The organism is Candidatus Hydrogenedentota bacterium, from assembly GCA_019637335.1.
Taxonomy (GTDB): Bacteria; Hydrogenedentota; Hydrogenedentia; order Hydrogenedentales; family JAEUWI01; genus JAEUWI01.
Map to the genome: position 1 here is coordinate 1 of JAHBVV010000031.1, position 57,671 is coordinate 57,671.

At 64.5% G+C, this 57,671-nt stretch carries 28 protein-coding genes (1 of these 28 running past the window's edge); all 28 read right to left on the bottom strand.

Going from position 1 to position 57,671, the window contains the following annotated elements:
- The coding region (gene pilM / locus KF886_23110; protein ID MBX3180250.1) for a type IV pilus assembly protein PilM at positions 1-1,462 on the bottom strand (1,462 nt) is incomplete at its 3' end.
- Positions 1,463-1,664: 202 nt separating this feature from the next.
- Positions 1,665-2,954, bottom strand: coding sequence for an SUMF1/EgtB/PvdO family nonheme iron enzyme (locus tag KF886_23115; protein MBX3180251.1), 1,290 nt, complete (start codon positions 2,952-2,954; stop codon positions 1,665-1,667).
- Between the two features lie 279 nt (positions 2,955-3,233).
- The gene (locus KF886_23120) at positions 3,234-6,260 is read right to left on the bottom strand and encodes a hypothetical protein (protein MBX3180252.1); all 3,027 of its coding nucleotides are present in this window, start codon (positions 6,258-6,260) and stop codon (positions 3,234-3,236) included.
- Between the two features lie 95 nt (positions 6,261-6,355).
- Positions 6,356-14,227, bottom strand: a complete 7,872-nt coding sequence (locus tag KF886_23125) for a hypothetical protein (protein ID MBX3180253.1) — start codon at positions 14,225-14,227, stop codon at positions 6,356-6,358.
- Positions 14,228-14,352: 125 nt separating this feature from the next.
- The gene (locus tag KF886_23130) at positions 14,353-15,903 is read right to left on the bottom strand and encodes a prepilin-type N-terminal cleavage/methylation domain-containing protein (protein ID MBX3180254.1); all 1,551 of its coding nucleotides are present in this window, start codon (positions 15,901-15,903) and stop codon (positions 14,353-14,355) included.
- A 13-nt stretch (positions 15,904-15,916) separates the two neighbouring features.
- Positions 15,917-16,306 carry a prepilin-type N-terminal cleavage/methylation domain-containing protein gene (locus tag KF886_23135; protein ID MBX3180255.1) on the bottom strand — a complete coding sequence of 130 codons (390 nt, stop codon included), beginning with the start codon at positions 16,304-16,306 and terminating at the stop codon, positions 15,917-15,919.
- Positions 16,307-16,317: 11 nt separating this feature from the next.
- Positions 16,318-17,247: a prepilin-type N-terminal cleavage/methylation domain-containing protein gene (locus KF886_23140; GenBank protein ID MBX3180256.1), complete on the bottom strand. Its 930-nt coding sequence runs from the start codon at positions 17,245-17,247 to the stop codon at positions 16,318-16,320.
- Positions 17,248-17,338: 91 nt separating this feature from the next.
- Positions 17,339-18,217 (bottom strand): prepilin-type N-terminal cleavage/methylation domain-containing protein, encoded by an 879-nt coding sequence (locus KF886_23145; protein MBX3180257.1) that lies wholly within the window; start codon positions 18,215-18,217, stop codon positions 17,339-17,341.
- A gap of 64 nt (positions 18,218-18,281) precedes the next feature.
- Positions 18,282-19,526 (bottom strand): type II secretion system inner membrane protein GspF, encoded by a 1,245-nt coding sequence (gene gspF / locus KF886_23150; protein ID MBX3180258.1) that lies wholly within the window; start codon positions 19,524-19,526, stop codon positions 18,282-18,284.
- A gap of 15 nt (positions 19,527-19,541) precedes the next feature.
- Positions 19,542-21,290, bottom strand: a complete 1,749-nt coding sequence (tadA, locus tag KF886_23155; GenBank protein ID MBX3180259.1) for a Flp pilus assembly complex ATPase component TadA — start codon at positions 21,288-21,290, stop codon at positions 19,542-19,544.
- Entirely contained in the window at positions 21,287-22,402 is a 1,116-nt protein-coding gene (locus tag KF886_23160; GenBank protein ID MBX3180260.1) for a type IV pilus twitching motility protein PilT, read from the bottom strand. Before KF886_23160 ends, tadA (KF886_23155) begins: the two co-directional genes overlap by 4 nt.
- 41 nt (positions 22,403-22,443) lie before the next feature.
- On the bottom strand, positions 22,444-24,288 hold the full coding sequence (gene tadA, locus KF886_23165; protein ID MBX3180261.1) for a Flp pilus assembly complex ATPase component TadA: 1,845 nt from the start codon (positions 24,286-24,288) through the stop codon (positions 22,444-22,446).
- A 287-nt stretch (positions 24,289-24,575) separates the two neighbouring features.
- A complete protein-coding gene (locus KF886_23170; protein MBX3180262.1) occupies positions 24,576-25,100 on the bottom strand; it encodes a hypothetical protein in 525 nt (174 codons plus the stop codon).
- A complete protein-coding gene (gene pilM / locus KF886_23175) occupies positions 25,087-26,544 on the bottom strand; it encodes a pilus assembly protein PilM (GenBank protein ID MBX3180263.1) in 1,458 nt (485 codons plus the stop codon). Before pilM (KF886_23175) ends, KF886_23170 begins: the two co-directional genes overlap by 14 nt.
- Before the next feature lie 73 nt (positions 26,545-26,617).
- Complete coding sequence (locus KF886_23180; GenBank protein ID MBX3180264.1) at positions 26,618-27,859, bottom strand: general secretion pathway protein GspK; 1,242 nt, start codon at positions 27,857-27,859, stop codon at positions 26,618-26,620.
- Between the two features lie 240 nt (positions 27,860-28,099).
- Positions 28,100-29,104, bottom strand: coding sequence for a prepilin-type N-terminal cleavage/methylation domain-containing protein (locus KF886_23185; protein ID MBX3180265.1), 1,005 nt, complete (start codon positions 29,102-29,104; stop codon positions 28,100-28,102).
- Positions 29,105-29,354: 250 nt separating this feature from the next.
- Positions 29,355-30,308 (bottom strand): type II secretion system protein, encoded by a 954-nt coding sequence (locus KF886_23190; protein MBX3180266.1) that lies wholly within the window; start codon positions 30,306-30,308, stop codon positions 29,355-29,357.
- Between the two features lie 268 nt (positions 30,309-30,576).
- Positions 30,577-30,993, bottom strand: coding sequence for a type II secretion system major pseudopilin GspG (gene gspG, locus KF886_23195; protein MBX3180267.1), 417 nt, complete (start codon positions 30,991-30,993; stop codon positions 30,577-30,579).
- Between the two features lie 16 nt (positions 30,994-31,009).
- Positions 31,010-32,239 (bottom strand): type II secretion system inner membrane protein GspF, encoded by a 1,230-nt coding sequence (gspF, locus tag KF886_23200; protein MBX3180268.1) that lies wholly within the window; start codon positions 32,237-32,239, stop codon positions 31,010-31,012.
- Positions 32,240-32,390: 151 nt separating this feature from the next.
- Entirely contained in the window at positions 32,391-34,118 is a 1,728-nt protein-coding gene (gspE, locus tag KF886_23205) for a type II secretion system ATPase GspE (protein MBX3180269.1), read from the bottom strand.
- Between the two features lie 3 nt (positions 34,119-34,121).
- Entirely contained in the window at positions 34,122-36,647 is a 2,526-nt protein-coding gene (gene gspD, locus KF886_23210; protein ID MBX3180270.1) for a type II secretion system secretin GspD, read from the bottom strand.
- A gap of 51 nt (positions 36,648-36,698) precedes the next feature.
- Positions 36,699-37,622, bottom strand: a complete 924-nt coding sequence (locus tag KF886_23215; protein ID MBX3180271.1) for a hypothetical protein — start codon at positions 37,620-37,622, stop codon at positions 36,699-36,701.
- A gap of 513 nt (positions 37,623-38,135) precedes the next feature.
- Complete coding sequence (locus KF886_23220) at positions 38,136-40,490, bottom strand: hypothetical protein (GenBank protein ID MBX3180272.1); 2,355 nt, start codon at positions 40,488-40,490, stop codon at positions 38,136-38,138.
- A gap of 93 nt (positions 40,491-40,583) precedes the next feature.
- A complete protein-coding gene (locus tag KF886_23225; protein MBX3180273.1) occupies positions 40,584-52,892 on the bottom strand; it encodes a PKD domain-containing protein in 12,309 nt (4,102 codons plus the stop codon).
- 372 nt (positions 52,893-53,264) lie between these two features.
- Entirely contained in the window at positions 53,265-55,157 is a 1,893-nt protein-coding gene (locus KF886_23230; protein MBX3180274.1) for a DUF4340 domain-containing protein, read from the bottom strand.
- Entirely contained in the window at positions 55,154-56,830 is a 1,677-nt protein-coding gene (locus KF886_23235; GenBank protein ID MBX3180275.1) for a GldG family protein, read from the bottom strand. Before KF886_23235 ends, KF886_23230 begins: the two co-directional genes overlap by 4 nt.
- A 4-nt stretch (positions 56,831-56,834) precedes the next feature.
- Positions 56,835-57,668 carry an ABC transporter permease subunit gene (locus KF886_23240; GenBank protein ID MBX3180276.1) on the bottom strand — a complete coding sequence of 278 codons (834 nt, stop codon included), beginning with the start codon at positions 57,666-57,668 and terminating at the stop codon, positions 56,835-56,837.
- A protein-coding gene (locus tag KF886_23245) for an ABC transporter ATP-binding protein (GenBank protein ID MBX3180277.1) crosses the window boundary here: on the bottom strand, positions 57,668-57,671 show its end. Its footprint extends 743 nt past the window's final position; the window shows 4 of its 747 coding nt (coding positions 744-747); the start codon falls outside the window, past its right edge; the stop codon is at positions 57,668-57,670. The genes KF886_23240 and KF886_23245 overlap by 1 nt, the downstream gene beginning before the upstream one ends.

The following is a 57,671-nucleotide window of genomic DNA, read 5'->3' on the forward strand; positions in this document are numbered from 1 at the left end:
TCTCAATGGCGCTGAACCACATTTTTTCGGGGCGCGCGTCGTTGACCAGGGACATTTCCTCCAGCCAGAACTGCCGGAGATTGCGTTCCTTGTCCAGTTTTTCCACCTGCGCCTGCAAGCCCGATATCTGGTTCCGGACCTGCTGGAATTCGTTCAATTTCGAGGAAGGCGGCACGTTGGCATCCTGGAAGCCACGCAGGACCACCTCCGGATCATATTGGCGGATCCGCTCCTGGACGCGTGTGATTTCCTCCAGGACCTTCTCGTTTTCCTTGGCGCTCTGCGGGATAATGCACGCCATCGTGAGCGCGAGCGTTGCGATGGACAGGCCCCAGTAGAAGGCCGCTTCCCGGCGCCGCGCCGCTTCCTGCACGCGCGGGGGGATCAGGTTGATTTCGAGGGCGACCGACTGCTGGCAGCGCAGGGCCATGCCCAAAACGCAGCAGGCCTGCTCCGGCTTTTCGCTGACCGGCTGCGCGCCCGGGGCCACCGCCAGCCCCGCCAGCGGCTGCGCGATGCGCACCTCCAGCCCGAGCTGGCGCTGCATGAAGGGAACAATGTTCCGGAGGCACGCGCCGCCGCCGCACAAAACGACCCGGTTCACCTGGCCGCCGCCCGGAAGGGAGCGGAAGTAGGCGAATGATCGCATGATCTCCGAGACCATGCGCTGCAAAACATTTCCGATGACCTCGCCGCCCTGGCCGTCGGTGTTCGGATCGCCGGTGGGCGCGAAGCCCCGCTGGCGCTTGAGGCGCTCCGCGTCGGCGAATTTCATGCCGAAAGCCGACGCGATGGCGAGCGTAATGTCGTTACCGCCGAGGTTGAGCGGGCGCGTGAAGCGGAACTGCCCCTCCCGCTCGATCACAATGTCCGTCGTGGCCGCGCCAATGTCGATGAGGGCGACGCACTCCGACGAATTTCCGAATTCCCCCGTGTATTTCAGCCAGTTGTACGCCGCCAGCGGGTTGACGTCCGCAATATCGATGGTCTTGCGAGACGCCTGGAGGATGTCGATCAGCTTGTCGACCACGTCCACCTTGATCGCCGCCATCATCACATCGTAGCCGCCCGCCTCGGTGCGCCCCAGGATCTGGTAGTCCATGGCGATCTGGTCGAGCGAGAAGGGGATCTGCTGCTGGATTTCGTAGCGGACGATCTGGCTGACCTTGTATTCCGGCACCGGCGGCAGCGATCGGCTGCGCGTGAACACCGACTGGCCCGGCACGCCGAAGATCGTTTTGCGCGTGCGGACCTTGGCCTCCTTAAGGAGTTCCGCCAGGGCCTTCTGCTTGAGCGCCTTGCGCTCTTCCTCGTCTTGCGCCGGGTCCGAGTTGAACTCTCGCTGGTGGTACTTCACCAGCTGGAAGCCAGCCTTGGTTTGCGCCAATTCCGCCAGGCGGATTGCACTCGCACCAATGTCCAGCACCAAACGCTTTTTACGTCCGCCTGTTAATCCAGCCATAAGTCACTCTGTTCCCATTCCCCCCGTGTTACGGCCCCGCCTGCCGTCCCACAGGCGTTCAATTCGTTGTTCCGGCGCACGCTGCGCCCGCAGAGGGTAAAAAGTGTTAATTACCCTATTTCCCGATTTATCGTAAACCCTTGAGAGTTATTGTAGTGCACGCTTAAACGCTTGTCAAGACCCCTGCCTGTTTGACAACAATTTACCTCGCACTCGATTCCGGCGCGCTAATCGCGCAACGGAACCCGTAATCCTCGCGCGTCGCCGATACCCGGTCAAAATGCCGTTTCGCGGTTCGCACGTCAAAGCGCTCGGAGCGGAACGATCCGCCCCGTAGTACGCGGAAAATCTGGCCGTAGTCCTTCGTTACAAAACGGTTCCCGGGGTAGGCCTGGTACCAGTCCTGTGTCCACTCGTAAACGTTCCCAGCCATGTCCACCACCCCGTATGGCGACATGCCCTCGATAAAGCGACCGCGCTCCGCGGGCGCATTCAGGCCCGTGCCAATCATGTTGCAGAGGGTCGGGTCGAACTCGTTACCCCACGGGAACTCGAGTCCGTCCGGCCCGCGCGCCGCCTTCTCCCACTCCAACTCCGTCGGCAGGCGCTTGCCGACCGCCTTGGCGAAATCGACGGCCATATTCCACGACACACCGGTCACGGGATAGTTCTCCAACCCCTCCGGAAATTCATGCAGCGGAAATACATCCCTGAATTCTGCGTTAGTTACCTCGTATTTGTCAATGTAAAATGCGGGCACGTCAATGGTGTCCAGCGGGGCCTCGTCGGGGGCCCGGTTCGCCGCCCCGCGAATGAAGGGGCCGCCCGGCACCAGCACCATCCCCGGCGGGACATTCCCAGGCTTCATGGTCAGCGAAACCCGAACCTCCTGGTTCGGCTCCAACTTGACCCGATCACCCGTCATAATATGGCCCGGGGCGTGAACATCGACAATATAGTTCCCCGGGGGCAGCGTGAAATCCTTCGGCGTTACCTCGGGCCGCTTGCCGCCGTTGATCCATATCGTCGCGCCCGTCGGGGTGGACGTCACGATCAGGCGCCCCTCAAGGGGCTTCAAATTTATCGTCGTATTCGTCCCGTACTGGTGGTCCGCCTTGACGTCCAGCATGTCCGATTTATACGAGTAGTAATTCTCCAGCAGCACCTCGAACTGGTGCTCTCCCACTCCCAGCGGGTGACGCCGGATCGGCGTCACGCCGAGGCGATCGCTTCCGTTGAGGATCACCTCCGCCCCTTCGGGCCTCGACTCCACCGTCAGATACCCCACCAGGGGCTCCATCTCGATAACATACGCCTGCGGCTCGCCCACCGTCACCCGGATCGCGTCCTCCGTGTCCCGGTACCGATCCATTTGCAGCAGGACATTGTAGCGGCCGGGCGGCAGGCCCGTGAACGTCACCGGCGTCTCTCCCGTGTAGCCGCCCTCCACCAGCACCCGCGCCCCCGACTCCGGGGCGCTGTCAATCTTCACCGCCGTATCCGGTTCCCTCGAACCGCACCCCGCCGCCATCACCGCCACGAGCAGCAGCCCCGGAAGGTAGATCCGGCCCCAGCGCGCTGCCCGGCCGGCAACACCCGAAAGGCTTGGACTCTTCCTCGGCTTCCTCCGCCCCGGCATCCTGTAGGTCCAATCTACCGCCCATACGGCGGAACCCTGGGAACCCGCCAGCGTCAATCATGGCGGGCGCCCGGAGCATTCCCTGTCATAAGCGGCGTCCATTATAAACAATAATCCCAAAAATTACACGCGTTAATCCTTGACAAAGGACTTGATCGGCTGGTCGTCCTTTTCCCCGCGCTCCCGGCCCGACGTCACCGTGAATTCCACCGTCGCCGGGGTGCGGTCGAAAACGGCGTTACCCGGCGATTCCTCGTAGAAACTGCTGAACAGGGCCGTATACTTGACGTCCCGCTGGCGCGCCGGCGGCTCGAGGCCAATCGGGCCGTCGTCACCCAGACGATCATTGACGCCGGGGAAACACTCGGAATTGTTCAGGAACGGCGCCACGATGAAGCCGGGGTTCGCCAGCAGATCATACGGCGCCACCAGCGTCAGGTTCGGCCCGCCGGGTATCTGGCCGCTTGCCACAAGACGCCCGTCTTCGTACAGTTCAAACGCCACCCCGCGCGCAGCCGCGGTAGGCACCACGTCGGGCAGGGTCATCCGGATGGAAAAGCCCGCCTCCACGCGCTCGCAGGTTTCCGCGGGCGGCAACGGAATGCGAGCGAGCGAACCCAGCCCCTGCTCCCCGGCATCCCGCGTGCGGTTGCCGATGGTGCCGCCTGCCCGCTCGTACCAGAACTCCGTCACGACCTGCGTGTCGAGCCCGAGGGAGGCGTCCGCGCCGGGATCGGTCCAGCGGCGGTAGTCATAGACCGCCGCCTCCAGATCGGCCACGCTCGCCAGATTGCCGAAGGCGCCGCCGGCCTGCATATTACCGGCCTCGTCGTAGCCCTGCACCGAAATCAGGTACTCCGATCCCGGGGGGCCAACGAGCAGGTCCCGCAGCCGCGTGGTCCCGGTGAAGATGGTGTCCAGGGTGATGGTCTTGTTGGCCGGGTTCATCCAGGCGCTCCAGCCGCCCGAGATGTCCGTCCAGGACGTGAACTGCGCCCCCGCGGCGTCCGCGCCCCAGACCCGCCAGCGGACGGTGGAGAAGCAGGGCAACGGGTCCTTGGGGTCCTGGCCGCCGCCGAGGCGGCTGATGCCCCAGGTGAAGGTCGGGTCGGCCACTTCCTGGCCCGATGGCCCGGCCCGGAGTTCGCCCCGCACGTTCGGGAACCACCACAGGTGGAATGGCTTCAGCGGGATGAAGGTCTGGCCGGAGGGATCCAGCGTCGCCTCGTTACCGGCCAGGTCCGTCACGCGGACATTCGCGATCGCGTGCCACTGGTTCACGCCATCGTGCAGCAGGTCCGTGAAGAGCCAGGAGGTCTCCAGGGTGTTCCCGCCCACGTTGTTGTACGTCACGGTCAGCTCGGCGGCGCTGTTGATCAGCTCCGCCGCGGACTCGGAGTTCGGCGTCCACCAGGCCATGCCGGGCACGCCCGCGAAGTTCCGGTAGAGCACGGCGTCCTTTTCCCCCGGCGCCGTGTAGGTGATCGTTCCATCCGGCAGGCCGTCAATCGCGAAGCCGGACCCGACGTCCGTGAAGGTCAGCGAAATCCCAATGCCGTTCCTGGGCAGGTCGAAGAAGACCGAGGGATCGCCGGTGGTCCCGTTGAGGTAGCCCGCGTTCGCGCCAGTTTCACCCAAGAGGGCGCCCGCGCCCCAGTTCCCGGGCACCGGGGTCGCGATATTCAATTCCGGAGGCGGCCCGGCATCGCCCGTAAGTGTAAAACCGCTCAAGTACTGGTCCGCCAGGAGGTTGAAATTCGTCACGATCACCGGCGGGATACTGTCGAAGCCGAAGCGGCGCCCGACAAAGGCCTGGCTCCCGGCCGTGTCGCTCTCGTCGAGGAAATTGACATCGGCTCCGTCGGGCAGGCCGCCCGTCGCGTGGATGAAGATCTCGTAGTTGTCCGTGTTTACGTCCGCGATGGCCGGAAACTCCGTCTCGAAGTTCTCCAGCACCACGTTGTAGTCCACGAACGCGAACGTCGCGTCGACCGCGCTCACCGGATTCACGTCCAGGGGCCCGATGCGGTTGTTCGCGTCGAACACGGACGCGCCCTGCAGGGGATTAGCGATCCAGATCACCGCGTTGGTCAGATCCACCGTCGGCGTCACCACCTGGATCGTGATCGGGCCCTCGCCGATCCAGCGGCGCTGCTGGCCCCGCTGGATGATGTAGCATTCGGTCCACGTGGCCGCGGTGATATCGGCGGTTTCCTCGTCCGCGCCGACCACCAGGTCGGAGGAGGAGCGGCCCAGGTTGCCGAAGTCGCGGCTGAAGAATTCCACCGAACTCAGCGTGGCGGAGTCCGCGCCGGTGCGGCGCACCTGCGTCAGGTCCGCGAGTTCGCCCGGGAACGCGTCCGGATCGGCGCTGAAGACAATCGCCGGATCGAGCGTATCGGTCACTTCGTGGGCGTCGGTCACGCCCGCGGGCAGCGGTAGCGGATTGCCGCCGCCGTCCGTCACCCACAGCCCGCCCACATCGAGCGTGGTGTCCGTGCCGGCCACGCCCGCACCGCAATTGTGAATGAGGGTCGCCTCGATGGTGGCCACGCCGTCGATCGCGTTCACGCCGCCCGTGGTGTCGAGGAAGGTGCACTGCGTGATGTTCAGCGCGCCGCCCTGGTCGATGCGGACGGCGTCGCCCGTGCCGCCGGACACGATGGAGGCCGCCATGTAGACCTCGGCGGGGTCGACGCAATCGACGCTGACGCCGCCGATGCTGTCAAAGAGCACGCGGCGGATGTCCACGTCGCTGCCCTGCATCGCCAGGATGCCGGTGGTCCCGCCGGTAATGGTCACGCCGCTGATCGTGAAGCTGAAGTTTTCCTCCACGGTAATCACCGGCGCGCCGCCGGGCCCGACGATGCGGATCCTGTGCGGGTGCGCCGAGCTCTTCCCCCGGATCGTGAGGCCGGCCAGGTTGCCGTCGATCACCAGCGCCGAGCCGAGGGTATAGTCCACCGCCGGATCCGTTACGTCCGTGGGGCCGTCCAGCACGATCACGTCGCCCGGGGCCGCCGCCGCGAGGGCGCCGTCCAGTGTTGTCTCCGGGCAGGTCGCGCACACATCGATTACAGCCGCGCGCGCGCCCCCCGCCGCCAGCAGCGCCAGCAGCGCCAGCGCGCCGGCCCATCCGCCTTTTCGTCCGTACCACATACTGCTCTCGCTCCTCGGTGGAACCCCGCCCTGGATTCCGGGCGCCCGCTTCCGGGCCGCCCGTTGCTTGCTTCGCACCTTCAAATCCGGCTGCGTCAGTCCAGGCCGCCGGACAGGTCCGACGGGCTCCGGCGCTCGTACACCGCCGACGCCTTGGTCCGCGCCGTGGTCACAAATTCGTTCGGATCCCGGTAGTTGATGAATCCGTCGTTGTTTCGATCGACGCCGTAACCCGCCTCCACGGTCATGATGATCTTGTACACGTCCGACCGCGTCGTCACGAGGTTGCCCAGGCGCGCAAAGCGCGCGCGGACCTCGTCGAAGCGCTTCGCCGGGTTGGCCTCGTTCGAAAGCGGGTACACCGCCAGGTCTTCCACGCCATCGGTCACGACGCCGGTTAGATTGGGCACGTCGGCGCGGCCGTAAATATAGTTGAAGTCGAACGCGTTCTCGTTGCGCAGGAGATCGCCCGTGCTCCGGTAGTAGCGCCCGTCCGCGTGTTCCGTGCGGCCCGCCTGCATCATCGCCGCCATCCGGAACGCGCCGATCTGGTGTTCGTCGGGATCTGCCGCATCGTTAATCATGTCGCGCGGATCCAACGGAATCGGAACCGGTGCCGGCACCAGGAGGTCGGTGTCCACGCCCGGGATCTCGTTGTACCGGTTCCGCAGCGGCGGCGTGGTCCCGTCGTAGAAGTGGATCGCCGGCGAGTACGGCGGTCCGCCCGGCGGCGCCCACGGACGGCGCCCGAGCGCCGGATCGACGACCGGAATATCGTTGCTTGCCCGCAGCACAATGTTGGCCAGGGGCGGAATATCGCCCGCGAGCACGTTTGGCGCGTTCCCCGGCTGCACGGTTTTCCCCACATCCACCACCCCGGGAAGGCCCAGCAAGGAATTGTAGAGCTCGTCGACCCTGGTAGGGTCGCCATTTCTTTGCCTCGTAACTTCGCGCAGGCGGGTATCCGCCGTGTTCACGTTGATCCGGCCCGCCGTCCGCTTGCGGGGCGCGAGCACGATATGCGTGAGCGCGCCCACCTGGCCCGGCGCGCCCAGATTCCGCACGCGCAGCGCCAGGAAGTTGTCCGTCACGCGCACGATCTGCGGCTTCCACCCGCCCACGGCGTTGTTGCCGTAGAAGATGTAGCCGTCGGGGCCCGCCTGGTAGCGCGTGGTCGGCGTCCATTCATCCGGGTGGATGAGGCCGCCCGGCTTGGTCCGCGACGCCGACGTCGGGTCGGATTGGCCCCGCGCCTCGCTCGGATCCGTGATCACGTCCAGCGCGTAGATCGGCTCGAAGAGCTGCCCCGCCAGCGATGCGCGCGGGTTGGTCGGGTCGCGCGTGATGATCGACTTCGCCACCGGATCCACCGGCACGATTTGCCCGTTGTCCAGCTCGAGGCCGGCCGCGCCCGGGTTGATCAGCGCGGCGTTCGCCTTCGCCCGCACCGGTACCGCCGTGTTCGTCGCCACCGTCACCACGTTGGCCGCGTGCTTCGCCGCCTGTTCGATCCGCTCCCGCATCTGCGGCAGGAACGTGCCCACATAGAGGATGTATTCCCCGTTCTCCAGGCCGTCCTCGCCGTCCCAGATGAACAGGCCCTCGGGCGCCTGGGCCGTCCCGCGGTTTTCGCTCACGAACATCGCCACCCGCTTCTCCAGCGGCCAGCGATCCGTGAAGTCGTTGTCGCCGATGTTCACGCCGTTGAAGTTGCCGGTATTGTTCAGGTACGCCGCATTAAACAGGTAGTGCAGGTTAAAATCGCCCGGCGACGGGCTCCCGTCCACGTAGGACGGGTAGTTCGAGAAGTGATCCAGGTTCGCGCGCGGGCCGTCCGTCGGCAGTTCAAACAGGAACACCGGCGCCCACGTCCCCGGCGCCAGCAGATCGTCCGGGAAACTGCTCCCCGGATTGTCCACCCAGTTCATCAGATCGTTGTTTGCGTTGACCGTGGAAAAGTCCGGACGGATCGGGCGGAACTCCGCCTGCCCCATCGTCAGCACCTTCGAGCCCAGGGCCAGGCTGTTTACCGCCGACGCCAGGATATTGCCCGAAACCGCGCCGTCCAGCGACTCCTGGCCCAGCGTCGCCCCGCGAAGCGCGATGGGTTGCGTAATCGAGAGTCCGTCGGCGGTTCCCGTAAGGCCCTGGAGGTTGAGGTTCAGCATCGTCATGTCGCGAACGAATGCGGAGCCGCCAGACGTATTGACCGCGTCGTGCAGGTAGATCTGGTGCGGCACGCGCATCAGATCCGCCGGCGACTCGTACGACCGGTTCGCCACCTGCGCCCGCGACAGGTTCCAGCGTTGGTCCGCCTGCGACGGGGTAGGGTTCGACGCGAACGTACCGTCCTCTCGAGTTCGGAAATGGTCGAAGGGATCCGGGAACTGGCGCGGATCCGCCGCGCCCGCCAGAAGCAACTCGATGTCCGGCGGATTCTCCATCATCCGTGTGGCCGTGTTCATTCGCAGTGGAGTACCCGACATTGCGTGTCCGAATAGTCGCTGATTTCGCTGCAGCACCGCCAGGTTCGTATTCGGGAAATCGGGGTGCTGGACGAAGCGCGGGCGAAGATCGACAACAGCATTGTCATTGATCTGGAGCGGAGGTCCGCCCGGCGGCGAAAAAAGCTCCGCTTCGAAGTAGCTCAGGCTGTCGGCCCAATCGTCGTAGTTGCCGTCCGTCGCCTGCCAGCGGTTCTCCGTGCCGAAGCGATCGCCGTTGTACAGCGGATGCTTCCGCTCCAGGCTGCGGTAGAAGTCAACACCCATCTGGTTCGGCGGCCAGATGGTCGGATACGCCGCATTGACGGTCAAGGGCGTATCAGGCGTTCCGTCGTCGTTCGTATCGATAAGATTGAATGCAAGGTCATCGATCGTTCTGTTGATGACATCGTATTCGCGATAAGTCACGCGATCTACGACCTTCCCCGCCGTGGCCGCACCCTCGTACAGGGTCACAATCACGTTATCGCCGGGATTCCAGCGGCGTTCGGCAAACGCTCTCCACTCCACCGGATCGTTGGCAGTGGATCCGATATACGGCGCATTCACCGAAAGAAATGTGGGCGACAGTGGACTCGCCGCCGCATCGCCGAAGCTCTGCACGGAAACACCGCTCAGCACGCTGATTCCAACGCCGTTGCCGCCATCAAACGCCACCTGGTAGGCCGGATCCGCGTACTGCTGGCGATCGGTCATGAAAAGGTAGGGCATCGTTACCGGCTCATAGCTCCCGGGCCCGAAGAAGCGCCAGGGCGTGCCGCCCGGCACCCAGTGGGTGTCCGTGGGCACATCGGTGTTCAATAGCAGCCTGCCTTCGTCCACGCCTTCGCTATTCCGCACGGACTGGAATACGCCATCCACCCCACGCTCATCGATCAAGCCATCGAGGTTATTATCCACCATGTCGAGATCGAGGACGCCCGGAATGTAGATGCCCGCCGCAGTCATGTAGCCGCCATCGCCGTCGTTGTCGATCCCATCCTGCTCGGGATAGTTGGGGAAGACGCCGCCCCGAAGAACGAGCGCCGCCACATCATCCACATCGTCCACATCGCTCAGCCGGATGGGAATGGGTGTCGCGGAATAGGGATTCTGGGACGTGAGAATTGAATCCTCTTCCAACTGGATGATCCGGTCCCACGGCAGGTTACCCTCGGCGCTCGTGAAAAAGCTCTCGAAATCCTTCGAACTCGCCACGACGGAATCGTTGGGCAGGTTATCGAGGGAAGAATCGGCATAAAGCGCGGTCCGCCCGTCGCCATCATGGTCCACGTAATCCGTCAATGCGCCTGTATTCGGGTTTGTGAAGCGCTGGAAAACACTGCCAGTCAAGTCAAATAACGCGTTATACAGCGGCGACGCGGGTGGTATCAGGGGACTCGTATCGGCAATCGGGGGCACCGTGACCAATCCGTTCGTCAATACGCCCCCGGTAAAAGGCAGCGGCGTGCCATCGGCAAGCCCCATACCGTTGTCGGCGATTCGGTGGTTGGCGACGCCATCGCGAAAGAAATCAAACTTACTGAAAGCGAGCAAAACCTTGCCGCGCGGTGCAATTTCGGTGTTCTGAGGCACTTTCCATGTGCTCTTGAACGGATCGCGCGGAACCTGGGGGCGATCCGGAATGCCCACTTCCATTTCCCAGCCGCCGATGTTCACAATCTCGTCGGAAACATTAACGAGTTCGAGCCATTCGTGATCCGGCTCCTGGCTGAAATCGAGCGCATTGATCGCCACGGTGTAGGTATCACCGCCCGCATTCAGCGCCGCCACCAGCGCGGGATTCATGCGAAACGCGACGCGAAGTTCGTAGCTCGATCCCGCTGGGGGTACCGTAATCGTAAAAGTTTCTACACCCGCGATCGGCTGTGTGCTGGGGAATACCACGGGGCCCGGAACCGGCGGCGGATCGTCGGGAAGGCCATCCAAGTGATAGAGATCTCCGTTTCCGGCTCCGCCGCGCGTACCGTCCACAAATGCCCAGCCCCTCGGGGCGCCGGGTACCGCGCCGCCAATGTGCGGATCGGTAATGTTTTGAAAATGGTTAATCCCATCGGCGAAATCCTGGATGATGGACTGCTGCGGCTGGCCACCCGCCGTGCGGTGCCGGTATTTTACCGCGCTCTGCAGGAGGGGAAACCCCAAACCGTCATACGGCGGCGGAAGTTCGGTGGTTGGGATAACCGACTCCCCGTTCATGGCGACGGTGTTTACCTTGAGGTAGTACCGGCCGGGAGGAAGGCCGTCCGTGGCGTTGAGGGTGAACTCGATGATATCGGTGCTGTTCGTCGCGGTGAAATAGGACCGATCACCCAGGTATCCACCATTCGTCAGTGTCCAGGCCGCGCCAGCTTCCCGAACAACATTAAATTGGGGAAGAATCGCCGGCCCGCCGGTGCGTGTGAATGGGTTCGGATTAAAATTGACCAGGAACGGCTCGCCGTTCATGGGATCTGCCGCGGGTAATGGTCCGGTCACCGCCTCGGCCTCAACGCGCCGCACGGCGCGGACCATGATTTCGTTGATGCGTACCGCCTCGTTGCCGGAGACCGTGTAGGAAATCCGGCGCTCCTCGGGGTTCCCGAATTCGCCCGCAACACCCGCCTCGAACATCCACCAGTCGTCGATGATTTCGAGGGTGCGGCTGAGATCCATGGTGGTGCGGAGGTGATCCTGCAGTTCGCCGAGCGGGAAGAGTTCGCCTTCGGGGATGCGCGAGCGGATGCCCTGGTTCTGCGGGAAGGGATCGTAGACGAAGGGCGCGCCGGCCTGCTGCGGGAGGCGGCGCTGGCGCTCGGTGCTGAGCACGGAGCGGCTGTGGTCGCGGTCGCGGTTGTCCACGATATCGACCGCCGCCTGCATCGCGCGGAGCACCGGATCGGCCGGGAACTCGGGGACGGATGCGGTCGGGCCGGAGGCGCCCGTGTACCACATGAGTCCGCTTGTGTTGGACCGGATATGGACATCCGCCTGGCGCAGGCCATCGGCAAAGCGGTTGGCCGCGAGTTGCTCGGGGATGGTTGGATCCGCCACCACCGGACGCGCGGTGACGGCCTCGTAGCCGTTGGAGAGGACGAGGTTGGCGGCGATCTGCTGGGTCGTGGCGAAGTTGTAGTCGAGCTTGTTGAGGGCGCGGATGCCGCTGCTGGCGGCGACGTAGTTCACGTTGCGATCGGCGCTGTAGGCCGAAATGTACGGCTGGAGGAGATCGCGGGTGCCGGCGCCAATCTGAACTGCGCGGTCCACCTGGAGCGTGTCCTGAAGCTGGAGGTCGCCGAGCTCGCCCACCTCGTTGATGCTGCCGTCGCCGTCGTTGTCGATGCCGTCCACAAAGCCGCTGATGTTGTAGGGGTTGGCGTCCTCGGCCACGAGGTTGCGCAGCGGGCGGTAGCGCTGGAGCTCGCCGGGCTCGTCGATGCCCTCGAAGGCGCCGAGCTGCGCGTAGTACTCGGCGTACCGCGTCTCGGCGAGTTCCAACCGCGCCAGACCCGCGTCCGCCGCGCTCATGGGATCGCCGGCCAGGTAGGCCTCGGCGCGCGGGCTCAGCGGCGGCAGGTAGAGCCCCTCGTCGATCAGGCCGTCGCCGTCGTCGTCGATGCCGTTGAGCGCCGTGAAGAGCGCGTTCGCGTTGTCGTCCACGCGCCCGTAGCCCGGCAACGCGATGTCCGCCTCATAGCCCGGTTGTGTGGGGACGTCCTTGGGCGTGCCGGTGCGGAGAGCCCAGAGGTGGCGAGCGGTAGCGACGCCGAGATCGGGCAGGTTGCGGGTTTCGATCTCCGCCGTCGTGGCGCCGCGGCCGAGCGATCGCACGACACCGTCGAGCAGCGGGTCGTAGTTGTGGCCGCCGGCCACGTTTACGTTCACTTTGCCGGCCTCGTCGCGCACGAGCACCGCCGCGCGCCCCGCCAGATCGCACACCGGCTCGCCGGAGTGCGTGATGATGATGCGCGTCCCGATGTTCAGCCCCCGATAGTTCACCGTGGTTCCCAGTCCGGGGCCGTAGGCCCCACTGGCCGGGAAGACCTGCACATCGAGATTCGCGGGGGAGGGGCTGCCGAGCAGGTCCTTGTTTATCCGCGTGTATTCCTTGAGCCGGGCCACCGCGTCGCTGCCGTTGCTTGTGGCGATGTTCGCTTCGATGATGGAATTGCCCGCGTTGAAAGGAGTAGCATCCTTAACGCCGGAGTCGCGGAAGCCCTGAAGGTCGCCTGCCGCGGGTATGACATACGCATACACGTGGTAGTCGTTGATGAGCATGTCGAGGTCGTTGTCGATGCGATCGACATCAGCCGCCGTCAAGGTGACCGTTCCGCCAGGTTCACCCAGTACCGGAACCGTAATCTGATCGGGCAAGGTAATTGTGAGCGGAACCAGATTCCCGTTGATATCCGGCACCAGGTCGGGCACGACGCCATCGCCATTCAAGTCGATTGGAATCGTAATGCCCGGCAGGGGCGCGGTGAGGAAATACTTATCCTCCGCGGGATCGTCAACGAGACCATTGCCATCGTTGTCGAGCCCGTCGCCGCTGACGCGATCCGGGCCCAAGCCGTGATAAACGAATATCCCCAGTTCCGTGGGGCCATCGCCGCGTTCGGGGGATTCATCCACCAGGCCGTTGAGGTTGTTGTCGATGCCGTCGTCGAACATCCGGGCGCCGGTGAATTCATTGATTACCTCGCCGCCGCTGAAGAACTTGTCCTGCGCGATCGGGATCCAGATGGAGTCGCGCAGGCCGTCGCCGTCGTTGTCGATATCGGTCCAGGTGTGGATCCATTCGAGCGGATAGAGCTGGGGAACCTGCGAGAAGCCGTCGTAGATGTCGGGAATGAAGTTGGCGTTCAGGTCGCCCGCGCCGAAGAAGGCCGGCGTGACAAAGGGCGGGCGGTCGCGGTCCGCCAGGAAGAAATTACTCGCGGGCAGGACGCTCGGCGGCCCGCCAAGATCCACGGCGTTTTCGGCGTAGAGGTAGGGCGTGGAACCCTCAATGCGCGGGTAGTACAGCCAGTCGCGCGAGAGCGGCCCGCCGAAAAGCCGCTCGCTGTAAAAGACGGTTCCATCCGGGCGGGTAAAGCCGACTTCGGGCATGGTGACTGGCGACAGGTCGACCAGGGGCACGCCGCCCGCCTGCAATGGCACGCCGTTGCGCAGGGCCCACTGCTTGCCGGCCGCCCAGGCGCCGTTGTAGAGCACGAAGGGCTTGAAGTCGGTGGAGGTCGCGTTGGGGTGCTTCAGGAAATCGCGGTTGAGCTCGGACATCACCTGCGCCAGGACGCCGTCGACCAGCAAATCGGCCTGGACGGTGTTGCGCACGTTGGTGGCGTTGTCCACTTCGGCGCGGCTGACGCCGTAGAAGGTGAGGGCGACCGCCAGGAGGACGGTCATAATCGCGACGGCGATAATGAGCGCGGCGCCGCGTTCACCGGCGCGCTTGCGCCGCCTTGTGCTGTGCATCGTGTTCATCCGTACTACACCTCTCGCTCGCCGCATTCCCTGCGGCCCACTCCACTGCCCGGCGCCGGCCCCAATGGCCCGCGCCCGCACCGCCCGCGGGATCCGTCCCGCCGGGCCACCGCCACCGCGCGCCGCTACAGCGCGCCGCCCGGCCCCTGCGCGATCGCCGTGCTGGACGATCGCCCCTGGGCGGAGGGCACATGAATGGCCTGAATAAACAACCGGCGCACATCGGCGGCGTTGGGATCGCGCTTGGACCGCGTTATCCAGATCTGCGGCGTGACCACGGCCGGGATCCGGGGCGCCAGAGGCGATCCCAGGTTTTTCCTGCTGGAGCGATCGCCCAGAAGGTTGTCCGCCAGCCGGTTGTCCGCAATAACGAGGTCCGCGTTGTTGATCGCGGCGCCGCCGTTCACCAGCATGGGCACGCTCCGCATCCGCGGATCCGCCGCATCTGGATCGTCCGGATCGCGCAGGTTCTGAAAATCGTTGAAATACGGGAGCGGGACGTGTTCCCCGTTGCCGTAGGTGAAGCGGAGGTCCGCGTCGAGCGCGTCGATGGGCTCGAAGACGCCGAAGCCCACCGGGATCGGCGCGCTGAAGGCGGGATTGAAGACCGAGGCGCGCGCGATGACCCCGTCGGCCACCACGTACTCGTTCACGATCTTGCGATCGGTGTTCGGGAGCACCGAGTCCTCGTCGTACCAGTACGGCGTGATGGCGCGGAATGCGCCGTCGTAGATGTCGCCGGAGAGCCAGCGCACCCAAAACTCCCGCTTGCGGGCGTTGATAATCTGCTGGAAGGTATCGCGGCCCAGGACGCGGAGGTAGAGCCGGTCGCCCGTGATCGGGTGCGCCCAGCCGCCCGGTTGAATGGGCGGATAGTTGATGTCCTGATACCTGGACCGCAGATCGGTGGCGTTGTTGCCCGGGACCGGGTTCAGTGCGGAAACGACGAACTCCAACTGCGCCGCGCCTTCCGGAGAGGCGGACAGCTGATCCTCGGTTGGGTCGACGGGGTCGATATAGGGCCAAGGCAGTTCTAAGCCGGTCTCCACGGTCATGTTGAAGGTGTTGAGGTCGCTCAGGCCGGGCTCCTCGAAGCGGATGAGGCTTTCGAGCTGGAGCTCGACATTCAATTCCACGATGGCGTCGTCGGGCACGTCCGAGGCGACGGTTCCGAGGCCATACGCGACCACCAGGCTGTCCACGACGGCGTTGGCCTGGTTGGCCACGGCGGTTCCGGAAAGGCCCTGCTCCCGGAAGAGGCGGGAGGCCTGCCGGTGCACCGCCTGCCGGATGGTGAGCCAGGGCTCGCGGAGCGTCGTGCGGAAGGGCGGATTCTTCAGCTCGGGGTGAAACGCGTAGGTCACGCGGCCGAGCTTACCGTCTTCGAGCGCCCCGACGAACATGAAGGCGTCGTGGCGCCCGTAAAAGTTGTACATATCGCCAAATTCGCGGCTGGTGAAGGCGCCGTTGAGGTCGCGGCTGATCGTGGTCATCGCCATGCGGCCCTGCTCGAAGGCCGCGATGCTGGCGTAGCCCTGGCGCACGGAATGCACCGCCGAGGTGAACAGGGTGGACAGGGCCGCCCCGAGAATCAGGAAGATCGCCATGGCGACCAGCAGTTCGGTGAGGGTGAAGCCCGCCGACCGCCGTTTTACTCGCGTTATGTTCGTGCCCATCCCTGGCGCCTCGTTATGGTTGCGTGACATAGGTGACAAACCGCTCGCGGCGGCCGTCGTACATTTCGACATTGAAGGTGACCCGGTAGAGGTCCACGTCGCTGCTGACGCGCTGCACGGAGCTGGTCCACGACTTGTACATGCCGTAGCTGCCGCCCGCCGCCTCCATGTTCCGGTAGGCGTTGGCGCTGGCCCACGCGAGCAGGCCCTCGATGCCGCCGGCGCGGAGCTGGCCGAGTTCCGTCTTCGCGAGAAACGCCGTCTGCTGGCGCTCGTTGGCCAGGCGGGTCTGCCGCACCGACTGCGGGAAGAGCCGCATGATGGCGATAATCCCGATCGACAGGATGGTCAGCGCGACCATGACCTCGATCAGCGTGAATCCGCGGTTGTCTGTCCGATACATGGCGCACCTCATCAGAAATCGTCCGGCACGCTGATGCGCGCGGTGGACCTGTGCAGGTAGATCTTGCGGTGGCGGAGGTTGGAACCGCCACTGCCGTCGTCGAAGCTTGTCGATTCGGGGAAGATCAGCCGCTCTTCGAGCGGGCGGTCCGCCCCGGGGGCGATGAACATGGTGTAGCGCTCTCGCCCGCAATCGCCGCACTCGGGATCTTCAAACTGATCCGGCACGGCGAGCCGCCCGCCGGGCCTGAAGACGTGCGCGGGAAAGGCCGCCGCACTCCAATTGCCCGGGGCCGACATGTAATTCAGCAAATCGATTCCCGACAGGCCGACGGGCATCCCCAGGGCGACCTGAACGCCACTCATGCCCAGACTCCCGATTACGTTCACATCGGCATCGAAGCGGGCGTAGTTCGAGTAATCGAACTCCGAGTAGTAGGGCGCCCACGTCGCGGGCGCGCCGCCTACGCTGAGCGGGTTCGGATCCTGGAGCAGGATGGTCATGCCGAAGGGCAGCGGCGTAAACTCGCCCAGCTCGCCGGGGATCGGCACATACATGCCCGAAATCGGGCCCATGGTCGAGGGAAGCTGGTACATCACGGCGGCCGCCTCGATCTGGCGGACGGGAGCGCCGGAGAACGAATCGACGACCGGGCGCGCCACGGGCTGGTTGGCCACGGCGCCCCAGGCCTCCTCGGCGGCGTAGTTGTCCATGCTGTAGACCACGGCGGCGTTGACGTTGTAGGTGCGGGAGTAGATCTGCGCGGCGCGCAGGTGCTTGTCCACCTCGGAGACGGCGCGCTTGAACTCGTCGCGCGAGAAGGCGCCGAGCCGCGCGAGGCCGGGGATGGCGATCGCCGAGAGGAGCGCGATCACGCCCAGCACCACCAGCACCTCCACCAGCGTGAAGCCGGTGTTCGCCTTGCGTTGTCCGCCGTTCATCTCAGGTCTCCTGTGCCGCCCGCCGGGGTCCCGCCGCGGGGGAAAGGCGGCGCCGGCCGGCCCGCGCGGGCACGGCCGGCGCCCGCTCAAATCAGTTGTAGAACACCATGAAGGACTGCTCTTTGTCCCAGTTGTTGATGTCGTCGCCACCGCCCATCAACTCGGGCTCCTGTCCATCTTCGTAGTTCGAAAGGCTGTTCGGCGTGTAGGTCACGGCGCCCGGATTGTTCGGGTCCGGGGCGGTGTAACGCGCCTGGCCGCTATTCAGGTTTGCGCCGTAGGACCAGATGTACACTTCCTTCTGCTTGTTCGCGGGCGCGCCAATACGCTCAATGATCTCGCCGGTCCCCGGGTCAATCAGGCTGAAACCCGCCCCGGACACCAGCGTAAGGGCGTCCTCGAGGTCGGCGGGCTTGTCGCCCGGAAGCATCGGCGTGCCGGGCGCCGGTTCCACCGCGCGATACACGCGGAACGGGATCAGGCCATAGCGCGCCGGCCACGGCCCGGGGTACACCCGGTACAGGTTGCCCCACGGATCGTAGGCCAGATCGGTCATGTACGACGTGCCCAGATTCCGCACCACGTCCACGCGCATGAGGTTAATTCCATTGGTGCTGGTGCGCTGGTTGGTGTCCAGCGCGCCGCGGCCCTTGCGGAGAAGCGCGGTGACGGTTTCCGTGTATACCTGGATGACATCTTCGAAATCGTTGTCCGTCCACGTATAGTGGTCGCCGCCGAGCTGGTCCACGAAGTATTCCGGATCGAAGATGTCCGCCAGGCCGGGGCGCCCGGCGTCGGACAGCATCTTCGTGATCGCCAGTTCCATGTTCCTGATTTCCGTGATCGCCTGGGTGGCCCGCCCGCGGGCGATCCAGCGCTGCACATTGGGGATGGCGATCGCGGCGAGGATGGCGATGATCGCCATCACCACCAGCAGCTCCACCAGCGTAAAACCTTTGTTCCGTTTCATTGCTCGTTTCCTCCCTGACGGCGCCGCCGGCGCCGGCCATGGACTTCATTTAGGCCGACTGTCGTCAGCTGCCCGGGTTATTGATCTGGTCGCCCAGGGTGAAGATCGGCAGGTACAGCGACACCACGATGAAGCCGATGATACCGCCCAGCACCACGATGATGATGGGCTCCATCAGCGTCAGCATGGCCTCGACGGCCACCTCCACTTCCTGGTCATAAATATCGGCCACCTTGTTCAACATGGCGTCGAGCTGGCCGGTCTCTTCGCCGACGTCGATCATATTGACCACCATCGGCGGGAACACCTTGGTTTCGTCGAGCGGCGCCGCGATGGTGTCGCCCTCCTTGATGCTGTCGTGGACCTTGTCGACGGCGTCCTGGATGACGCTGTTGCCGATGGTCTCGCGCGTAATTTTCAGCGCCTGGAGGATCGGCACGCCGGAGGTAATCAGGGTGCCCAGGGTCCGGGCGAAGCGCGCCACGCCCACCTTGGTCACCAGGTCGCCGAGCACCGGGAGTTTCAGGCTCACAATATCGAAGATGCGCTGGATGAACCGTATCTTGAGCAGCAATTTGATCGTGATAATGGTGGAATTGATCACGAGGAGCACGATCCACCACTTGTACACCATGAAATCGCCCGCCGCGATGAGGAAGCGCGTCGGCGCGGGCAGCTGGCCGCCGAGTTCCCCGAATATTTCGGCAAACACGGGCACCACCTTGATAAGCAGGAACGACACGATGGCGGCGGCGATGACGAGCACCGCGATCGGGTATACCATGGCGCCCTTGACGCGGCGCTTGAGCGCTTCGCGGCGTTCCAGGAAGTTCGCCACGCGCTGCAACACGACTTCGAGCTGGCCGCCGACCTCGCCGGCGCGGACCATGTTCACGTAGAGCCGGTCGAACTGCCGGGGGTGCTTCGCGAGCGCCTCGGAGAAGGTGGAGCCAGTCTGGATGTCCTGCGCGCATTCCTTGAGGATATCGCGCAGCTTGCAGGGTTTGAGCTGCGCGATGAGCACGTTGATGCTGCGCAGCAGGGGCAGGCCCGCGTCGATCAGCGTGGAAAGCTGGCGCGTCATCACCACGATTTCCTTGTTCTTCACGCCGCCGAAGTAGAGCTCGTCGATGCCCTTCTTCTCCTTGCGGGCCCGCTTCTCGTCGCGCTTGGTCGCCTCGCGCACCGACGTCGGGTAGAGCCCCAGCGTGCGCACGTCGTTGATCGCCAGCGCCTTGCTGTCCGACTGCACTACGCCGAATACCTGCTTGCCTTCCTTGTTCAAGGCCTTGTAGGCGTACTTGGGCATGGGGGTTCTCCTGGCTTACTCTTTGTAGCTGTCGGTGTGGTAGAGCACTTCGGCGGCGCTGGTGATGCCCTGGGCCGCCTTCAGGAGGCCGGCTTCGCGCAGCGTCATCATGCCCAGGTGCTTGCGGGCGTAGTCGCGGATGTCCATGGCCATGGCGCGCTCGATCACCAGGTCCCGGATGTTTTCATCCACCGTAATCATCTCGTACAGGCCGGTGCGGCCGTTGTAGCCGGTGTACTCGCAGTTCACGCAGCCCTTGGGCTTCACCAGCTGGAACTTCGGGTCGTCCCGCCAGTTCTTGGGGATGTCGAGCTCGTCCATTTCCTTCGGATCGGGCTTGTAGGTCTCGCGGCAGAAGCGGCAGACCTTCCGGCAGAGCCGCTGCGCGAGCACCGCTTCCAGCGACGCCGTGATCAGGAAGGGCTCCACGTCCATGTCGAGCAGGCGCGTGATGGTCTCGGGCGCGCTGTTGGTGTGGAGCGTGCTCAGCACCAGGTGGCCCGTGAGGGAGGCCTCGACCGCGATCTGCGCGGTCTCCAGGTCGCGGATCTCGCCCACCATCACGATGTCGGGGTCCTGGCGCAGAATCGAGCGAAGGCAGCGCGCGAAGGTCAGGCCCACGTCCTCGTTTACGTTGCACTGGATCAGGCGATCAATCTGGAATTCGACCGGGTCTTCCGTGGTGATGATCTTCACGTCGGGCTGGTTGAGGATGTTCAGGCAGGCGTAGAGCGTGGTCGTCTTGCCCGAACCCGTCGGCCCGGTCACCAGCATGATGCCGTTGGGCTTGTGGATGACTTCGTCGATCTTGTGGAACACGTCTTTCGGGAAGCCGAGGGCGAAGAGGTCGTGCTTGACGGCGTTCCGGTCCAGGATACGCATGACGACGCTTTCGCCGTAGAGGGTCGGCAGCGTGGAAACGCGGATGTCGATGATGGTGTCGCCAACCTTCAGCTCGATGCGGTTATCCTGGGGGAGGCGCCGCTCGCTGATGTCCATGTTGCAGATGACCTTGATGCGCGAGGTCAGCGCGAGCGCGAGCTGCTTGGGCGGGCTCACGATCTCGAGCAGGATCCCGTCCACGCGCACGCGGATGCGGAAGGTATCCTCGTACACCTCGAAGTGAATATCGGAGGCGCGCTTGAGCACGGCCTCCAGGAACACGAGGTTCACGATCTTGATCACTTCGGGCTGCTGGGCCAGCTCCACCAGGTTGTCGACGTCGCCCTGGACTTCCTGGATCTTCTGCTCTTCCAGGCTCAGCTCCGCCGTGCCAACGCGCTCCTGCAGGTCCAGCAGCATTTCGTGGAGCGATTCGCCCTCGAAGCTGTAGTTGTTCTTCCAGGCGTTGGAAACGTCCTGCTGGTTGCTGACCGCGCCCTGCACCTCGAGGCCGGTGATCTGCTGGAGGTCGTCGAGCACCTGGAGGTTCAGCGGATCCGCCATCGCCACGATCAGCCGGCCGTTGGCCTTGCGGATCGGGATAATATTGTAGAACTTGGCGACGTCCGGCGTGACGGTGCGGATGACCTCCTCGCTGATCTTCAGTTTGGAGAGGTCGACGCGCTCCATGCCGGACTGCACGCCGAGGGACTCGATGATGTCCTGCTCCTCGCACAGGCCCATCGTCACCAGCACGCGCCCGAGCATGTCGCCCGTCAGGCGCTGGCGCTGGAGCGCCTCGTCCAGCTGGAGCGGGCTGATTACGCCCTGCTCGACCAGGATGTCACCGAGCTGTTTTTCGCGGCTTCCGAGTGTGCTCATGATCCCTTACCCGCCGCCGGTGCGACCGGTGCGGGCCCTCCTTCGAGCCCGAGGGCCCGGGCGTTGACTTCGAACTCGTCGCGGTACTGCGCCCTGGAAGCGCAATCCTCGTACTTGCAGATCCCCTTGCGGTAAAGCGCCAGAAGGTGCTCGTCGAGAAGGTTCATGCCGTACTTGTGGCCGGTCTGGATGGCCGACGTGATACGGTAGGTCTTGTTTTCGCGGATCAGGTTCTGGATGGCGGGCGTCGTGATCATGATTTCGAACGCGGCCACGCGGCCGAACCCGCTCTTGCGCGGCACCAGCGACTGCGATATCACCGCCTTGAGGTTGCCCGCGAGCTGCGTCCGGATCTGCTCCTGCTGGTTGGTCGGGAAGGCGTCCACCAGCCGGTCCACCGTGCGCACCGCGCCGGTCGTGTGCAGGGTGCCGAACACCAGGTGGCCGGTTTCCGCCGCGGTCACCGCCGCCTCGATCGTTTCGAGGTCGCGCATTTCGCCCACGAGAATCACGTCCGGGTCCATGCGCAGCGCGCGCCGGAGCGCCTCGGAGAAGGTGGGCACGTCGACGCCCACCTCGCGCTGCGTGATGATGCTCTTCTTGTGGTAGTGGTAGTACTCGATCGGGTCCTCGATCGTGATGATGTGGTGGTCGTACGTGATGTTGATCCAGTCGATCATCGTCGCGAGGCTGGTCGATTTACCGGAACCCGTCGGGCCGGTGACCAGAATGAGACCGCGCGGCTGGGAGATAATCTCCTTGAGCCCCATGGGCAGCCCGATTTCCTCGAAGGTCAGGAGCGTGCGCGGGATCAGGCGCAACACCATGCCCACATAGCCGCGCTGCTTGAAGACGGAGACGCGGAACCGGGCCACGTCCTCAAACGCGAAACCGAAGTCCGTCCCCCCGACCTCCTGCAGCTCCTGCTGGTTGTCCACCGACGCGATGCTTTTCATCAGACTCTCGGTGTCTTCGGCCGTCAGCGGGTTGTCCCCGAAAAACTGCATGTGCCCGTGCACGCGGCCGGCCGGCGGGTCGTCGACCGCAATGTGCAGGTCGGAACCGTCCCGGTCGATCAGCATCCGGAGCAAACTCACCATCTCGTAGGCCATGTATATCTTCTCCCAGGTGGGCCTTTCTATCTATCAGGGGACTAATCCGGCCGAACGACCTTCTTGAGGGGATCGTCCAGGCGGGTTCTGCGGTTTACTTCTTCGAGGGTCGTGATGCCGTTGAGCGCCTTCTTCCAGGCGTCCTCGCGCATCGTCACCATGCCCGACTCGCGGGCCGCGCGCTTGATGTTCGTCGCGGTCTCGCTCTTCATGAGCAGCTGCCGGATGCGATCGTTCGTCACCAGCAGCTCGTACACGCCGAGACGCCCCGCGTGGCCGGTGTCGTTGCAGTTGTCGCACCCCTTGCCGTGGAACAGCTCCACCTCCTCCATATTCACCGGGAAGCCCAGGCGGCCGATCTCGGTCAGATCGGGCTCGCAGCGCTCCTTGCAGTTCGTGCAGATCGTCCGCACGAGGCGCTGCGCCAGAATAGCGCGCACGCCCGACGCCACGAGGTAGGCCTTGATCCCGATATCGATAAGACGGGTGAACGAACTGGCGGTGTCGTTCGTGTGCAGCGTGGAGAACACCAGGTGGCCGGTGAGGGCCGCCTTGATCGCGATTTCGGCGGTCTCGCTATCGCGGATTTCGCCCACCATCACGATGTCCGGGTCCTGGCGGAAAATGGCGCGCAGCGCGCGCGTGAAGTCGAAGCTGATTTCGTGGTGGATCTGCACCTGGTTGATGCCGGCGAGCTGGTATTCGACCGGGTCCTCCACCGTGATGATCTTCACGTCGGGCTTGTTCAGGTTGTGCAGGGAGGCGTAGAGCGAGGTCGTCTTGCCGGAACCCGTCGGGCCGGTGACCAGGATAACGCCGGTGCTCAGCCCCAGGAGCTGCTCCCAGCGGCGCTGGTGCTCCGGCGAAAAGCCCAGCTGGCCCAGGCCGAGCAGCAAACCGCTCTTGTCCAGGATACGCATGACCACGCTCTCGCCGTAGTAGGCCGGAAGCGCGCTCACGCGCAAGTCCACCATCTTTCCCCCCATCATCATCTTAATGCGCCCGTCCTGCGGCACGCGCTTTTCGGTAATGTCCATGCCGGACATGATCTTCAAGCGCGAAATAATGGAGGCCTGCGCGCGCTTGGGCGGCGGGGGCATCAGCTGCATCACGCCGTCGATGCGGTAGCGCACCTTCACGTCCGTCTTGGACGGCTCGATGTGAATATCGCTCGCGCGCAGCCGGAACGCTTCCAGGATGAGCTGGTTGACGTAGCGCATGACCGGGCTATTGTCGTCCGCGTCCTCCGCCTCGTCCGTCCCCGCCGCGAACCCATCCTTGTCGATGGAGTCCATCCCGATGCTGCTCATGCTGATGTCGCTGGCGCTCATGCTGCCCAGGCTGCTCATCGACGAATCCAGCGAGCTCAGGTTTGACATGGTGCTCAGCGTGCTCATGCTGCTCGCCGAACTCACCGACGACAACATGGTCTCCACCGTGTTTTCCTGGAGGCCGTAGCACTTGTTCAACGCGACGCCGATTTCCTCGTTGGTCGCCAGCACCGGATCCACGTCGCGGTCCAGCAGGCGGCGGAGGTTGTCGAGGTTGTTGATGTTGGTGGGGTCGGCGGTCGCGATCACAATGGTGTTGCCGCGCTCTTCAATCGGAACAACGCGGTAGAGCGTTGCGATGCCGCCGTCGATCAGGCTGCGGATGCGTTCGGGGATCTCGCGATCGGCGAGCTTTACAATGGGGATGCCCAGCTGATCGGCCAGGCCTTCGGTGACGTGGTGCTTGCTGATGTAGTTGAGGCGCACCAGAATCTCACCGATCTTTCGGTGAGCCATGGTCGTCTGCTGCTTGTGAATGGCCTCGTCAAGCTGCTGTTGCTTGATAATGCCCTTTTCCACCAGGCGCTGGCCAAAGAGGGTGTACGTGGTTTGCATGGTGACACCTCATCGCTGTTCACACACTAGAACTTTACCAGAGAAGGCTGATCTTGTCAATGTAAATACTGAGAGTAATTACTGATATAATTGGACTTACGGCATTTTTTGTCAAGTAATTACCTCGGTGAGCCAACAAGAATTGACCGGGAACCCGCCCCAATTCAAGACACCCGCGCACCTGTTGACCCAAGTTCCCATGGATTCACTTCGAGCTTGGCCCGCATCCCATTGTCACTTATCACTGACCTAATGTCAAGAGGACCGTGACCGGCAATCGGACGCGGTCAAACCTTTACGCTGACAAAAGTGATATCGCACTCCAGGCCCTGCTCCCGCAACATGGGCCGGATTTCCATCCTGTAGACCGCCACCAGGCTGTTGCTGCCGCGAACTTTGTGCAGCAGATCCGTCAATTCCTCGAGCGAAACCCCGGCCAGTTTGAGATCGACCAGGGGATGGTTCTCCGAGAGGCCGCGGGGGCGCCGGCCATTCTCGAGGCGCGCCCGATCGCTCAGGCCGGTTTCGGTGACCATGCGGTTAATGAAGGGAAACAGGTCAAAGCGCGGATCGCGGGCATTGAGGACGCGGAGCAGCTCTTCCTGGCTTTCGACCCGCAATTCCTCCTCGGCCTTCTGGAGCCGCGCCAGTTGCAGGTCCTGCTGCGCCTGCGCGAACTGTTGCCGCGCCTGCTGGTGGCGGCTGCCCCAGTTTTTGGGCACGTAAAACAACATGAACACGGCGAGCAGCAGAAAAAGAGCCGCGAAGAACAGCGTGCCCCGCTCGCGCCGGTCGAGATCATTCATTCCCATCGGAAGCCTCCCCCGTCCTGCGGAACGCGCGGATGCCGAACGTCACCTCGCTCCCCTCGGCCGACTGCCGGAAATTCGGGTCCACCGCGAAGACCGCCGACTGGGCAAGCGCGTCCTTCACGACGCCCACGTTCTCCGCGTTCGTCGTCTTGCCTTCAATGAGCACCCACCCGCTCTGCATTTCGGGTGGCTGGAGCTTCACGGACGTCACCAGCACCGCGGACTCGGGCATCCGGGCGCTGATGTCCGCGAGGATATCGAGCACGGGCGGGTCGCGGAACAGGTTCACATCCACATTCTCGCCCAGGCCCTTGCCGGCAAGCTCTTCGATTTCCTTTCGAAGCTGATCGATTTCCAGCTGGATCTGCGCCGTCTGGGCCTTGAAGTGGTTCACTTCGAAATAGTAGTAGAGGCCCCACAGCAGCAGGGCGACCAGCGCGAAACCGGATGAGTACACCACGTGGGGCGCGACGTCCCGAAGCAGCCGCGCCGGGGAGCGCCCGGACGGATTGAAATTCAACGCGAGCACGCCGCCCGCGCCCGCAAAGGCCGCGCCGGCCGCCGCCTCCCACGCGTTGGGGCCGCACGAGGCGGGGTCCGCCTCCAGGGCGCGCGCGCCGCCCGCGATCTCCCGCAGCATCACGCGGGATCGCACCGGCAGGCGCAGGGCCTCGGAGAACACATCGGCCTCCGCCGGCGAAAGCTCGATCCCGGTCACGTCCAGCGCCGCGATCTCGCCGCCCGCGCGCCACTTGGCGAGGAAGGCGCGCAGCGTGTTCTGCACTTCCCGCGCCACCGCCCCGGGCGAGCTGGCCAAGGCCTCCGCCCCGGCGCCCAGGCTCCGGAAGTAGGCGATAGTTCCATTGAAGACCACGGCCAGGCTCGCGCTCTGCCCGCGAACGTGCAGCACGGCCTCCAGGCCCTTCTGCGCCTTCCGCCCGGCCTGCCACAGGCCCGTCAGGGCCACGGCGTCCAGGTTGACCGCCTCCACCTCGACGCCGGCGGCCGCCACAATGGCCAGCTGCTCGTCGAGGTGGTTCCGGCGCACGCCCACCGCCAGCACCTCCGTCTCCCCGTCCACTTCGGCCACCAGGTTGAAATCCAGCAGCAGCTCGTCGATGGGAATGGCCAGGTGCGGCTCCAGTTCAAAACGCGCGGCGGCCAGCACCCGCTTACGCCCGCGCATCGGTATCGTAATCGACCGCACCACGCTGTGCATCGCGTTGGCGCACAGGATAAACACGGCGGGCGTGTGTTTGAGGCTGTCCACCGCCTCGCCCAGCGCCTGCGCCAGCGCGGCGATCCGGTCCTCCGGATCGGCGAACTGGGCGGTACGCTCCCGCACCTCCAACAGCACGGGCTTTCGCCCGCCCGTCTTGACCACCGCCACCCGGACCGTGTGGCCCACGATCTCGATGGCGCCCAACTTTGCACTCAACAGCATGCGCTACTCCAGCGTCCGCGCGCCCGCACCGAGCGGGGCGCACCAGCCCACCCGCCGCGGCGGGTAAAGCCCGTTATTGTATAACTTTCCACGAAAGAATGCGATAGAACTCCTGCGGCAGCTCCAGGCCGCTGTACACGGGGTTCTGGAACGGAAGCGCCTCGTTGCCGCCCGGCCAGTCCAGCGTGCCCGGATCCTGCGGCACGCGCAGGACATAGGCCTCGTTGCGGATGAGGATGTCGTCCAGCATGGCGTCCCCATGGATCCGAAAGATGTGGCTGTGCACCGTGAAAATCTGGCGCAACACCTCGCGTTCGGCGGCAACCTGCGCGGCCTCCAGGTCCTGCGCCCCCCCGCGCGGGCGGCGGCTTTCCGCCACCGCGAGTTCCACGTGCGTCACGTAGCCGGCCAGGTCGTCCACATTCTGGTAGGCGCCCAGCTCCTCCTGAACGCTCAGCATGTCCTGGATCATCTGCTCGAAGTTGATATCCTCGGCCATGCCCGCCTCCACCCAGCCAAGACAATAGGCCTCCAGCGCGTCGCTCACGCCCGAATCCAGATCGATGTAAACCGTGTTGGGGTTGATGCGGCCGATCCAGTCGCCGTGCACGGTGAGGAACTCCGTCACGGGAAGCTGCGGCGGATCCACATCCCGCGCGCCGAAAAACAGGGCCGGGCTCATCCCCTTAATCAACAGCAGCTCGTCGATCGAGTCCATCGGGCCGTTCTTGCAGGAATAGGGCGTCTCCGCCGCCTGGTAGAACGCCGTCTCCGCGCCGTTGCCGTCAATTTCGTCGTCCTCGTCGAGCCAGTCGATGATGGCGTCCACCAGCGCCTCGGCGTCCACGTTCTGGCCCCCGGTGGTGGCCCGCTGCTGAAAAAAGAGTATGAGAGCCTGACGCACTTGTTCGCGTACGAATTTCTCGCCCGTGCTGTAGTCCACCAGGGCGTTCAGATTGATTTTCCCGAACTCGTCCGAGATGGTCGCGCGCATCACGGCGTCGTTCAGCGGCTCGAACTCGCCCGGCAGCGCCCACGAACTCAAGCGGCTGTCCGCCGGGCTGGCCGATCCGTCGGCGGCGCCCAGCTCCGATTGCAGGCGGTCCGTCTCCAGCACGCTCAAGCCCTTGTATACCGCCGATCGCGCGGCGAGGCGCGCCTGAAAATCATTCCCGCTGTTCAGCGAATACGAGGCCTCCACCTGCGCTTCATACGCAAACTCCACGACCAGCACCGTGAGCAGCACGACAAACAGCAGCGTCAAAATCAGCGCGACGCCTTCATTCCGCTTCCGTGTCGTTGCTACCCTTCGCATCCCATACCTTTCAATACAGCCAACACATCTTCACCCTTCACCCTTCACCCTCCACCCTTCACCCTCCACCCTCCACCCTTCACCCTTCACCCTTCACCCTTCACCCTCCACCCTTCACCCTTCACCCTTCACCCTCCACCCTCCACCCTCCACCCTCCACCCTCCACCCTTCACCCTTCACCCTTCACCCTCCACCCTCCACCCTCCACCCTTCTCCCTTCTCCCTTCTCCCTTCTCCCTTCACCCTTCACCCGCCGCTTCCGCCGCCTGATCGGTGCTCCGGTAGTGGTTCGGGTCGAGAAACTCGCCCAGGACTCCCGAGCCCGCCGGCAGTATCGCCACCATCTCCAAATCGAAATCCCGTGTGGGATCGACCCCCGCGGCGCGATCGGCCTCCAGTTGAGACTTCGTTTTCGCCAGATTGATCTGGATCCGTACGGCCCACGGCAGGAATCCCAGTTCGTCGGAATTCCATTCGGGCGTCCACTCTTCCGCCAGCCCGTCGTAGTACTCCACATTAAAGGAGCGGATCGGGATTTCCCGCTCCCATACGCCCTCCTCCGAATCCTGGCGCAGCTCGGCGGCCGGAAAGAGCTCGTCCCCGCCGGCCAGAAGCACCAGCGGCTTTTCCGTAATGAACAGGGTGGTCCCCTCCTGCTCCTCGCGCTCCACGCCATCAAACGTGCGAAACAGGCCCTCGCCCTCGCCGCTGCCGTCGTCGATATAATATTCGACCAGCTTCACGATACCGGGCAGCGACTTCGCCCCGGACAACGGCAGGGAGGTCGCGAAACGCAGGGTGTCGGCATCGCCGAAGGGGCCCGATCCATCCTCCCCTATCAGGGCGTATTCCCCGTCCGGCTTGGCGCTGATGGAAGCCAGATCATCGCGAAGCTGGTTCCACAGAAACTGCCGCAAGCGCAGGCTCTCCGAAGCCTCCCGAGCGATCTCCGCGGTGGTCGCGACCGACGCAAAGCACACGTACACCCCGCCAACAAGCACAACGAGGATCGTCATCGCGACCATGATCTCGATGAGCGTGAAGCCCGCCTGGGCGCGGCGATATGACCGGGCGCGGTTCACCGCTGAACTCCCTCTCCCAGCACTTCCGTACTGCTGGTGTGGAACACGTAAAACGTCACCGTTTCCTCGTGGCCGTCCGGGCCGCGAAGCATGGCGTTGACCTGGTAGTACGGGATCGGCGTCTCGTCCGAGGCGCCCGTGGGCGTACCCTCGAAACTCCATGTGTACCCCGCGTATGCGCCCTCGAAATCGCCCGACTCCGAAAGCGTGCCGCTGAGCACCTTGAATTCCGCGTCGCTGACCACGCGCTCGATGAGCTGGCGCCGCTCCACGGTCGCGGCCATCTCCTCGTGCAGGCGAAGCGCGCTGTAGTGCGTGTTGAGCAGGATAAACAGCGCACCCCCGAGTATCCCGACCGCCGCGAGCACCTCGACCAGCGTGAAGCCCCCGCGTTGTTGCAGTTCCGGGCGCATTATTTGCCGTACTCCAGGCCCTGGACCATGCGCGTCCGCGCCTGGACTGGATCCCAGATCACGGTATACGCATCGTCGCCGTTTTCGATGTGAAAGGCCACGTGCTGCGACAGGCCCAGCACGCTGAACTCGATTTCCGCCACGCCCCGCGTCAAATACTCCCCATCGATCTCCACGCCGGTAATCCGGGCATCGCCGCGCGGGCGCATGCGCCGCAGCACCGGGTCCGCCAGCTCCTCCTCTTCCGGCTCCTCCGCATCCAGAACGAAGGTGTTCTCCTCCCCCAGGATATTGCCGGCATCCGCGAGAAAGTCCGCGTTATGCTTGACGTTCGCCGCGCGCGCCTCCAGCGCCTTGCGCGTAAAGGCATTGAAGCGATCGTCCATCTGGTAGCCCGCCAGGTCCAGGTCAAACTCCTTGTCGCCCCCCAGCAGGCTGCTCAGCTCCCCGCCCTGCAACATCTTCTCCGCAAGATCGGCCTTGGAGCGGATCCCCTGATCGCGTAGCGCGGCGAACTTCGCCAGCTGATCCGGCTCTTCCGCGAGCGCCTTTTCCTCGTCAGTCTCCGGGTAGATCCAGTGGACGGCGAACATCTCCTGGGCATCCAGATCGACCCGCACCACCACGCGCTCGCGCAACAGCGCGGAATGCGCCATCGCGCCCTGGCCGTAGCCCGCCACATGGCGCGCCGTGCCTTCCAGTTCGCTGAACGCGATCACGGGGATGAGACGCGGCACGGCGATCGCCGCGATCACGCCAATCAGAAACACCACCACCGACAGTTCGAGCAGCGTGAATCCGGCGCGCCCCGCCGCGCGGGACGGGCTATGTCGGGGTAATTTCAGCATGGTTCTCAGCCGGGAAGGGAACCGGCGCGGGTCCGCGGCCTCGCTGGTTACGGGTGGAGTTCTGCTATTTCCGATCGGCGAGGACGGGCATGTGTCGATTCCCATTAACACGTTGTAACCCTCACCAAAATCTATGGTACGGGCTTTCAGCCCTGGCCGAATTCTTCCACCATGTACCTGAGCCGTTGGCCCAGGCTGCTATGGGGCGCACCTTCGGTGCTGAAGATGGTTCCGTTTTTTTCAGGGCCGAAGGCCCGATCTATATCAGCATGGGGCAACGCCCCGGGAACAGGGTCAAAACCTGTGAAGGGCTGGAAGCCCGCACCATCGAATGCCCAAACGAATCATCGGCAATATCCAACAGCACCCCTTGTTATTCGCCGCCCATGTCGTCGCTTCGGATGTCGGCATCCACACCCTGGCCGCCGGCCACGCCGTCCGCGCCATAGGACATGATCACGTACTTGCTGGACCCTTCAATCGTGTACACGTAGGGATTGCCCCAGGGATCCGTGGGGATCGATTTCGCGTTTAAGATGGAATCCCCGCTCGGCGGGTTAACCAGGCCGTCAAGCGTTTCCGGGAACTTCTTGAATTTAATCTTGTAGGCCGTCAGCGCGGTGTCAAACTGCTTGATCTGCGCCTTGGCCGCCGCGATATTGCCTTCGTCCACGGATCCGAGCACGTTGTAGCCCACGATCGCCGCGAGCACCGCGATAATCGATATCACCACCATCAGCTCCACCAGCGTAAAGCCCGCATTCCCGCGCCGTTGCCGTTTCTTTTTCATTGTTTTCTTGCTCCTCTTACAGGTTCTGGCTCATATTCAATATGGGCAGCAGGATGGAAATCACCAGGAAGCCGACAAAGACCCCCATCACAATAATTATAACAGGCTCGATCAGGCCCACCACCGCGTCAATCGTCAAACGGACGTCCTCGTCGTAGGTGTCCGCCACCTTGATGAGCATCGATTCGATCTCGCCGCTGCGCTGGCCCAGTTCGATCATGTGGATCATCATCGACGGGAACAGCCCCGTCTCGCGGAGGGGCTGGGCCAGGTCGCGGCCCCGGCGCACCCCCGCCTTCACCTCGTCCATGTGCTCTTTGAAATAGGCATTGTCGAGCACGGAATTCACCACTTCCAGGGCCGGCAGCATGGTCAGGCCGCTCTGGAGCATGGTGCCCATGGTTCGCGCAAAACGCGCGCACACCAGCTTGAGGTGCAGGCCGCCGTAGAGCGGGAAGCGCAGCTTGACGCGGTCCCACGTGAGGCGGCCCTTCGGCTGCGAAATCCAGTAGCGCCATAGCGCGAACAGGCCGAAGACCGCGCCAACCATGAGGTACCAGTAGCTCCCCAGAATGTCGCTGCTCGCGATCAGGATCTGCGTGGGGCGGGGCAGCGCGGCTTCCTGGCGCTCGAAGATGAGCGTGATCCGCGGCACGATGAACGTCATCAGGAACACGACCACCGCGATCGCGAAGAGCCCCATGAAGACCGGGTACGCCAGGCTGGACATGAGCTGGCCGCGCAATTTCGCCTGGTGCTCCTGGATGTCCGCCAGCCGGATCAGCACCTCCTCCAGCGTGCCGCTCACTTCGCCCGCGCGAACCATGTTCACGTACAGGTTCGAGAACAGCCGCGGATGCTTCGCCATCGCATCGCCCAGCGACATGCCGCTGTTTACGTGATCGCGAATATCGTAGATCGCCGCCTGAAGCCGCTGCTTGCTTGTCTGCTCCTGCATGGCCGCCAGCGCGTCGACCAGCGGCATGCCCGCCTTCAACAGCACCGCGAACTGCCGCGTAAGCATGGCCAGATCCCGCACGGAAACCCGGCCCCCGCCCCCGCTCCGACCGGCCCCCCCGTCGCCCTTTCGCGACGCCGCCACGCTCGCGCTCTCGGCAATGTCTGTGGGGAACAGCTCCTGATCCCGGAGCTTCTGGCGCGCCTGCGCGGCGTTGTCCGCATCGATCACGCCCTTCGCGGTCTTCCCGGTCGCCTTGGCGATCGCTTTGTATTCGTAGACGGGCATACGCTGTCCTGAATTCCTTTGCCATGGTCTGATGTAATAAACGCTTGCGGCGGGGCGATTTAGGACAGGCCGGAACGGAACGCCGTTCCCTGGGCGTGCGGGCGGCGGCGCACGGGACGCCTGGAACGAGGCCCGGGCGCGGGCGCGCCCTTCAGTCCATGAACTCTTCTTCCATATCGTTCCGCGTTACGCGAAGGATTTCCTCCGCCGAGGTCAGGCCCTTAATCGCCCGGTTGGCGCCGTCCTCCCGCAAGGTCCGCATCCCGAACTTGCGCGCTTCGCGCTTGATCGCGTTGGAGTCCGCGCCCTGCAACGCCATTTCCTGGATCTTCGGGGTCATGATCAGCAGCTCGAAGATGCCCATGCGCCCGCGGTAACCGCGGTCCGAACACTTCTTGCAACCCACCGCGTGGTAGAGGATTGGGTCGCCGCTAGGCGGCTCGACGCCCAGGTCCGGCCACGTTTCCGGCTCGGGCCGGTAGGGCTGGCGGCATTCGTTGCAGATCCGGCGCACCAGGCGCTGCGCCTGAATCGCGATCGTGGACGACGTCACCAGGAAGGGTTCGATGCCCATATTCACCAGCCGCGTGATGGCGCCGGCGCTGTCGTTTGTGTGCAGCGTCGAAAACACCAGGTGGCCCGTGAGCGACGCCTGGACCGCCATCTCCGCCGTCTCCAGGTCGCGGATTTCGCCCACCAGAATGATGTCCGGGTCCTGGCGCAGGATGCTGCGCAGGCCCGCCGCGAAGGTCAGGCCGATCTTCGGCGCAACCTGAATTTGGCCGATCCCTTCGAGCTGGTACTCGATCGGGTCCTCCACCGTAATAATGTTCTTCTCGGGCGAATTCACCCGCTGGAGCGCCGCATAGAGCGTGGTGGACTTGCCAGAACCCGTGGGGCCCGTCACCAGCACGATCCCGTGCGAGCTGAGGATGATCTTGTCGAGCTGCTTGTTATCGCGCGCCTCCATGCCCAGCTGCTCGAGGCTGAAGAGAAAGCTCCCTTTCTCGAGGATACGCATCACCACGCGCTCGCCGTGCGCAATCGGGATAATCGACACGCGGATGTCGATCTCCTTGCCGCTCAGCCGGATCTTGATGCGTCCGTCCTGTGGAAGCCGGTGCTCCGCGATGTTCAAATCGGCCATGATCTTCACGCGGGAGATTACCGCGGCCTGCTGCCCGCGCGGAACCGTAAACTTCTCGTAGAGCACACCGTCGATGCGGTACCGGACGCGCACCTCGCGCTCGAACGGCTCGATGTGTATGTCCGATGCCCGCTCTTTCACCGCGCCGGTGATCACCAGGTTAATAAGCTTGATGATGGGCGCTTCGTTCGCCAGGTCGAGCAGGTCGCGCTCGGAACCGATGCTCGCAAGGGACTTGTACTCGTCCGAATCGGCCATCGTGATGCTGTCGATCATCTCGGCCGCGTTTTCGCTCTGCTGCTCGAAGTAGCCGTCGATAATCCGCTTGATGTCCGCCTTGGTGCACAGGACCGGGCTCACGTTCCCGTCGAGCAGCAACCGCAGATCGTCCAGCGGAAGCAGGTTGACGGGATCGTTCACCGCGACGAGGTAGCCGCTGCCGTTCTGCTTGTACGGCACCATCGAATACTCGCGGATGAAGGAAATAGGGACCTTGGTCGTCAGCGAGGCGTCCACCTGCTCCGACAGATCCGCCTGGTAGGGGATATCGAACTGCTCCCCGAGCGCGCGCAGCACCTGCTCCTCCTCCACATAACCCAGATCGAGCAGGATCTCGCCCACGCGTTTGGGGCGGATTTTCTGGAGCTCCAGCGCCTCCGCGACCTGTTCCGCATGGACGGCCCCGTTGCGCAGCAAGATCTCGCAGAGTTGCAGGTCGTCGCCGTTGCTCATCAACTACCTCTTCATATCGCCGCGGCGGAAACTGCTCGACTGATCGCTGCCCGTGTCGCGGCCCGTAATGGCCGCGGATTCCTCGAAGGTCGGGCGGTGCGACTTGCGCCGGTCCTGCTTCTTCTTGACTCGCTTGAAGAAGCCCTGTTCAAGGACCTCCTGCAGGTTGGCGTCGTGGTATTCGTTCAGCTTGTACTGCGTAAGGCGCTCCATGTCCACGCTTTCCTTGACAATATGCGGGGTCACCAGCACCACCAGGTTGCTCTTCTGGCGCGTGTCGCGCTTCGATCGGAAAAGCCACCCGACCAGCGGCGCGTCGCCCAGGATGGGCGTCTGGTTCCGGGTCCGGTTCGTCGAATCCCGGATCAGGCCCGCGAGTACCGCCGTCCAACCGTCCTTTACGAGCACCTTGTTCGTGAACAGGGACTTGTTCGTCGTCGGGCCCACGATGTCGGGCGTGCCCACCCGCGGATCCGTGTCCGCAATGTCGGACACTTCGATCTCCACCTCGAGGAGGACATTGTCCCCCTCGCTGATCTGCGGCGTGACCTTGAGCTTCACGCCCACGTCTTCGCGCTGGATCCGCGTGGTGCCAAAGCTGGTGTTGAACCCGTCCACGTTGTTGCCGCCCCCGGTCGTCTGGGGGCGCGAGCTGCCCGTAATGAACGGCACTTCCTTACCCACGGTGATCGACGATTCCTCGTTGTCGATCGTCGTCAGGCTCGGCTGCGAGAGCACCTCCAGGTCCGAGAGCGTCTCCAGCGCCTGAAAAAGTACTGGGACGAACGGTATCTTGAACTCCCGCCCGCCGATGTCCACGCTGATGTCGTCAAAGATACCGGCGCTGAAACCGCCGTTGCCGCCCAGGTTCAGGACGCTGCTCAGGAGGCCCACGCCGGCGGCCTCCGGGCTTGTGAGCGCCGTCGCCAGATCCGTCACGGGCAGGAGCGATGTGTCCGTCAGTCCAAAGCCGTCATTGCCGCCAATCGACGCCGCGTTGACCGCGATATTGAACGAATCGTTGATCGCAACGTCCATGACGCTGGCCTTGACGTACACCTGGCGCTGCGGCACGTCGAGCCGCGCGATATACGCCTCCAGCAGCTTGTAGTCCTGTGGCGAAGCAAGTATCAACAGGGAATTGGTCTGGTCGTACCGCGTAATCTGCACGCGCTGCTCGAACGGCTGCACTTCCGCGGTCTGCGCCGGCGCCCCGCCGCCGCCCCCGCCGCCCCCCGCGCCTTCCTGGCGCCGCGGCGCCGTTCCGATCAGCGGCTGGAGCGCCTGCTCCATCAATTCCGCGTCCGCGTTCAGCAGCTCGTAGATGTGCATTGTGCCCTTCTCGTAGGGCGTCGGAGAATCCAGCCGGATCACCAGGTCGCGCACCCGCTCCATCATGCCCGCCGTCGCCACCACGATGAGCGCGTTAAGGCGCTCGTCCGGCACCATTCGCAACACCTGGGCGTTCGACCCGATGACTTCGGCCGTTTCCGCCCCGGGCACCGTGCGCGTGGTGGTGGGGCGGATCGGGCGCGTGGTGGGCCGGGTCGTGGTCGTGACCCGGGTCGCGGGTTGCGCGCCGCCGGCGCCCGCCTCCGGATCGATCAGCACCTGCTCGAGCTGGGTGGCGATCACTTCCGCACGCGTATACTCCAGGGTAAAAATCTCCATCGCCGTGTCGTTTCCGGGCACATCGGCGAGCTCGATAAACTTAAGCATGCGGCGCAGGCCGTTGGCCGTATCGGTAATGATTAGCGTATTCGTCGGCAGATAGGTGTCAATGGCGGCCGATTTGCTGCCCAGCTTCTGCAGCGCCGTCATGATCTCCGTCGGCTCCGCGTACTTGATCGGCACCACGTGGGTGGAAAACGTATCGTAGCCGGGGGGAATATTGTCGCTCGTGATACCGACGTTCAACGGGGTCTTGGCCGACTGGGGCGCGTCCGGGGTCGGCACGATCTGGATGATGTGTCCGTCGATGTTTTCCACCATCGAGTAGCCGCGGCTGTTCAGCACCGATTCCAGCACCTCGAAGGCCAGCTCCGGCGGCAGCTTGTCGTGCGTGATGATCGTCACCGTCGTCGCCCCGATATTCGGATCGATATCGAAGTTGCGGCCGGTCAGCTTTGCGATATGCTGGATGACGTCGATGAGCGGCTCGTCGTTGTAGTTGAACATGACGTCTTCCGCCGGGATGCTGCCGGGAACCACGTTGGGCGCGCTTGCGGCCGCTGTAAGCTTCGCCCCGGACCCGGCCGTTGGGCGCGCGGGCGGGCGGGCCGTCGGCGGCGTGATGGGCGTCGGGCGCGCCACCCGCGGCCGCGTCGTGGTGGTTGGGGCGCCGGGCCGGGCCGTGCTGCTCGCCGGCGGCTCCCCCACCATGCCGTCCTCGACGTATTCCTCTTCCACCACCACTTCCTCCTCCACGTACTCTTCCTCCGCCACCGGCTCGTCCTGCGCCCAGGCCGCGCCGGGCGCGAACAGCCCCAGCAGAATCACGATGGTGAACGCGATTAAACGCTTCAGCACGGTTAGTCCTTCCCTGTCTCTTTTTCAGCGGCCGCGGGGCCGGGGGATTCCCTAGCGAAAATCGTAGGTAATTATCTTCTGCTTGCCATTCCGCATGATACCGATCCGGAATGAATTGGAACTCTGGTACTTCTGCACCATCTCCATGACCTTTTGCTCGCTGTCGATCTGCTCGTTGTTCACCGTCTGGAGCACGTCGCCATTCTGCAGGCCAAGCTGTTTCGCCAGCGGGATCTCGTCGATCTCCTGCGCCGTAATGCCCGCCACGTTGCCATTGGCGTCCCGGTACAGCTCGGGCTTCACCTTCGTCACCAGGTCGGCGTAGTTGACGTACAGTTCCTGAACAAACGCGCGCTTGTCCAGCTCCACACGCTCGCTCGGCAGCACCGTGGCCGATCGGGTCGCTTGCATCGCGGCGGTGGCCGTGTTTCCGCCGCCCTCCTCGTCGTCCATGCTCAGGCGCTCCCGCTTCGGCGGATTCTCGCGGCTGTTGAGCAGGATTACCCAGCGCTGGTGAATCTCCTCCAGCACCACATCATCCACCACATAGTCCCCAATCCGGAAGAGCTGCCGCATACGGCGCCCGGTATCTTCAATGCTCGCCGTGGCGTACGGGCTGGTGGGAGAGAGGCTCGTCGTGCCCCAGAGCTTCAGCGTCAGCGCCGTTTCTTCCAGCGGACCGGTCTCCACCGGCGCCGGCGGCGGGGCCTCGGCGACGGCTGGCTTCTTGAAGCGCCCGGCGTCCCCGAAGAGCCCGTTTTCCATGAGCACGTTGTAGGCGCTCCGCTCCTTGATCGCCTCCAGCAGGCTCCCGCCGGACGGCGCGGGGGCGGCGACATCCACGGTCGCCGCGCGCGTCACGTTTGGCGTACGCACCATCGCCAGAAGGATCGCGCCAACCCCAAACGCGATGCACCCGATCAGGATCAGGTCCAGCGCCAGGAAGAGTTGCCGTATGATTAGACCTCGTACCATTACCTACCTCGCCGTTATCCGCACCATCGGGAACACCGCTCCGGGGTAGACCGGCGAATGCCGCTTGGAGCGCCGGACGTCCTGTGCCGCAAACTGTTGTAGCAACACAAGTAACGCCGACGCCGCCGGGGGGGTTGACACCGCCGCGCCCCGGCGGGGCTCGCGCATCACCCCGGGCGCCAATCCCTTCTCGGAACGCGGGACTTCCACGCCTGGACGGGCGGCTAGTGTAGCCCATCGTTGCCGGGGATCGCAAAGACGGGCGAGCAGAATCCGCAGAACGTGCGCCACCGAAGAAGCGGGCGGCCGACACCCGGACGCGGCAGCGGGAAACTCGGGCGGCCAGGGGCGCGGGGCGCACGCAACGGGATAGGGCGCGCCACCGCAATCAGAGGCCTCGCTCAGGCGGATCATCGCCCGAACCGGGACGGCCCCGATAAAAATCAATGCACCCGCGCCGGGCGCGGGTGCATTGAACGCAAACTGTGGGGAGATGGTTGCGGCGACAACCGGCTACCGGGCCTGCTCCTTCGCTATGGCGCGAAGCTCGGCCATGTAATCCGTCAGCGAAAGCGTGCTGGGGACCGTTTCGCCCGGCTGCGCCTTCTTCTGCATCTTGGCGCGCAGGTCAAACGGCACGTCCACCGTTTTCTCGCCGGTCTTCCGGTTCAGCTTGACCGGGGTCTTGCCGCCCAGTCCGTTGTGAACGACATAGCCGAAGTTTTCGACATACGTCAGGTAAAGAATCAAGTGCTCGCCCGCGCGGAACTTCGGAAACTCACTGGCCTCGGTGATCCGCCCGTCCAGTTCGCCGCCGAGCTGGCTGAAGGTGACCGTGGACTGCTTGTTGAGCGTGCCCTTGGCCTTGTCTTCGATCTCGATGACGATGTCCGTGAAGATGTGGGAGGAATTTGGGTGGGTGCGCGATGTGGCCGACACCACCGTGCCCGAAATCACGTCGGACGCGCCGGCGACAAGCTGTTCCGTGGTCTGGTAGAGGATCCGCGCGTCCGCCTGCGGCGCCAGCACGGCGGCCAGAATTACCAGGCCGGCCGCGGCGCCGCGGCCCAGGCGCCGGCGGTACAACAGCGCGCCGAGGAATAGCGTACCGCCCAGTAACGACAGCATAAGCATTGCGTTTCGCATGCACCAGTACGCGAAGTCCACCCCGCCGACCGTCATACGGTAGGCAACCGGGCTGTCCAGCATCACGCGCGCAAACGCGGGCGAGATTTTGTAGTACGTATCCACGATAAAGCTCCCGAGCGCCGTCTCCAGCAGGATGCCGTCGCGCACCGACCGGACCGCCTGCGCGCCTTCCATGGCCGTGGTAAGGCCCGGGCCGCCGCCGGCGGCCTTCGCCGCGCCCACCACATTGAGAATACACACATCGTTCGGATCGCCGAACATCGGGTTGCCGCCGACGATGTCTTCAATACTCCGGCCCGTGTCCGCGCTCACCAGCGTACCGCGCTGGAAATCCCAGACCAGCGGCGTGCCAGCGTCCTTGTTCGAGACGTCGATGATGTTCTCCACTTCGTGGAAAACCTCGGAGGGGTAGGTGTTGAAAACGCCGCTACGCCCGCCGATCGCGTCCATCGCTTCGATCGTGCCCGCGATGTCCGAGGGCGGCGCCTGCCGGTCCCATCCCGAACCGTTGAGCGGCACGAGCGTGTACGTGTATGACGCGTTGAACAGGCCCGACTCCGTCTCCATCGTCTTCCACATGCCCGGCAGACGGAAGCGGCCGTCCCGCTCGAAGTTCTCCGGGTGCTCATAGTAGGCCGTCAACGTGCTGAAAACAGGGACCCGCGGCGTGGTTTCGTCGTTGTCCACATCCGCCCAGGCGACGATGTGCCCGCCCGCGATCTGAACCGAAGGAATGCCGGTGCCGGGCCTCGTTTTCGTGCGCGCCTCGCCGCGAAGCTGGAAGAACAGGTCCTGGCTGCCGCGCGGGTACAGCCACGAGATCGCCGAGATATCGTCCGGCGCCAGATCCGACTGTCCCTCGACCAGTGTTCCGCCTTCACCCACCGTGAGGAAGTAGATCGGGAACATGGTCGGCGTAACGCCGATACGGCGGCGCACCCCGCCGATGCTGTGCGACATGGCGTGTACTTCCACCAGGTCGATCGCCGACGACGGATCGCTCGGATCGAGCAGCCGCGGGGACAGGTTGTTCAGGGGCGTGTGGCCCAATCCCAGGAAGTGCCCGAGCTCGTGAACCATCGTTCCTAGCAGGTCGGCCAGCGGCTCTTCGCCCAGCGCCTGCGGCCGGTGCGCGGTGGCCGATATGACGATATCGTTGTCGATAATCGTGCCCGCGCTAACCAGGTAGGACTCGCTGGGCGTGCTGATGATGATATCCTCGCCCGACCACGTGCTCACCTGGTAACCGAGAACACCGCCGGTCGGCGGCTGGATTACCGTGCCAGGCGGATCCGGCACAACGTCCTCGTCCGGCAGTCCATCGCCGTCGAGATCCACCGTGGATTCAACGAACATAACGATGGTGTTCTGGAAGTTGCTGTCGCCGTCGGCGAATACCGGATCCTGGAATACGCCCGCTTCGTAAAATGAAGCGTACGATTGCGGTACCCGCTCCCAAATAGCGAAGGCCTCGCGGATGATGTCGAGCTCGGCGGGGGTGAAGCCGCTCCGGCCGCCTTCCAGCAGCACCTCGATACCCTCATCCTCTGTGATCCGCCCGTCATTGTTGCGGTCGAAATCATTGATGCGGTACGTCCGGTACCGGAGCACGCCGGCCGAATCGTACGCGCCCAGGGGGAAGAAGGCCCATATATCGGGGGCGATCGCCAGGCTGCAGCACAGCATGGCCAAGCCTATGCGTCGTGTACGCGATGTCACGATTCTCTTTCCTTTCATACCAGCTATTCTCATCCCCGCGGGGCTGTTCTCCTGGCCGCGCGGGCGGCCACGTTACGTTCCGCGTCTAGAATACTACGCCTTCCGGGCGCCGCGCTTCCAAAGGCCTCCGCCCAGGAACAGCGCCGCCGCTATCAACACGAGCAGGTCGCCAAGCGGCGTGCCGCCGCCCGCGCCGCCCGCGCCGCATCCCGGCAGCTTGCCGACATCCGGCTGGCTTACGAAATCAAAGGCGTTGAGCTTCATCGCCTGTGTCCCGTTCGCCGTGTTGCGCACGGTCACATTCATCTTGCCAACGCCGGCGAAGCCGCCCTGCGGGAACCCAACCGTGATGGACGTCCCGCCACCGCTCACGAACAGGTCGTTCATGACCGTATTGCCGAACATCACCACGAGATCCTCCGCATCCGGGAAATTCTCGCCGATAATGCGCACCGGGAAGTCCGACTTCTCGGCCCGCTGCGGGGTGACGCGCGTGATGGACGGCGCCACATCGCCGGTCCCGCTCACCAGCGTGAACAGGTTGGTGCGGCTCGCCTCCTTGCCCGTGTCCGGGTTGCGCACGATCAGCACGATCGGCTCCTGCGGCGACTGGCCGGGGATCGTCCGTATGGTCACGGAGATACTCGTGTTGGTCGCCTGGTTTACCGTCACGTCATAGCCGGTCAGCACCACTTCGGGCTTGGAGCCGAAGCCGCTGCCGAAGATAACGAAGCTGAACGGGTTATCCTCCAGCGTCTGCGCCGGCAGTTCCGTGGTCGACGCGGAATTGATTACCACGGACGTCGGCCCAACCGGGACCGCGCGCGCGGTAAATACGCCAGACCGCTTCTTCTGGTTCGAGTGCGTGCGCACCCAGTTGAACCCGCTATTGTCCACCTTCAAGCCCGGCCGTGTGCCGTCCATGAAGTAGCGGACCGGACCATCCTTGAAGATGGAGATGAATCCGACGCCGCGGTTGCCCCACGGGAACTCCTGGAACTTCCGGAAGTCCTCGCGGGCGGGACCGCTCAAGCGGGCGAAAAGGTACGGATCCGGCTCGGTCGGGGTGCTCGGACCCCAGGAAACAATACCGATCCGGAAGTTGTCGTTCACCTGCATATCCTCGGAGGCGCGTATCACGACGAAGAAGTCGCTCTCCGCGTACTCGCCATCCCACGAGTTGGGCGCCCACTGCCGGTTGCGCGGCAGCGCCGCCGGATCGTCGCCGGCGAATCCCGTGCCCGGCAGGGAGAAGACGAACTTCACCTGCTGCGCGTCGCCCGTCGTGCCGAACAGCTGCGGCCTGGCGTCCAGGGGCACCGGTATATCGATATTGGCGTCGAAGTGGCCGTTCCGGTTTTCCGGATGGAAGTCGTTGTCCCGGTACAGGGCCACGCCACTGAGACGCTGGTCGATGTTCATCGGCAGCAGGTCCGTGGCCACGTCGAACTCCGCCGTGGTGCCTTCGTTGTAGAACTCCACGACAACCTGCTCCAGGAAGGTCGGGTTCTGCACGATCTTCCAGCCGCCGTCGCGCGGCTCGCCGCTCAGCAGCGTCAGCGCGGTCGCGGTGTTGCCCGTGATCTCGTAGGCCTCGTAACGCGAGTCGATCAGGTAATCGCCCACAAACGCGCCCGGCGTCCAGCCGGCGCCCGCGACCGTGAAGGTGTTCGGCGTGCCGACACCCGTCCGGCCCGTCGCCCGGACTTCATCCCGGCGGTTGGTCGAGATATCCAGGCCCATCGCGGCCACCGCCGCACCGCCGATGTCGATCGTAGCCGACTGGCTCGTGAGATCGCGCAGCTTCAGCGGTATGTTCATCGTAACCACATCGTGGCCGTAGAAATCCTGCACCGGCGCTTCGTCCGGGTTGGACTTCACCAGCGCGCCCGCGCTGGCGTGGCCCGTCGGCGTGAAGCGGATACCCGCCTCGCGGCGCCCTTCAGGGCGCGACGGCAACGTGGCCGGGATCAGCGCGCGGAACTGGCTGTTGGCCGCCGCCTTGTCGGACACCTTCACCGTAATGAAGAGGTCGTCTCCGGACTGCGGCGCGTCGAGATCGAGCGCCTTGTTGGACAGGTCCGTGTTACCGCCCGCGATAACCAGCTTCGACGGTAGCGTGAAGTCGATCCGCGGGAAGGCCTCCACGGCCAGATCCAGCAGGCTGTCGGTGCTGTCCGTGCCGCTGATGAAGAACTCCGTGCTCGCGCGGAGCGCGTCGTTGTTTGGCAGCGTGCTGCCCGAACGCGTGTACTCCTCCTTAAGGCGGTGGCGGAGCCCCGCGCCCGCGCTCGCCGGGCGGGCCAGGAACCCAAACCAGTCGAACACAACCACGTTTTTCAGGCTCGGATTGCGCGAGTTGTAGCCAGCCTGCCAGGTGTTCACCAGCCAGTCGGCCCACTGCCGCGCCAGGTCGGCCTCGGCGTCCGTTGTCTGCCCGGCGGGCAGCGGCGGCGCCGTCAGCACGACGAACATCATATCCGGGTTCGCCGCGAAGACGTCCTCGAGCGGCCGGTAAACCACGCCGTTCGGGCCGTTGTAGATCGCGCCCGTTCCGGGGCCCGACGGGTGCTGGAACACGGCCTTGTAGTTCTCGAAGGTCTGCGCGCTACCGAACGGATCGCCGGGCACGCTTCCCACGCCTTCCAGCAGGTTGGTGAACGCATCGCTGTTGAACATGACGATGCGGTTGATGCCGTCCGCCGTGTCGTGATCCCGGATGCCGCGGAGGTAGTCGTTGAACCACAGCAGCCAGTGCCGGATATCCGTGAAGTTCCCCGGCGTCGGCGACAGCGAATCCGGCCGTCCCGAGTCCGAAGGCACGTCGGTCAACTCGCGGATGTCGTTCCGCTCGTCGACGTACGCCTTCGCCAGCAGCGCGTCCGAAAGACCGGCGGACAACCAGCTGCTTCCCGCGCCATGGTGTATGTACAGGACGTCGTCGGTCGTCCCGCCGCCACCGCCGCCGCCGCCGCCACCGCCGCCGCTACCCGTTCCGGCGCCGGTGGAACCCTGGCACAGGAACAAGTTCGAGACGGCCGCGCCGACGCCACCGCTGTCATTGTGGGGCAGCGGCCACAGGGTGCGAAGCTGGAGCTTGAGCACCCAGGCCCGGTCGCCGTCGTCGATCAAGCCGTTGCCATCCAGATCGTCGGGGGCGCCATCGCCATCGAGGTCGATGAGCTCCGGCGCCGCACCCCAACGCGCGTTGTTCAGCGGCACGACCTGGTCTTCATTGAACAGGATCTGGCCCGGATCCAGGAAGTCATTGAAATCCGTCAGGTTGAGGTAGGCCCCTTGCGAGAGCAGGAAGTCTCCCTCGGTGTTCCGGTCTTCCCACAACAGGACGCCCGAATCCAGGTTGATGCCCGCCGGGTCAAGGGGATACAGCGTCTCCGGCGTAAAGTCCGGTCCCCAGAAGGCCAGGTTGATCTCCGAGATGTAGGTCTCGGATGCGGCATTAACGACCGGGTCCGCGCTGCCCACGGTATTGATGCCGAGCAGCGGCTGGTGGCGGTTGTTAATGTCGGTGCGCTGCACCAGCAGGCGCGCCCGGGCGTCCTCGGGAGCCCAGTCGCTCAAGCGCGGGTACTGGCCAGGTAGTAGCGCGCCGGGCCATGTGCCGAAGCGCGGCAGCGCCGGTTGGACCGGTTGCTGGCCGATTGCGGACGACCGCGGGGTTTCGTTCCGGGCGCCCGAGCCAAACGGCACGGTCTCAAACGGATACTGGAAATCGCCGACCGAGAGCAGGGTCCGGATGGACTCCGAGTCGTCGAAGATCTGGAAATCGACGGTGTAGAGCGGCTGGAAGCTTTCAACGCCCACGCTGTGCACGTTCAGGAAGCGCGACTGCTGTATACCGAGCGGGTCCATCCAGCGATCGAAATCGGTCGGATCGAAGATGCCGTTCGAGAACCCATAGCAGTAGGATGCGCTGAAGGGGAATCCGAAGGCGAGATCCGAGCCTCGCGCGAACTCCAAGTTGTGCGAGCCATAGGTCATGGTGAGGTCGTGGACCTCCAAGCCGACGCGGATCGGCTTGGCCGATTTTTCGTTCATGGTCCGCTCGTTCCACCAGGGCTCGTCCGCGCCCCATCGCGGATCATCCTGCCACGTGGTGTATACGCGATCGTTCTGCGAGACGGCGAATCCGGGTCCCGGAATCTGGGCATTGACGTAAATGCCGCCCTCGAAGCTCTGGGTCGCGGTGTCGAAACGGCGCGGCTCAATGAACGCACGGAAGTCCGCGCCGGGCTGCACGCCCTGTCCGTCGCCGACACCTTGCGACACGTCCTTGAAGCCGCTGTCGGTCCGGATAACCACGAAGTAATCCGGGCTTATGTCGGTCGCCGGGAAATCATCCGCCAACTCGGAGTCGATGACGTCGTCCGGTATGGCCTCGATGCGTCCTTCATCTCCGTCACTCGTGCCGAAGATGCGCAGCAGGTCAAAGTCGAGCGAAAGCTTCCACCACGGGTCGCCGCCGCCCGGCGGGAATGGAATGTATTCCCAGATGGCGTCGCGCACCGCGAGCGGGCGAAGGGGGAAGTCGCCGTTGAACTGAACGCCGAAATTGTTTTCGGCGGGCGTCGGCGGGTCGAAGATTCCGTTGTTGTTTCCGTCTACCCAGACCCATGCGCCGTTGAAGGTGAAGTTGGGGGCCCGGGCAATTTCCGAACCGATCTGGCGTACGCTGGAGTAGGTGATGGAGTCGAGATCCGTGCGCGGATCAAAGCCGCCGTTCCCGGGGACGCCGAAGGGATCGGCGCCGATGTCCGTCAGGATGAGGTTCACCTGCTGGATGGACGGCTGCTTCCCTTCCGCGTAGAAGTGGCCCGAGGTCGCCAGCGGATCGAAGAAGTCAAAGTGCTCCGCGCGGGTCGCGTGCAAATTGATATTGATTACGTTGACCCACTCTTCGATCGCGATCAGCTGGCGCAACTGAAGCCCTTCGGCGCCGGCCACGGTCAACAGCTTGCCCGGCGTGTTCCAGCGCGGGCGGGCGAATTCCGCCGTCGGCAGATGCAATACGAACGGGTGGTTCCAGTTGTTGTTGTTCGGGAAGAGATTGTCACCGTCGTTGTTGCCGCGGGCGTCAAAGACGCCGAAGCTCGACGAATAGCCGCCGTCCTCGTCCAGGATTTCGTTCTCGAAGAAGTTCGGCGTATAGGAGTCGATGGGCGCCCCTTCCGCGTCCACCGGGAAGGTGCCGTCGGCGTCTGGAATGACCATTTCGGCGTCTAGGACGGTGGTGGACAGCGACAGGTGCGTGCGCCAGGTTGCGGACGTGCGGAACGCGATGATGAACGAGTTGCCATCGATCGTGTTGTCGCCCGTGGGCCCGGCCGGCACGAAAACTTCCGGATCTTCCGGCGTGCCCGACCCGATGAAGTTCACCGTGTAGGTCAGGTTGCCTCCCGTGGTGTCGAGCGTGACGAGGTCGTCGCCCGCCGCGTCCCACGTCGCCAGCAGGAAGTCGTGCGCCGCGTTAAGGTTGTTGTTGTCCTCGTCATCCGTCGAGAAGTTCTCGTAGAAGATACCGAACTCAAGCAGATCCGATGCCTCCGGTCCGCCGGAATTGATATAGCCGAGGTCGGCGCTCGATCGCGGGTCCCCGTGCACCTGGAAGGTGATCGAGGAGAGGATGCGCGCGGCGGGGTTCTCCGGATCCGTCGCCATGACCACGTTCAGCAGCGGCACCCAGTTCATAAGCGGGATGAGCGCTTCCCCGTCCCGGATCATGCTGGTTACCGTGAAGTCCGCCGTGGGCTGGTCTTCGCCTTCGCCTTCACCCTCGCCTTCACCTTCGCCTTCACCCTCGCCTTCGCCCTCGCCGGGGTCGGCGCAGCCCGGGCCCACGCAGGGCCGGACCGTGATGTAGTTCAGCAACTCGATCGTGCGGACGACTTCCTCGTCCGTCTCCCGGTTGCGGAACACCACCTGCAGCGATACCGTGTAGAAGCCCTCCGCCGTGTAGCGGTGTACGGGGTTCTGATTGGTGGAGGTATTGCCGTCGCCGAAGTTCCAGCTGTACGAAACCACCTCGTAGTCCGGACCGCCCTGGCTCAGGTCGGTGAACTGCACATCCAGCCCGTCGGGCAGCTGGCCGCCCGGATCCGGCGTCAGGGCGCCGTCCAGCGGCGCGCCAATGAAGTCCGCAAACGGGAACGGCACGATCTGGATGACGTTCACGCGCGTGACCGTGTCCTCCACGCCGTTGCCATCCGTCACGGTGACCGAAACGGTATACGTGCCCTCGTCCTCGTAGATATGCTGGTATTCGAAGCAGGTTACGCTCGGATTGTCCGGATCCGGCGCGATCGGCGTGGGATTCAGGTCCTCCAGCGTATTGCCGTCCCCAAAGTTCCATACCACGCGGGTGACGTCCGTGTCCGTAACGCACAGCGTGAAGGTGACCGGCTGCCCGACGGACTGCCGGTTGCGATCCACCGTGAAGTCGATCGTCGGCGACGCCGTCGAGACAATGGTCCTGCTGCGCCCGGCGACATTCGGGTTCGTGCGGATCCAGTGGCGGACGTTCTTGTCGTCCTGGCTGTGATCCAGTTCCGTCATCGGCTCGACGCGGCGGCGGTCCTTGTTGTAGGTCCAGTAGCGCACTTCCGGGCGATCCTTGAAGAAGGAGATGAAGCCCAGGCCGCGCGCGCCCCACGGGAATTCCGAAAAGATGTCGAACTCGTCCTCGCGCTGGCCGCTCGTGCCGCGGAGGTCGGGGCTGAAGTTGTCCGGGTCCGGTTCGGTCGGGGTGTTCGGGCCCCACGATACGATCGCGGCCTGGAAATCGTCGCCCAGGCTCATGTTGCGCGACGTGCGCACCACCACGAAGAAGTCCGAACCAAATTCCGGATCGCTGTTCGCCTGCCCGAAGCGGTTCGGGATGGGCTGGCGGAGGCGCGGCTGCGCCTCGTAGGCCAGCGCGTCGCGGCCGACCAGATTGTCCGTGCCCGGCGACGAGAAGACAAACTTCACCTGGCGCTCCGGCTCGCCCACGAGGCCGATGAACTTCGGCGCGTCGTCCAGCGCTATCGGCAGGTCGATGTACTCAAGTTGCTGCGTCTCGGGGTTGAGGAACGGCGGGTCAAATCGCCCGTTCGTGTTCAGCGGGTGCGCGTCGTTGTCGCGGTAGAGCGACAGGCCGCTGAGCGCGCCGTTCGCCGGATCCTCGTGATTCAGCGGCAGGAGGTCGCGCTGCGGATCGAATTTGCCGTCGTTGCCGACGTCGTACAATTCAACAATCACCTGTTCCAGGAAGGTCGGGTTGCGAACCACCTGCCAGGGGCTGCCGTTCGCCGGCGTGCCGGCGCGCAGCGTAAGCGTGGATCCGCTCACGGCCGTGATCTCGTAGGCCTCAACCCGATCCGGCGCGGTAATCCCGTCGCCATCCAGATCCGGGTCGCGCCACATCGCGATGAGCCAGTCGCCAACGATGTCATCGGTCCACGTGACGCCGGTCGTCGTAAACGCGCCCGTACCCGCCACGCCGGTCGCGCCCTCGCCGAGAATGTTCTCCGGGCGGTTGGTGGACGCATCGATCCCGAGCACCGCCCCGGGCGGGCTGCCCGGCTGTACGCTCGCCGGGAAGGACGACGCCACCGCCGGCCCGTTGATGTTTTCCGTCACGATGCGCGCGGGCACATCGATCGCCAGCATGTCATGCCCGAAGAAGTCGCCCAGGGCGCCTTCGTCCGGGTTCACCTTCTCGAAGGACCCGACTACGGGATAGGTGCGCGGAGAGACCTCGATGCCGGCGATTTGCTCGGCCACGGGGCTCCGGTTCGGAAGCCGCGCCGGAATAACCGCGCGGAATTCCTTGAACGCGCCTATCGTCTCGGAGGTGCGGACGACGATGAACAGGTCGTCGCCCTGGTTGCCGCCCGCCGGGAGGGCCTTGGGCTGCGGCGCGTCCAGGTCGAGCAGGGTCGGCGCGCTGGTCCAGAAGCTCGGCCAGCGCCCGCCAACGGACTTGTTGCGTCCCCGATCGTTGTCGTCATCGTCATCGCCGCCGCCGATGCCCGTGCCGCCACCGCCAGTGCCGCCACCGGCGTCGCCGCCACCGGTCTCGCCGCCCGTGTCGCCAAACGAGCCGTTCGGCCCGCCGGTGCGCGTGTCGGATTGCGGCACGGTCCACAGGTCGTCCAGGTGGAGGGTCAGCACCCACGCCCGATCGCTCAACCCGTCGAAGCGGGCGGCGTCTTCGGCGCTCAACGTGGCGCGGAAGGCGGCCACCTCGGCGGGATCGTTCTGGTTGCCTGTAAACACGATGCCGTCGCCGCTGAGGTCGTCCGCCGCGTAGTTGCCCGTATCCGGGTCGAGCTTGCCGTACAGGTTGATCGGCTCGGGCTCCGTGCGCCAGTTCAGGCTGCGCGGCTCGACGGGCACAATCCGGTCGATGAACTGCGGGGTCGATGAACCCTCGCGGAAGATCGGCGCGTCAAAGACGCCGTTCTGGTTGGTGTCTTCATAAAGCAGCACGCCCGACGACGACAGGAGCCCATCCGGATCCAGTCGCGCCAAATCGTTGATGCCGAATTCGGGGCCCCAGAACGCCACCGTGATCGCGTTCACCGAGAGATTCGGGAAGCTGTTCACGGTCTGGTCGTCCGCGCCGATCAGGTTGATGCCGAGCATCGCCGTCGGCTGCGAGTTGAACGACGCGTACTGCTTGAGCAGGCGCGCCGCGCGAAGGCCGCGAAGGTCCTGGGACACGTCGCGGTCGAGACCGGCGGGCCAGTTGCTCATCCGCGGGTATTCGCCGCGCACCAGCGTATCACTCACGATCATCCACTTGCCGCGCGCCACCCGGGCATTCTGCTGCACGCCGAACGGGTGCCGTGGCAGGGTCAATTCCTGGCCGGCCATGAGGAAGCGATCCAGGTAGAACCGGTGGCCGTCCTGGAGCGTAAGCGCGTTGCCCGTGTTGCTGAGAATGCGCGCCCGCGCGCCGTGCTCGTCGACCAGCCACATGCCGGCCACATTCCCTATCGCGCCGTACTGCGGGTCCTGCGCCACAAATACATACACGTCGTCCGAATAGGTGAACTCGGACATCGAGGAAGTCGGGTTGTGGTAGGGCTCGTTCGCCATCGCGCCTTCGGACGCGAGATAAACCTCGCCCGCGTTGCCCGCGTTGATCAGCCCCGTGTCGAACGGAGGCCAGGAACTGTAACGCGGCAGCGTCGGCTGCTGCGGCGGATTCGGGAAGAAAACCGACCGCGGATCGTTGAGCTGCGCGTCGATCGCGTCGCCGCTGAGCTTGAACGGCACCGTCTCGAAGGAATACTGCGACGACGTCAGGGTGTCGTCCGCCAGCAGCCCGCCCCGCCCCGCCACGGAGGCGCCGATAAGCGTGATGCCGTCGGTAATGTCCGGGAAACCGCCGAGGCTGAAAAAGCTGTTAAAGCGGGATTCGAGGATACCCACGCTGAACAGCGAAGCGCCGTCGAACGCGCCGGTCACGGGATCCACGCCGGCGAGCGAGGGATCGGTCCAGAAAGCGTCGCTTGCCTTGGCGCCGCTGTAATACGTAAACGGGGCCGACGCGCCGATGTTCTGCCCCATCTGAACGAAGGTCTCTTTGGCGTACAGGTTGTTCGTGCTGTAGGTCAGCACCAGGTCGTGCACTTCGAATCCGGAACGCTGCGGTTTGACCGTGTTGCGATCAGAGTAGCGCTCGGGCCACCACGGTTCCACCGGATAGAGCTGGTCCAGCGTCGGACAGGGGAACTGGTCCGGCGGGCACAAGTAATCCACAATCGGGTCGTCCTGCGCGTAGCCCGTGCGGAAATTCCGCACGCCGCTCGGGTCGATCTGGCGGCCCGACGGGAACAGGTTGGCGGGGATTTGGTTGCTGAACCAGATGCCGCCTTCCCAGTGCCCCGGTTCGCTCGGCGCGCCGCTCGATGAGCCCGGGCGCCCGGTCGACCAGCGCCGCGGTTCAATAAAGGCCCGGAAATCCGCGCCCAGTGCCAGGCCGGTGCCGTCGCCCGGCACCCCGGAAATGTCCTGGAAGCCGCTGTCGGCGCGTACGGTGACAAAGTAATCCGCGCGCGGCCTGCGGGTGCCGTAGGGATCGGGGATGGACTCCAAGAGTCCGTTGGGGGTGTTGTTCAGGCTGAAGGAGCCTCGGCGGTTTACGCCAGCCAGCGGAATGCGGAGCTTCCACCACGGATCGCCGCCGCCCGGCGGGAAGGGAATGTACTCCCACTCCAGCAGGCCCGGCTCGACAAATCCCTCGCCGCTGATATCCGCGCCAAAGAACGCCCCGGGGAACATCGGGTCGTCATCGAAGGTGACGCCGATGCTGCCGGCGTTGGACGGAACGTCGAAGATGCCGTTGTTCTGATTGTCGCTGTCGTGGTAGACCCACAGGCCGTTGAAGGCGTAGTCCACATTGGAGGCTGTTCCGAGGATACCGTTCGTCTCCGACGTGACCGTGTCCAAGCCCTCGGTCGGATCAAAGCCCCCGTTGCCGCGCGGTCCGTAGGGATCCCCGCCGATATCCGTAAGGATGACGTTTATTTCACGCAAGGCTACCGCGTCGAGCGGCTCGACCAGGCCGAATTGCGCCGCGTGCGCGTTGATCGCGATTACCGGAATCCAAGTCTCGATCGGGAAGAGTTCGCGCAGGTCGAGCCACTCGCCGGTAACGGCGTTGATGATGGTGTCGCCCACGTCCCAGCGTGGGCGGATGTGCTCGCCGTAGGGCGTGTACATCTTGATGTCGTGGTTCACGCGGTCGTAGGAGCGATCGCCCGGCGCGGAGAAGAAGTCGTCCCAGCCGCTCTGATCCCACACCTCGAAACTGGCGGAGTAGCCCGCCTCCGCCGCCTCAACCTCGCCCGCGAAGAAATCGGGCGAGAAACTGTCCAGCAGATCGCCCTCCGCGTTGCGCGGCATCGGGTCCACGCGGCGGCCCTGGCTGTATGCGCCGTCCGCGACATAGGGCTGCATGCGGGCGCCCGAAATCACCACGCCCAGCGACTTTCCGGAGGTCCAGGCGCTCGAAAGGCGAACCGCAACAATGTACACGTTGTGCGGGCTCGGCCCGGCCGTTACCCATTCATTGAACGGGAATTTCGGGTTGATCCCGGTCGCCGCCGGAAAGTCCGCAAACGGATCGTTCGGATCGAAACCCGCCGCGTTGGGATCGAAGGTAAAGTTCAGGTCGTAGAAGGTGTCGTTGACCCGGTAGTTCCGGTTGTTCGGCCCGGAGACCAGGTTGCCGCCGCCGCGCGTCAGGCCCGGGCGCACCGGCATCTCGTACGGATAGCCGTGCGCGTCCCACGTCAAGAAAGGGAAGCTGGAATCGTAGCGCGTGCCCGTGCTGCGCCCGTCCCACACGCCATCGGGACCGTCTTCGCCGTTGTCCCGGAAAATCCCGAATTCGAGAAAATCGATTTCCTGCGGCCGCGCGCCCGCGGGATACGGGCGGGAGGCCGGCCCCCCGTCCCAGAGGCCGGCGGTAATCTCAAACTGAAGGTTCGTCAGCGTGCGCGGCGCAAAATCATCTTCGCCGTGCGACATTTCAATGAGGAACAGCGGCACCCAGTCGTTCAACGGGAGCAGGCCCGCCTCGTCAAAGTCGCCCACGAGGGAGGTCGCCGTGAAGTTGGCGGACGGCGGCTGTTCCCCGGCGTTCGACACAATGATCTGCTCAATAAACGCGGCCCCGGCCGGCGGGCATCGCTGGCCACCGGTGAATACGAGCTGAATGCCAACATCGTATTCGCCCTCCGCGAGGGGCAGCGTGTTGTCGCCGCCATCGCCATCCAGGCGCACCCGGCCGCCATTGATGCTGGCGTCGCGGATAATGGTGCGGTCAACTTCGAAGTTTCCTTCCGCGTCCGCCTCCATACTGCGAATGCGCCAGATGACGTTCTGCAAACCGGGAATGTTGGGCGAGCCGTTGAAGGTCGAGAGATTCGACAACGTAGGCTGGAACGCCGCCGGGCCCGTGGGGGGGTCAATCCCGATGTTCAGCGTGATCTGGTTGCAGTCCACCTGCTTCTCGCCGCCGGTGGCCCCGGCGGTCAGGGCGGGAAGCGCAACCGCCGCCGCGCTGGACGCAAGCCGGATCTCGGGCGCCTCCGGATCGGCGCTGTCCACCGGCGCGTCCACCGTCACGTGGACTTCCGGAAGCCGTGGATCGCGCGCGGACGCGTTGATCGGAACAATGTTCACCACCGGACGGGCATCCGCCGCGGGCTCGGGCGTCGCCGCCCCGTCCGCCGGAAGTTCGGGCGCACTGGCCGATGCGGGTTCCAGGGCGGCGGCCGCGGAGGCTGCCTCCGCGGCGCGTGGCCCGTTGCTCTGCCACGTCACTACCCCGATTGCCAGTAGACCCAAGAGGGTAAAGCCTGCCAAGGCGCCGTGCTTTTTGCTCACGTTTGAACTCTCCTCCGGCGGAAAATAAGACTCCCCCGCACGGCCAGGCGCCGTGGGGGCGAAACAGCTCGCAGTTCTTCTAAGGGGGTGTAACCCAGATTCGGCAACTCACCCGCCGGATAGATCCCTCCCATGAGATCCCCATCCTCCAGGTGGCCCGGCGCGACCGGGGAAAGCAATTTGCCTCTCCACGACCGGCGCCACGGCCTCAAACGTTGCAAAACCATAAATGTCCCCAATTTGTTGTCCCGTTGTTTATAGCATAGCGGGGGCAGCGTGTCAATAGTAAAACCCGCTGCAATTGCCCACACCACTATAAGTTAGGCGCGGTCCGGCTCGCCCCGGCTGGACAGTATTCGCGCTTTTTGTCTATTAATTACCCGTTCTCCCGCCGCCCGAACGCGTACGGATACCCGCAACCGCCGAACCAACCTGCTCGATAAGCGACTGCTTCACCCGATACACACCCGGTCGGGACGCCGTGCGCGCAAAGCGCTCGTCATCAATGCCCGGCGTCACCGCCCCGATTTCGAGCGGTCCCAACACCACCGGATCACCGCCGTCATGCTCCGGCGCCAGCGTCACCTGGATGGTGAAGCGGGGCGCGTCAAAGCCATATTCCGGCGAATCCGCCTCCGTCGATTCCTCCACGGCAACCGCCCGAAGGCCCGCCACCGCCAGCAGCAGCGTCATCGCGTCCTGCTGGTTCGGCATGAACCGGTCTTCCGGCGCGGTCACCACCCAACGGTTATACGCTTTTTCGAGCGTATATTCCACCCCGTCAAATTGGAAGACCATCTTCTGCGCGCGATCCAGTGAAAACCGCAGTAGCGACAAGTCCCGGAAATGTTGCGGCGAAGCGATCGCGAAGGCCACGTGCTCCTTCGGCACGCCCGCCACTTCGCCCGCATCCGTCAGCGCGTAGTAGCGATCCGGGTCGCCGGGATCGGGCGTCAGCCGGATTTCCAGCGGCTCCTCGCCCTCCGCGCCGGAGAAGCGGATGATCGCCTCCGGGTCGTCCAGCCCGTAGACTTCGGGCCCCTCGGGATAGAACTGCACGCCCTCGACGGACTTCAGCGCCGCGATATAGTGCGTCACGTACAACTCGTCGGTGTCGTCCAGCGGCGGGTCCACCATGGACCAGGCGTCGCCCTCGGAGGCGAGGCGCTCCAGCGTAAACGACGAATCCCGCCCGATATACTCGAGCTTGCGGAACGCGCCGATCCGCCGTGCAATCAGACGCCGCTCGCGGAGCGCGTTGATCCGCGGGTACAGCCGCGTGATGTGGCCATCCATCAGGAACACCGCCGGCTCCCCCTCCTTCCGGACCCACACGCCGCTGGCCCCACCCTCGCCGCCGACCGCGCCCATATCCCCGAAATAGAAGGTTTGCCGCCCGCCGCCTTCCGCGCCGTTCTCGATCGTTATGCGGGCCGTCGCGGGTTCCAGGCCATAGTCGGCGTAGGACTCCGGCGCGTCCACGAAATGCCGACCTCGCGCGTACTGGATCTCCTTGACCAGCTCGTCCACCTTCTCCTGGTTCGCCGCCGTGCTCACCGGGGAAATTTGCATCCACGGCGCCTCGGCGGAGGATCGCTCGACGATAATCACCACGTCCGATTCCGTGCCCACCGGCGGCGGGTCGGTCACCACCTCGAGCTGCCGCTCGTATTCCGCTTCGGTCATGATGCGCGCGAACTCCAGGCGCAGCACCGGCGCCTCGTGCCGGTCCACCAGCCAGGACTGGCGCAGCAGTTCCAGCGGGCGGTCCAGCTCAAACACGGCCTCCTTCTTCACCAGAAACACCGGGCCATCGTCCAGCTGGGCGTAGCGCAGGGTCTGTGTTGGCTCGAGAAACCCGAAGCGCAACGTGTGCCGCGCGCCCCCCGACTCCAGGCCGACCACCAGCCGCGGCAGCTCCAGCCCGTACGCCTCCAGCCCCAGCGCGCCCTCCGGAAGTGTGCGCTCGTTCATCAGCCTGGCCGTCTGCTCCGCGACCCGGTCCCAAAGCTCCGCATTCGGCTTGATCGTCGGGTTCGGCTCGCGGATCGTCCAGCTCCCCGACTCGTCACGCGCGCCGGCGGTGGGCTCGGCGTCCACCTGATCGATGGAGAGGCGCTCGATATCCGCCCCTTCGAAGCTGAACACGCGCTTCGCTTCCTGCGCCAGCTGCTCGCTCTGCGCCTGAAAATACTGCCAGCCAAAATACGCCAGAATCAGCAGCGCGAGCAGCGCGCCCAATTGCACCGTGTTCCGAAACTTCATCGGTACTTTCTCCGCAGGATATACACCGCGATGCCCGCCGCGATAATCAATTGCACCGTCAGCAGCGTGCTCACCCAGACGATGGCGCGCTTGTCCCGGTCGCTCAATACGATGGCCCGGTCCGTCTTCCCGGACGGGCGGATCGCGATCAGGTCCTCGCGCTCGCTGAGCCACGCGAACGTGTTCAGCATGAGGTTCAGGTTGCCCTGGACCTCCGTCATCAGCTGGCCGTTCGTCACGAAATCCGCATCGCCTACCACCACCACCCGGCTCGTCACCGGCTGGCCCGTTTCGTCCACGTTCTCCGTTCGCCGGACCGCCGCCGCCGCGATGGGCAACGGCCCGCCCCGCTCTTCCGCGTGCCGTACAAGCGGCCCGCCTTCGCGGAGTCCCTTGACGTCCGACTCGGCCCAGTAATCCGGCGTGCTGCGAAGCAATTCGGTCACCACCACGCCGTCCGGAACCTTCTCCGCGCGCGACACCGACCGGACCGACCCCAGCAGCAGCGCCTGGTCGAGGCTGTTCGTGATCGCGTGCTCCTTGTGGAACGACCCGTTGTACTGCATGAAGCCCGCGTCCACCCCTTCAAACGGCGCGTCGCTGTTGCGCAGTTCGAGCTGCCACGGCTTCTCCCGATCCTTCGAAAGCAACACATCGCTCCCCACCTGGATGCCAAACCGGGATTCCAGCCAGGGCCGTAACTGCTCGCCATGCCCGAGCGCGGCGTTCACCTCGGTCCACGGCTCCAGCAGCACCAGCAGGCGCCCGCCCTGCTCCAGGTAATCGTCGATCGCCTGAATCTCCAGCGGGTGCAGGTCGCCGCCCGGGTTGTTAATCACCAGGATATCGAGCTCCGGGGGCACTTCCGGGTTGCTGATCTGAATCGCCACCCGCCCGATCTGATACGACTCGCCCACGAGCAGGTTGCCAAACGCCGAACCGCCCGTTTGCGGATCCGTGTCGCTCAAATCCCGCTCCTGGTGGCCCGTGAGAAAGCCCACGTGCAGCTCGCTGTCCCGCAGCACGTTAATCAGCGCATTGGTGAAATCGCGCTCCTCCAGCCGCGGGCTGCCCCCGCTCAGCGTAATCACCCGCTGCCGCCCCCCAGACCGGATCACGATAGTGCCCTGCGTGGAGACGTGCGTCAGCCCCATCGCCTCAAGCCGCGGCATCTCGATCTGCGGATCCAGCTCCTCCACCTTCAGCAGCCCCGTGTGTTTCCGGCACTGCTCCAGAAAGCGCAGCGTCTTGTCGCGCGCGATCCACACCAGTTCGTCGTCCAGCCGCAGGAAGAGACAAAGAACCTCCACTTCGCGGTTCATCGACTGGAGCACCTGCACCGTCTGCGGCGCCAGTTCGCGACGCCCCTCCTGCGTCAGATCCCACGAGGCGTCCCACTTGGAGAAAAAGACGAACAGCACAACGCAGATGCCCAGGAAAAAGAAGGTCGAAAGCGCCGCGTTCACGCCGCCCGCGGCCCAACCCTCCCAGCCGGCGCTCCCGGCGAGACCGGCGGTCGCCATCACAAGCCACGCCGCGCCAAGCGCCAGGCCGAGCAACAGCGCGCCCCACACCGCGCCCGCGTACGCGCTCTGCTGCCACACGAGCAGGTTCAATGAAATCGCCAGGCATCCCGCCGACGCCAGGCCCGTCAGGGTTCGTATACGTGACACGCTGCTAACCCCTCCAGTTCCGGCTTTCGAGCGCCCGGAACGTCAAGAAAATGAAAAACGCGCTGAAAAGCACGTAGTACGCAATATCGACCGGCTGCACCACGCCCAACGCCATCTCCTTGGCGTGCGCGTCGATCGGCAACTCCACCACCAGACCGCGGAACACGGCGTAAAACGTCGCCACGGTTTCGCGCAGGACCGGTGGCCACCCTTCGGGCGCCGGGCTCGTCGCCGGCATGTCGTCGCCGAGGTTGCCCAGAATGAAAAGGATCAGTGTCAGGCCGAACGTGATCGTGCCCGACATAATTTGCGTCTTCGTGATCGACGATACAAAAAGCCCCAGGCTGATGCACGCCTGGCCCATCAGAAATACCGTCAGCAACCCGAATACGAGCACCGGCGGCTCCACTCCCTCCACATACCAGCCCATGATGATCAGGTTCACCCCGATGCACAGCATCATCATCCCGAGCACCCCGAGCGCCGCCAGGAACTTGCCGAAGATGATCTCCCGGTCGCGCAGCGGCTGCGTGAGAAGAAACTCGATGGTCCCCCGATGCCGCTCTTCCGCCAACAGCCGCATCGTGATCAGCGGCGTCAAAAACATGATCAGCATCCCGCAAAACACCAGGTACGGGCTGAGAAAGGTCTCTTCAAAATCCGGCACCGCGGTAAACGCGTACATCGTCGGGTTCTGCGTCACCTCCGCGTGCATCGTGAAGGATATCGAAAAGGCCAGGCCCGCGATCAGCGCGACCATGCCCACCACAACGTAGCCCACCGGCGTAAGGAAGAACGCCTTGAATTCGCGCTTGCATACCGCCCAGGTGTTCCGCATCAC

What these genes read in the sequence shown, in the direction of transcription:
- KF886_23120 (MBX3180252.1), bottom strand. Translation starts at nt 6,260, where the DNA reads ATGTGGTACGGACGAAAAGGCGGATGGGCCGGCGCGCTGGCGCTGCTG.
- KF886_23125 (MBX3180253.1), bottom strand. Translation starts at nt 14,227, where the DNA reads ATGAACACGATGCACAGCACAAGGCGGCGCAAGCGCGCCGGTGAACGC.
- KF886_23130 (MBX3180254.1), bottom strand. Translation starts at nt 15,903, where the DNA reads ATGGGCACGAACATAACGCGAGTAAAACGGCGGTCGGCGGGCTTCACC.
- KF886_23135 (MBX3180255.1), bottom strand. Translation starts at nt 16,306, where the DNA reads ATGTATCGGACAGACAACCGCGGATTCACGCTGATCGAGGTCATGGTC.
- KF886_23140 (MBX3180256.1), bottom strand. Translation starts at nt 17,247, where the DNA reads ATGAACGGCGGACAACGCAAGGCGAACACCGGCTTCACGCTGGTGGAG.
- KF886_23145 (MBX3180257.1), bottom strand. Translation starts at nt 18,217, where the DNA reads ATGAAACGGAACAAAGGTTTTACGCTGGTGGAGCTGCTGGTGGTGATG.
- gspF (MBX3180258.1), bottom strand. Translation starts at nt 19,526, where the DNA reads ATGCCCAAGTACGCCTACAAGGCCTTGAACAAGGAAGGCAAGCAGGTA.
- tadA (MBX3180259.1), bottom strand. Translation starts at nt 21,290, where the DNA reads ATGAGCACACTCGGAAGCCGCGAAAAACAGCTCGGTGACATCCTGGTC.
- KF886_23160 (MBX3180260.1), bottom strand. Translation starts at nt 22,402, where the DNA reads ATGGCCTACGAGATGGTGAGTTTGCTCCGGATGCTGATCGACCGGGAC.
- tadA (MBX3180261.1), bottom strand. Translation starts at nt 24,288, where the DNA reads ATGCAAACCACGTACACCCTCTTTGGCCAGCGCCTGGTGGAAAAGGGC.
- KF886_23170 (MBX3180262.1), bottom strand. Translation starts at nt 25,100, where the DNA reads ATGGGAATGAATGATCTCGACCGGCGCGAGCGGGGCACGCTGTTCTTC.
- pilM (MBX3180263.1), bottom strand. Translation starts at nt 26,544, where the DNA reads ATGCTGTTGAGTGCAAAGTTGGGCGCCATCGAGATCGTGGGCCACACG.
- KF886_23180 (MBX3180264.1), bottom strand. Translation starts at nt 27,859, where the DNA reads ATGCGAAGGGTAGCAACGACACGGAAGCGGAATGAAGGCGTCGCGCTG.
- KF886_23185 (MBX3180265.1), bottom strand. Translation starts at nt 29,104, where the DNA reads ATGGAGTTTCGAGGGTACGCCCACGGGCGCCTCGGACGAGACGCCGAT.
- KF886_23190 (MBX3180266.1), bottom strand. Translation starts at nt 30,308, where the DNA reads ATGGGAATCGACACATGCCCGTCCTCGCCGATCGGAAATAGCAGAACT.
- gspG (MBX3180267.1), bottom strand. Translation starts at nt 30,993, where the DNA reads ATGAAAAAGAAACGGCAACGGCGCGGGAATGCGGGCTTTACGCTGGTG.
- gspF (MBX3180268.1), bottom strand. Translation starts at nt 32,239, where the DNA reads ATGCCCGTCTACGAATACAAAGCGATCGCCAAGGCGACCGGGAAGACC.
- gspE (MBX3180269.1), bottom strand. Translation starts at nt 34,118, where the DNA reads ATGAGCAACGGCGACGACCTGCAACTCTGCGAGATCTTGCTGCGCAAC.
- KF886_23215 (MBX3180271.1), bottom strand. Translation starts at nt 37,622, where the DNA reads ATGGTACGAGGTCTAATCATACGGCAACTCTTCCTGGCGCTGGACCTG.
- KF886_23230 (MBX3180274.1), bottom strand. Translation starts at nt 55,157, where the DNA reads ATGAAGTTTCGGAACACGGTGCAATTGGGCGCGCTGCTCGCGCTGCTG.
- KF886_23240 (MBX3180276.1), bottom strand. Translation starts at nt 57,668, where the DNA reads ATGCGGAACACCTGGGCGGTATGCAAGCGCGAATTCAAGGCGTTCTTC.